The sequence below is a fragment of the Bacillus sp. PK6-025 genome, assembly GCF_056530265.1.
Window position 1 is genome coordinate 1,921,974 of record NZ_CP096509.1, and the last position, 57,300, is coordinate 1,979,273.

Annotated in this window: 66 protein-coding genes, 1 other RNA gene and 1 pseudogene (2 of these 68 running past the window's edge); 59 read left to right on the forward strand and 9 right to left on the reverse strand. The window is 42.4% G+C overall.

Features of this window, described 5'->3' with window-relative positions:
• The 4 genes from nrdI to M1D67_RS09970 all read left to right on the forward strand — a co-directional run.
• Positions 1-335: the 3' portion of a class Ib ribonucleoside-diphosphate reductase assembly flavoprotein NrdI gene (gene nrdI, locus M1D67_RS09955; RefSeq protein WP_020451503.1), read on the forward strand. The gene continues 61 nt to the left of window position 1, outside the view; the window shows 335 of its 396 coding nt (coding positions 62-396); the start codon falls outside the window, past its left edge; it ends in the stop codon at positions 333-335.
• Positions 292-2,394, forward strand: a complete 2,103-nt coding sequence (gene nrdE / locus M1D67_RS09960; RefSeq protein ID WP_020451504.1) for a class 1b ribonucleoside-diphosphate reductase subunit alpha — start codon at positions 292-294, stop codon at positions 2,392-2,394. Before nrdI ends, nrdE begins: the two co-directional genes overlap by 44 nt.
• 20 nt (positions 2,395-2,414) lie before the next feature.
• Positions 2,415-3,392 carry a class 1b ribonucleoside-diphosphate reductase subunit beta gene (gene nrdF / locus M1D67_RS09965; protein ID WP_020451505.1) on the forward strand — a complete coding sequence of 326 codons (978 nt, stop codon included), beginning with the start codon at positions 2,415-2,417 and terminating at the stop codon, positions 3,390-3,392.
• A gap of 117 nt (positions 3,393-3,509) precedes the next feature.
• On the forward strand, positions 3,510-4,127 hold the full coding sequence (locus tag M1D67_RS09970; RefSeq protein WP_105980957.1) for a hypothetical protein: 618 nt from the start codon (positions 3,510-3,512) through the stop codon (positions 4,125-4,127).
• An 18-nt stretch (positions 4,128-4,145) separates the two neighbouring features.
• Here the strand turns inward: M1D67_RS09970 and M1D67_RS09975 are convergent, their stop codons facing one another.
• Positions 4,146-4,946 carry an MBL fold metallo-hydrolase gene (locus M1D67_RS09975; protein ID WP_020451507.1) on the reverse strand — a complete coding sequence of 267 codons (801 nt, stop codon included), beginning with the start codon at positions 4,944-4,946 and terminating at the stop codon, positions 4,146-4,148.
• Positions 4,947-5,148: 202 nt separating this feature from the next.
• On the opposite strand from M1D67_RS09975, the gene sufU reads away from it, so the two are divergent.
• The 4 genes from sufU to M1D67_RS09995 all read left to right on the forward strand — a co-directional run bounded on the left by sufU (position 5,149) and on the right by M1D67_RS09995 (position 7,831).
• A complete protein-coding gene (gene sufU / locus M1D67_RS09980; RefSeq protein WP_020451508.1) occupies positions 5,149-5,580 on the forward strand; it encodes a Fe-S cluster assembly sulfur transfer protein SufU in 432 nt (143 codons plus the stop codon).
• A 94-nt stretch (positions 5,581-5,674) separates the two neighbouring features.
• A complete protein-coding gene (locus M1D67_RS09985) occupies positions 5,675-6,139 on the forward strand; it encodes a Fur family transcriptional regulator (protein ID WP_105980958.1) in 465 nt (154 codons plus the stop codon).
• Between the two features lie 44 nt (positions 6,140-6,183).
• Positions 6,184-6,849: a GntR family transcriptional regulator gene (locus M1D67_RS09990; protein ID WP_186440056.1), complete on the forward strand. Its 666-nt coding sequence runs from the start codon at positions 6,184-6,186 to the stop codon at positions 6,847-6,849.
• Positions 6,850-6,856: 7 nt separating this feature from the next.
• Entirely contained in the window at positions 6,857-7,831 is a 975-nt protein-coding gene (locus M1D67_RS09995; protein WP_020451510.1) for a DMT family transporter, read from the forward strand.
• 54 nt (positions 7,832-7,885) lie between these two features.
• Here M1D67_RS09995 and M1D67_RS10000 read toward each other — a convergent pair whose 3' ends face one another.
• Positions 7,886-8,647, reverse strand: a complete 762-nt coding sequence (locus M1D67_RS10000; protein WP_025811494.1) for an N-acetylmuramoyl-L-alanine amidase — start codon at positions 8,645-8,647, stop codon at positions 7,886-7,888.
• A 159-nt stretch (positions 8,648-8,806) separates the two neighbouring features.
• Between M1D67_RS10000 and ssrS the strand changes: the two genes are divergently transcribed.
• Positions 8,807-8,990, forward strand: a non-coding RNA gene (gene ssrS, locus M1D67_RS10005) — 6S RNA.
• 147 nt (positions 8,991-9,137) lie between these two features.
• Here ssrS and M1D67_RS10010 read toward each other — a convergent pair.
• Positions 9,138-9,623: a DMT family transporter gene (locus M1D67_RS10010; protein ID WP_079289116.1), complete on the reverse strand. Its 486-nt coding sequence runs from the start codon at positions 9,621-9,623 to the stop codon at positions 9,138-9,140.
• 21 nt (positions 9,624-9,644) lie between these two features.
• Positions 9,645-10,094 (reverse strand): DMT family transporter, encoded by a 450-nt coding sequence (locus M1D67_RS10015; RefSeq protein ID WP_023857645.1) that lies wholly within the window; start codon positions 10,092-10,094, stop codon positions 9,645-9,647.
• A 441-nt stretch (positions 10,095-10,535) separates the two neighbouring features.
• Here M1D67_RS10015 and M1D67_RS10020 point away from each other — a divergent pair.
• The 13 genes and pseudogenes from M1D67_RS10020 to M1D67_RS10080 all read left to right on the forward strand — a co-directional run.
• Positions 10,536-10,658: pseudogene (locus M1D67_RS10020) on the forward strand (hypothetical protein); the annotation flags it as partial.
• 298 nt (positions 10,659-10,956) lie between these two features.
• The gene (locus M1D67_RS10025; protein WP_025811499.1) at positions 10,957-11,580 is read left to right on the forward strand and encodes a TetR/AcrR family transcriptional regulator; all 624 of its coding nucleotides are present in this window, start codon (positions 10,957-10,959) and stop codon (positions 11,578-11,580) included.
• 2 nt (positions 11,581-11,582) lie between these two features.
• Positions 11,583-11,969, forward strand: a complete 387-nt coding sequence (locus M1D67_RS10030) for an OsmC family protein (RefSeq protein WP_020451518.1) — start codon at positions 11,583-11,585, stop codon at positions 11,967-11,969.
• Between the two features lie 32 nt (positions 11,970-12,001).
• The gene (locus M1D67_RS10035; protein WP_023857642.1) at positions 12,002-13,351 is read left to right on the forward strand and encodes a cytosine permease; all 1,350 of its coding nucleotides are present in this window, start codon (positions 12,002-12,004) and stop codon (positions 13,349-13,351) included.
• Between the two features lie 24 nt (positions 13,352-13,375).
• On the forward strand, positions 13,376-15,481 hold the full coding sequence (locus M1D67_RS10040) for a hydantoinase/oxoprolinase family protein (protein WP_161517478.1): 2,106 nt from the start codon (positions 13,376-13,378) through the stop codon (positions 15,479-15,481).
• Positions 15,478-16,956, forward strand: a complete 1,479-nt coding sequence (locus M1D67_RS10045) for a hydantoinase B/oxoprolinase family protein (RefSeq protein WP_479831794.1) — start codon at positions 15,478-15,480, stop codon at positions 16,954-16,956. Before M1D67_RS10040 ends, M1D67_RS10045 begins: the two co-directional genes overlap by 4 nt.
• Complete coding sequence (locus tag M1D67_RS10050) at positions 16,953-18,692, forward strand: hydantoinase B/oxoprolinase family protein (RefSeq protein WP_023857639.1); 1,740 nt, start codon at positions 16,953-16,955, stop codon at positions 18,690-18,692. Before M1D67_RS10045 ends, M1D67_RS10050 begins: the two co-directional genes overlap by 4 nt.
• A 171-nt stretch (positions 18,693-18,863) precedes the next feature.
• Complete coding sequence (locus M1D67_RS10055; protein ID WP_020451523.1) at positions 18,864-19,298, forward strand: DUF2243 domain-containing protein; 435 nt, start codon at positions 18,864-18,866, stop codon at positions 19,296-19,298.
• An 848-nt stretch (positions 19,299-20,146) separates the two neighbouring features.
• Positions 20,147-21,403, forward strand: a complete 1,257-nt coding sequence (locus M1D67_RS10060; protein WP_149169463.1) for an MFS transporter — start codon at positions 20,147-20,149, stop codon at positions 21,401-21,403.
• 199 nt (positions 21,404-21,602) lie between these two features.
• On the forward strand, positions 21,603-22,733 hold the full coding sequence (locus M1D67_RS10065; protein WP_149169464.1) for a Rap family tetratricopeptide repeat protein: 1,131 nt from the start codon (positions 21,603-21,605) through the stop codon (positions 22,731-22,733).
• Positions 22,734-23,278: 545 nt separating this feature from the next.
• The gene (locus M1D67_RS10070; protein ID WP_149169465.1) at positions 23,279-24,718 is read left to right on the forward strand and encodes a pre-toxin TG domain-containing protein; all 1,440 of its coding nucleotides are present in this window, start codon (positions 23,279-23,281) and stop codon (positions 24,716-24,718) included.
• Between the two features lie 18 nt (positions 24,719-24,736).
• Positions 24,737-25,009 (forward strand): barstar family protein, encoded by a 273-nt coding sequence (locus tag M1D67_RS10075; protein WP_106070739.1) that lies wholly within the window; start codon positions 24,737-24,739, stop codon positions 25,007-25,009.
• Between the two features lie 792 nt (positions 25,010-25,801).
• Positions 25,802-26,053 (forward strand): hypothetical protein, encoded by a 252-nt coding sequence (locus M1D67_RS10080; protein ID WP_020451531.1) that lies wholly within the window; start codon positions 25,802-25,804, stop codon positions 26,051-26,053.
• Positions 26,054-26,623: 570 nt separating this feature from the next.
• Here the strand turns inward: M1D67_RS10080 and M1D67_RS10085 are convergent.
• Positions 26,624-27,568 carry an urea transporter gene (locus tag M1D67_RS10085; RefSeq protein ID WP_479831795.1) on the reverse strand — a complete coding sequence of 315 codons (945 nt, stop codon included), beginning with the start codon at positions 27,566-27,568 and terminating at the stop codon, positions 26,624-26,626.
• A 240-nt stretch (positions 27,569-27,808) separates the two neighbouring features.
• On the opposite strand from M1D67_RS10085, the gene M1D67_RS10090 reads away from it, so the two are divergent.
• From M1D67_RS10090 to glnA, 17 genes are all read left to right on the forward strand, one after another.
• The gene (locus M1D67_RS10090) at positions 27,809-28,111 is read left to right on the forward strand and encodes an urease subunit gamma (protein ID WP_020451534.1); all 303 of its coding nucleotides are present in this window, start codon (positions 27,809-27,811) and stop codon (positions 28,109-28,111) included.
• A gap of 21 nt (positions 28,112-28,132) precedes the next feature.
• Positions 28,133-28,459, forward strand: a complete 327-nt coding sequence (gene ureB / locus M1D67_RS10095) for an urease subunit beta (RefSeq protein ID WP_020451535.1) — start codon at positions 28,133-28,135, stop codon at positions 28,457-28,459.
• On the forward strand, positions 28,456-30,168 hold the full coding sequence (ureC, locus tag M1D67_RS10100) for an urease subunit alpha (RefSeq protein ID WP_026579682.1): 1,713 nt from the start codon (positions 28,456-28,458) through the stop codon (positions 30,166-30,168). The genes ureB and ureC overlap by 4 nt, the downstream gene beginning before the upstream one ends.
• A 10-nt stretch (positions 30,169-30,178) precedes the next feature.
• On the forward strand, positions 30,179-30,634 hold the full coding sequence (gene ureE / locus M1D67_RS10105) for an urease accessory protein UreE (protein WP_026579681.1): 456 nt from the start codon (positions 30,179-30,181) through the stop codon (positions 30,632-30,634).
• A complete protein-coding gene (locus M1D67_RS10110; RefSeq protein WP_026579680.1) occupies positions 30,627-31,310 on the forward strand; it encodes an urease accessory protein UreF in 684 nt (227 codons plus the stop codon). The genes ureE and M1D67_RS10110 overlap by 8 nt, the downstream gene beginning before the upstream one ends.
• 21 nt (positions 31,311-31,331) lie before the next feature.
• Positions 31,332-31,943 (forward strand): urease accessory protein UreG, encoded by a 612-nt coding sequence (gene ureG, locus M1D67_RS10115; RefSeq protein ID WP_026579679.1) that lies wholly within the window; start codon positions 31,332-31,334, stop codon positions 31,941-31,943.
• Between the two features lies 1 nt (position 31,944).
• Positions 31,945-32,769, forward strand: a complete 825-nt coding sequence (locus M1D67_RS10120; RefSeq protein ID WP_026579678.1) for an urease accessory protein UreD — start codon at positions 31,945-31,947, stop codon at positions 32,767-32,769.
• A 71-nt stretch (positions 32,770-32,840) separates the two neighbouring features.
• On the forward strand, positions 32,841-33,533 hold the full coding sequence (locus tag M1D67_RS10125; RefSeq protein WP_103750471.1) for a HoxN/HupN/NixA family nickel/cobalt transporter: 693 nt from the start codon (positions 32,841-32,843) through the stop codon (positions 33,531-33,533).
• A 35-nt stretch (positions 33,534-33,568) separates the two neighbouring features.
• Positions 33,569-34,174: a PadR family transcriptional regulator gene (locus M1D67_RS10130; RefSeq protein ID WP_081691824.1), complete on the forward strand. Its 606-nt coding sequence runs from the start codon at positions 33,569-33,571 to the stop codon at positions 34,172-34,174.
• A 50-nt stretch (positions 34,175-34,224) separates the two neighbouring features.
• Complete coding sequence (locus tag M1D67_RS10135; RefSeq protein ID WP_095290584.1) at positions 34,225-34,590, forward strand: hypothetical protein; 366 nt, start codon at positions 34,225-34,227, stop codon at positions 34,588-34,590.
• Positions 34,575-35,012 (forward strand): hypothetical protein, encoded by a 438-nt coding sequence (locus M1D67_RS10140; RefSeq protein WP_026579677.1) that lies wholly within the window; start codon positions 34,575-34,577, stop codon positions 35,010-35,012. Before M1D67_RS10135 ends, M1D67_RS10140 begins: the two co-directional genes overlap by 16 nt.
• A gap of 439 nt (positions 35,013-35,451) precedes the next feature.
• On the forward strand, positions 35,452-36,150 hold the full coding sequence (locus M1D67_RS10145; RefSeq protein WP_026579675.1) for a hypothetical protein: 699 nt from the start codon (positions 35,452-35,454) through the stop codon (positions 36,148-36,150).
• Between the two features lie 306 nt (positions 36,151-36,456).
• Positions 36,457-37,422, forward strand: coding sequence for a stage V sporulation protein K (gene spoVK, locus M1D67_RS10150; RefSeq protein ID WP_479831844.1), 966 nt, complete (start codon positions 36,457-36,459; stop codon positions 37,420-37,422).
• Between the two features lie 122 nt (positions 37,423-37,544).
• On the forward strand, positions 37,545-38,789 hold the full coding sequence (hflX, locus tag M1D67_RS10155) for a GTPase HflX (RefSeq protein ID WP_407640593.1): 1,245 nt from the start codon (positions 37,545-37,547) through the stop codon (positions 38,787-38,789).
• A gap of 18 nt (positions 38,790-38,807) precedes the next feature.
• On the forward strand, positions 38,808-40,073 hold the full coding sequence (locus M1D67_RS10160) for a methionine gamma-lyase family protein (protein ID WP_105980971.1): 1,266 nt from the start codon (positions 38,808-38,810) through the stop codon (positions 40,071-40,073).
• A 102-nt stretch (positions 40,074-40,175) separates the two neighbouring features.
• Positions 40,176-40,583 (forward strand): MerR family transcriptional regulator, encoded by a 408-nt coding sequence (locus M1D67_RS10165; RefSeq protein ID WP_003182143.1) that lies wholly within the window; start codon positions 40,176-40,178, stop codon positions 40,581-40,583.
• A 56-nt stretch (positions 40,584-40,639) separates the two neighbouring features.
• The gene (gene glnA, locus M1D67_RS10170; RefSeq protein ID WP_025811550.1) at positions 40,640-41,974 is read left to right on the forward strand and encodes a type I glutamate--ammonia ligase; all 1,335 of its coding nucleotides are present in this window, start codon (positions 40,640-40,642) and stop codon (positions 41,972-41,974) included.
• 118 nt (positions 41,975-42,092) lie between these two features.
• On the opposite strand, the gene M1D67_RS10175 is transcribed toward glnA, so the two are convergent.
• From M1D67_RS10175 to M1D67_RS10185, 3 genes are read right to left on the reverse strand one after another with little or no spacing between them, the layout of a single operon-like run.
• Positions 42,093-43,238 (reverse strand): tyrosine-type recombinase/integrase, encoded by a 1,146-nt coding sequence (locus tag M1D67_RS10175; protein ID WP_479831796.1) that lies wholly within the window; start codon positions 43,236-43,238, stop codon positions 42,093-42,095.
• Positions 43,239-43,278: 40 nt separating this feature from the next.
• Positions 43,279-43,701, reverse strand: coding sequence for an ImmA/IrrE family metallo-endopeptidase (locus M1D67_RS10180; protein WP_026587141.1), 423 nt, complete (start codon positions 43,699-43,701; stop codon positions 43,279-43,281).
• An 8-nt stretch (positions 43,702-43,709) separates the two neighbouring features.
• A complete protein-coding gene (locus tag M1D67_RS10185; RefSeq protein ID WP_026587142.1) occupies positions 43,710-44,138 on the reverse strand; it encodes a helix-turn-helix domain-containing protein in 429 nt (142 codons plus the stop codon).
• Between the two features lie 268 nt (positions 44,139-44,406).
• Here M1D67_RS10185 and M1D67_RS10190 point away from each other — a divergent pair, with 268 nt between their 5' ends.
• From M1D67_RS10190 to M1D67_RS10265, 16 genes are all read left to right on the forward strand, one after another.
• Positions 44,407-44,592: a helix-turn-helix domain-containing protein gene (locus M1D67_RS10190; protein ID WP_026587143.1), complete on the forward strand. Its 186-nt coding sequence runs from the start codon at positions 44,407-44,409 to the stop codon at positions 44,590-44,592.
• A gap of 5 nt (positions 44,593-44,597) precedes the next feature.
• On the forward strand, positions 44,598-44,867 hold the full coding sequence (locus M1D67_RS10195; RefSeq protein ID WP_061578517.1) for a group-specific protein: 270 nt from the start codon (positions 44,598-44,600) through the stop codon (positions 44,865-44,867).
• Positions 44,868-44,990: 123 nt separating this feature from the next.
• The gene (locus M1D67_RS10200; RefSeq protein ID WP_061578518.1) at positions 44,991-45,257 is read left to right on the forward strand and encodes a YqaH family protein; all 267 of its coding nucleotides are present in this window, start codon (positions 44,991-44,993) and stop codon (positions 45,255-45,257) included.
• Between the two features lie 93 nt (positions 45,258-45,350).
• Positions 45,351-45,620 carry a hypothetical protein gene (locus M1D67_RS10205; RefSeq protein ID WP_479831797.1) on the forward strand — a complete coding sequence of 90 codons (270 nt, stop codon included), beginning with the start codon at positions 45,351-45,353 and terminating at the stop codon, positions 45,618-45,620.
• A gap of 65 nt (positions 45,621-45,685) precedes the next feature.
• Positions 45,686-46,243 (forward strand): host-nuclease inhibitor Gam family protein, encoded by a 558-nt coding sequence (locus M1D67_RS10210; RefSeq protein ID WP_479831798.1) that lies wholly within the window; start codon positions 45,686-45,688, stop codon positions 46,241-46,243.
• 3 nt (positions 46,244-46,246) lie between these two features.
• Positions 46,247-47,182, forward strand: a complete 936-nt coding sequence (locus M1D67_RS10215) for an AAA family ATPase (protein ID WP_479831799.1) — start codon at positions 46,247-46,249, stop codon at positions 47,180-47,182.
• Complete coding sequence (locus tag M1D67_RS10220; RefSeq protein ID WP_479831800.1) at positions 47,172-47,525, forward strand: hypothetical protein; 354 nt, start codon at positions 47,172-47,174, stop codon at positions 47,523-47,525. Before M1D67_RS10215 ends, M1D67_RS10220 begins: the two co-directional genes overlap by 11 nt.
• Positions 47,526-47,543: 18 nt before the next feature.
• Positions 47,544-47,984, forward strand: a complete 441-nt coding sequence (locus tag M1D67_RS10225; protein ID WP_061578359.1) for a DUF669 domain-containing protein — start codon at positions 47,544-47,546, stop codon at positions 47,982-47,984.
• A gap of 60 nt (positions 47,985-48,044) precedes the next feature.
• Positions 48,045-50,477, forward strand: coding sequence for a phage/plasmid primase, P4 family (locus M1D67_RS10230; protein ID WP_479831801.1), 2,433 nt, complete (start codon positions 48,045-48,047; stop codon positions 50,475-50,477).
• 269 nt (positions 50,478-50,746) lie between these two features.
• On the forward strand, positions 50,747-51,184 hold the full coding sequence (locus M1D67_RS10235) for a hypothetical protein (RefSeq protein WP_096748168.1): 438 nt from the start codon (positions 50,747-50,749) through the stop codon (positions 51,182-51,184).
• Positions 51,181-51,720, forward strand: a complete 540-nt coding sequence (locus tag M1D67_RS10240; protein ID WP_105981188.1) for an ERCC4 domain-containing protein — start codon at positions 51,181-51,183, stop codon at positions 51,718-51,720. The genes M1D67_RS10235 and M1D67_RS10240 overlap by 4 nt, the downstream gene beginning before the upstream one ends.
• Positions 51,717-51,887: a Fur-regulated basic protein FbpA gene (locus M1D67_RS10245; RefSeq protein WP_096748166.1), complete on the forward strand. Its 171-nt coding sequence runs from the start codon at positions 51,717-51,719 to the stop codon at positions 51,885-51,887. Before M1D67_RS10240 ends, M1D67_RS10245 begins: the two co-directional genes overlap by 4 nt.
• Before the next feature lie 2 nt (positions 51,888-51,889).
• Positions 51,890-52,414: a putative metallopeptidase gene (locus M1D67_RS10250; RefSeq protein WP_479831802.1), complete on the forward strand. Its 525-nt coding sequence runs from the start codon at positions 51,890-51,892 to the stop codon at positions 52,412-52,414.
• A 14-nt stretch (positions 52,415-52,428) separates the two neighbouring features.
• Positions 52,429-53,238 carry a DNA adenine methylase gene (locus M1D67_RS10255; protein ID WP_479831803.1) on the forward strand — a complete coding sequence of 270 codons (810 nt, stop codon included), beginning with the start codon at positions 52,429-52,431 and terminating at the stop codon, positions 53,236-53,238.
• A 147-nt stretch (positions 53,239-53,385) separates the two neighbouring features.
• Complete coding sequence (locus M1D67_RS10260) at positions 53,386-53,766, forward strand: ArpU family phage packaging/lysis transcriptional regulator (protein ID WP_479831804.1); 381 nt, start codon at positions 53,386-53,388, stop codon at positions 53,764-53,766.
• Positions 53,767-54,181: 415 nt separating this feature from the next.
• Positions 54,182-54,439, forward strand: a complete 258-nt coding sequence (locus M1D67_RS10265; protein ID WP_217620798.1) for a hypothetical protein — start codon at positions 54,182-54,184, stop codon at positions 54,437-54,439.
• A 100-nt stretch (positions 54,440-54,539) separates the two neighbouring features.
• Here M1D67_RS10265 and M1D67_RS10270 read toward each other — a convergent pair whose 3' ends face one another.
• Positions 54,540-55,151 (reverse strand): matrixin family metalloprotease, encoded by a 612-nt coding sequence (locus M1D67_RS10270; protein ID WP_479831805.1) that lies wholly within the window; start codon positions 55,149-55,151, stop codon positions 54,540-54,542.
• 206 nt (positions 55,152-55,357) lie between these two features.
• Between M1D67_RS10270 and M1D67_RS10275 the strand changes: the two genes are divergently transcribed.
• The 4 genes from M1D67_RS10275 to M1D67_RS10290 all read left to right on the forward strand — a co-directional run.
• The gene (locus M1D67_RS10275; RefSeq protein WP_479831806.1) at positions 55,358-55,516 is read left to right on the forward strand and encodes a hypothetical protein; all 159 of its coding nucleotides are present in this window, start codon (positions 55,358-55,360) and stop codon (positions 55,514-55,516) included.
• A gap of 124 nt (positions 55,517-55,640) precedes the next feature.
• Complete coding sequence (locus M1D67_RS10280) at positions 55,641-56,015, forward strand: HNH endonuclease signature motif containing protein (protein WP_479831807.1); 375 nt, start codon at positions 55,641-55,643, stop codon at positions 56,013-56,015.
• A 381-nt stretch (positions 56,016-56,396) separates the two neighbouring features.
• Complete coding sequence (locus M1D67_RS10285; protein WP_009330380.1) at positions 56,397-56,930, forward strand: phage terminase small subunit P27 family; 534 nt, start codon at positions 56,397-56,399, stop codon at positions 56,928-56,930.
• On the forward strand, positions 56,930-57,300 hold the 5' portion of the coding sequence (locus tag M1D67_RS10290) for a terminase large subunit domain-containing protein (protein ID WP_254636389.1). The gene runs 277 nt beyond the window's last position; only the first 371 of its 648 coding nucleotides appear in the window; it begins with the start codon at positions 56,930-56,932; the stop codon falls past the right edge of the window. The genes M1D67_RS10285 and M1D67_RS10290 overlap by 1 nt, the downstream gene beginning before the upstream one ends.

Consider the following 57,300-nt stretch of genomic DNA (forward strand, 5'->3'; position numbering starts at 1 on the left):
CTTTTCGCAATAAACGGAAAGTCAGCACAGAGGAGTATCTAGACGAACCGTTTGTTTTGATCACGTACACGACAGGGTTTGGGGAAGTTCCGAAAACGACTGAGATGTTTCTTGAGAAAAACGCCCATCTTCTTTTGGGAGTTGCGGCAAGCGGAAACAGAGTGTGGGGAGACAATTTTGCGAAAAGCGCAGAAAAAATCTCGAAGCAGTATCAGGTTCCGATTCTCGGCAAATTTGAGCTCAGCGGGACGGCCAAAGACGTTGAACTGTTTACTCAGGAGGTAGAAAGAATTGTCACAAAATCAAGTGCCAAAATGGATCCAGTTAAACAATGAGATCATGATCCAAAAAGACGGGAAATTCCAGTTTGATAAAGATAAAGAAGCTGTACATAGTTATTTTGTAGACTATATCAACCAAAATACGGTATTTTTCCATGATCTGAAAGAGAAAATCGATTACTTAATCAAGAATGACTACTATGAAGAAGAGTTTTTAAGCCGCTACACGTTCGAAGAAATCAAGGAAGTGTTCAAAGAGGCTTACGCTAAAAAATTCAGATTCCCGTCCTTTATGAGCGCTTTTAAGTTTTACAATGACTATGCGCTGAAGACAAACGACAAGAAAAAAATTCTTGAACGCTATGAAGACAGAATCTCTATCGTAGCTTTATTTTTTGCAAACGGGGATAAGGAGAAGGCGAAGGAATTCGTCAGAATGATGATCAACCAGGAGTATCAGCCGAGCACGCCGACGTTCTTAAATGCCGGCCGCAAACGCCGCGGAGAGCTGGTCAGCTGCTTCCTCTTGGAAGTCAATGATTCCTTGAACGACATCTCGAGAGCGATTGATATTTCAATGCAGCTGTCAAAGCTAGGCGGAGGCGTATCGTTGAACCTTTCAAAACTGCGTGCGAAAGGCGAAGCGATCAAAGATGTCGAAAACGCGACAAAAGGCGTTGTCGGCGTGATGAAGCTTCTTGACAACGCATTCCGTTACGCTGATCAGATGGGACAAAGACAAGGCTCAGGGGCTGCATACTTAAACATTTTCCACCGCGACATCAACGATTTCCTCGATACGAAGAAGATTTCCGCTGATGAGGATGTCCGGGTGAAAACATTGTCCATCGGAGTCGTCATTCCAGATAAATTCATCGAGCTTGCAAGAGAGGATAAAGCGGCATACGTATTCTATCCGCACACCGTTTATAAAGCGTACGGCGAGCACCTCGATGAAATGGACATGAACGAGATGTACGACCGGCTTGTGGAAGATCCGCGCGTCAAAAAAGAAAAAATCCACCCGCGCAAGATGCTCGAAAAGCTTGCGATGTTAAGATCGGAATCAGGATATCCGTACATTATGTTCCAGGACAATGTCAACAACGCGCATGCGAACAATCATATTTCCAAGGTTAAATTTTCCAACCTTTGCTCAGAGGTTCTTCAGGCTTCACAGGTTTCTTCATACACAGACTACGGTCAAGAAGATGAGATCGGCCTTGACATCTCCTGCAACCTTGGTTCATTGAACATATTGAACGTCATGAAAAACAAATCGCTTGAGCAGACGGTTAAGCTTGCAACCGATTCGCTGACGCACGTTTCTGAAACGACGAACATTACAAACGCACCGGCGGTCAAAAAAGCGAACAAAGCGATGAAATCCATCGGCCTTGGAGCGATGAACCTGCACGGATTCCTGGCACAGAACAATATCGCCTACGAAAGTGAGGAAGCGAGGGACTTCGCGAACACTTTCTTTATGATGATGAACTTTTACTCGATTGAACGGTCTGCCGAAATCGCCAAAGAAAAAGGTGAGACGTACCATAACTACGAAGGTTCGGCTTACGCAACGGGTGAATACTTCGAAAAGTATGTTACACAAGATTTCTCGCCTAAATTCGAAAAAGTGGCCAAGCTTTTTGAAGGCATGCACATCCCGACAAAAGAAGACTGGGAACAGCTGAAACAGTTTGTCAAAGAACACGGATTGTACCACAGCTACAGGCTGTGCATCGCACCGACCGGGTCCATTTCATATGTACAGTCAAGCACGGCATCAGTCATGCCGATCATGGAGCGGATTGAAGAAAGAACTTACGGCAACTCCAAGACGTATTATCCGATGCCTGGACTTGCGCCGAGCAACTGGTTCTACTATAAAGAAGCGTATGATATGGACATGTTCAGAGTTGTCGACATGATCTCGACGATTCAGCAGCACGTTGACCAAGGCATAAGCTTTACATTGTTCCTGAAAGATACAATGACGACACGCGATCTGAACCGGATCGATCTTTATGCCCACCATAAAGGAATCAAAACACTTTACTATGCAAGAACGAAGGATACAGGGCAAGAAGGCTGCCTTTCTTGTGTCGTTTGATTAAAGGAGAGTATGCGAAAGTGACGAAAATTTATGATGCAGCAAACTGGTCAAAGCATGAAGATGATTTTACCCAAATGTTTTACAACCAAAATGTGAAGCAATTTTGGCTTCCGGAAGAGATTGCGCTTAATGGAGATCTTCTGACATGGAAGTACTTGGGTAAAAATGAACAGGACACATACATGAAGGTGCTCGCGGGGCTGACGCTTCTCGATACAGAGCAGGGGAACACGGGAATGCCCCTTGTCGCTGAGCATGTGGAAGGGCATCAGCGCAAAGCGGTGCTGAACTTCATGGCGATGATGGAAAACGCGGTCCACGCCAAGTCCTATTCAAACATTTTCATGACGCTTGCCCCGACAGAGACGATCAACGAAGTCTTTGAATGGGTTAAACAAAACAAATATTTGCAGAAAAAAGCTCAGGTCATTGTCGGACTCTATGAGAAAATCCGCCAGGGTGATAAAATTTCGCTGTTTAAAGCGATGGTCGCATCCGTTTATTTAGAAAGCTTCCTGTTCTACAGCGGCTTCTACTACCCGCTTTATTTTTACGGACAGGGCAAGCTGATGCAAAGCGGCGAAATCATCAACCTGATCTTGCGGGACGAAGCGATTCACGGCGTCTATGTCGGCCTGCTCGCTCAGGAAATTTACAATCAGCAGACACCTGAGAAAAAAGAAGAACTGTACGCGTTTGCCATTGATCTATTAAAAGAGCTTTATGAAAATGAGCTTGAATATACAGAAGATCTGTACGACCAGGTCGGCCTTTCACACGACGTGAAGAAGTTCATCCGCTATAATGCCAACAAAGCGCTGATGAACCTTGGCTTTGAAGCTTATTTTGAAGAAGAAGAGATCAATCCGATCGTGTTGAACGGGTTGAATACGAAAACGAAGTCACACGACTTCTTCTCAATGAAAGGAAACGGCTACAAAAAAGCAACAGTTGAACCGATAAGAGACGACGATTTTTACTTTGACGATAAGTAAGCCGGCCGGGCTAAAAGGGCGCATCCGCGCCCAAGCCCCGCCTTTCAGTTATAGATACACGGCAAAATGAGAGCAGAACGAATCTGCTCTTTTCACTTTGAGGAGGAAACGGATACAATGGGAAAAATGGATGAAATCATTCTCGTGGTTCTGCGGGAAAACGTATTTGCAAATGAAACGCTGACCTTCCAAGGCGTCAACAGCGACGGTGAGAAGGTTGGGAAGATCATGGCGCATATTGAACAGCACTTCAGTGAAATGAGAAGGGGAGACGCCGAAGAAGATCCTGCGTTTAAACAGCCGATCCCTTATGTTGTCATCAAAAGAGAAGACGAAATATTTGTATACGAGCGGCTCGAAGGCGGAGGGGAAGCGCGGCTTCACAACAAGCTGTCACTCGGCTTCGGCGGCCACATGAACTTTGCCGAAGGGCTTGATTTTTCCGGTATTCTGAAGTTAAACACAGACCGTGAACTTGATGAAGAGCTTCTGATTGAGGAATCAGATAAAGAAAAAATGGTGACGCTCGGACTGATTAATGATGATGAAAACAGCGTCGGAAAAGTACATATCGGAATCCTTTCAGCGCTTGAGTTAAAACCGGGCGCACACGTTGAAGTTAAAGAAAAGGAGCAGATTGCCGGCCGGTGGATGAAAGCCAGTGATCTGAAAGATAAAAGCGTCTATGACAGACTTGAATCTTGGTCACAGTTTGTCGTTGATATCTTAGTTTAAATGGGAAAACTCGCTGATTCAGCGAGTTTTCTTTTCGTATTGGACCGGTTTCCATTGAAAAAGTGAGCCCTGCTTTTCGATTAACCCGAAACCAGGGTAGGGGAAATGACACCCGTGGAGCAGGACCTGTCCGTTATAAGCCTGCCGGGCCAGCAGTCTTCTTGTCTTTTCTCCCTCTTTAGGGTCATGCTCAAGCGAAACCCGCAGCTTTGGATTGGAGATGCTTTCGGGAATGTGAAATGCGTCATTGATGATCTGACAGACCCCGTCTTTTGTCTGTAATTCAATAGTCAAGTGTCCAGGCGTATGTCCGGGCGTATGGATCAGCTTCAGTCCGGGAAGCAGTTCGGTATCTTCTGTCAGCAGCTTCAGAAGCGGCCGGACAGTGGAGAGAATGCGAAACTGTTTAGAAGCCGGCGTTTGTTTTGCGTACAGCCATTCTGCTTCACTGATCAGATGAACAGCGTTTGGAAAAGCGGGTTTCCCGTTATTCAGAAGACCTCCCGTATGATCTAAATGACTGTGTGACAAAATGACATAGTCTATGGAGTCAGGCATAATTCCCGCCTGTGTCAGGTGATGAATCAAGTGCCCGCTTTCTTGTCCGCCTGTTTCGCCAAATCCCGTATCAATCAGTATCCGTTTTTCGTTCGTTTCCAGGCAGATAAAGTTCAGCGCTACTTCAAATTCTTCAGGATAATGTTCTGCTTCATGAGGGTCTCCTCCCGCCAAAAAGAAATCCCTTGAAACTCGAAATGCTCCATCAGATAAAATTGTCATTTGAAAAGAATCGAGTTGAATGCGGTCTGGCTCCTTCATAATAAATCTTCCCCCTTTGCGTTTGACCGATCTGTCTCTTTATTAGAAGAGGCAGTTTCATTGTGTCTTTTCATTTGCGGTGAGCTTCTTGATCGGTTATTATTAAATCGTAATGATTACGATTTAATAACGGAAGTATAACTAAATCCGTTTGTTCTTTCAACCAAAATACAACTGTTTAAAAGGGAAGGAGCATCATTTCATGCCGAAACTGGAAGAGCTGTATCGGTCCGTCATTATGGATCATGCAAGATACAGGCGAAATTTTCGAAAAATCGATAAACACAGCGCGTATTACGTCCATTACAAAAATCCAACATGCGGTGATGTGATGACTTTGTTTATCGACATTAAAAATGAAAAGATCGAAGACGCAGCTTTTATCGGAGATGGGTGCAGCATCAGCATGGCTTCCTCATCAATCATGACTGAACTGATAAAAGGAAAGACGTTAAAAGAAGCCGGGCTAATGCGTGAAGCGATGGAAAATATGATCAGAAAAGGAGAAGAACCGGCAGAGGATCTGCTGGGAGATGCCGTTTCCCTGATTGGCGTCCATCCGTTACGGGCCCGCCATAACTGTGCCCTGATGCCTTGGCAGGCGCTCGATCGGATCAAGGAGAACGTTTATTAAATGAACATCACATCTAAAGCACTCCGTTTCTAAGGCAGCCAGGCAAAGAATATCGGAAGATTCAAGGGAAAAAAGGGGCAGTGACGAAAGAGGTATGGAAAACGAAACGAATGTAAAGCAGGAAGCGATGGCGCAGCTTAAACGGAAAGGCATTCGAATGACGCCGCAGCGGCTGGACATCTACCATTATTTTTTAGCCAACAGGAACCACCCTACAATAGCTGAAATTCAACAATCATTGAGGGAGATATATCCTGCCGTCAGTACAGCGACGATATACAACACCATCCGCTATTTTAAACAAGAGGGCCTTATAAAAGAAATGGGGTTTACCGATCCGCTTCGTTTTGATCTGGCTCTAGAGGAACATGATCATGTCATATGCGAAGTATGCGGGAAAATCGTCGATTTTCATTGTCCGCAACTGGAGAAAGTAAAAGACATTGCGGCACGGCTGACCGGATTTAAAGTGACACATCACCGATTGGAACTGTACGGCATCTGCAAAGATTGCCAGGCGAAAAGAAAATACGCCGCTAAAGAGAAAGGGGTTAGATAAAAAATTTGGTTGTGCATAAAACCAAAATCCGATATATTGGTTTTATGATGAAAAATAACATTAAACGAATCAAACGAATTTCGCTTCGGGAAGAAGTGTATCAAACGCTGAAGCGCACCATCGTACATTTGGAACTAAAGCCGGGGGAGCGCTTGCATGATCAGGAGCTTGCAGAGCAGTTTGGCATCAGCCGCACACCTGTCAGGGAGGCGCTCAAACGCCTGGAAGATGAAGGACTTGTTGAAACTGTTCCGGGTTCAGCAACACGTGTAGCACCGTTAAATCGCGAGGAAGCTGAACATGCTTTTACAGTCACTGCAGCACTGCATGCGCTGGCTATCAAGCTGTCGTTTCCTTTTTTAACGGATTCAGACCTTGATCAACTGGAGGCGCATAATCAAACGTTGCAGCAAGCGATTCAAAAAGAAGACATTATCGAAGCAATCGAATCGGATGCTGCTTTTCATGAGGTGTTTTTACAAGCATCAAAAAACCCGGAAATTACCCGGGCATTGGAGAGAATTTCTTCAAAAATTTACCGCCTTGAGATGTCGCAGTTTTCCTCGATCGGCAGCTTGAAATCTGTCGAACAGCATCAGAACATCATCGATGCCTGCAGACAGGGGGATCGGAATGCGGCCATCAAGCTTGCCGAGGAAAACTGGCTCAGTCTTGGAGACCGATTGGCCGGACATCAGGAAAAGGAGTGAGGGGATTGTGAGGCCGATTATACTGGGCGTTTTTGCAGCCTTCTTTTTTGCTTTTACATTCGTTTTAAACAGGGCGATGGAGCTTGAAGGGGGAAGCTGGATCTGGAGCGCATCGCTAAGATTTATCTTTATGGCGCCTCTTTTATTTGTCATTGTTTGGCTGAGGGGGAACGTAAAAGAACTTTTTCAGGAAATCAAAAAAGCACCGGGCATTTGGCTGAGATGGAGCATCGTCGGCTTCGGCCTCTTTTATGCGCCGCTCTGTTTTGCGGCGGCTTACGGGCCGGGCTGGCTGATTGCAGGAACATGGCAAATCACGATTATTTCCGGCTCCCTTTTGGCGCCGCTTTTTTACGAAACCATCCAAACAAAAACAGGTCCCGTACAGATGAGGGGCAAAATTCCCTATAAAGGGCTGGCGATGTCGTTGATCATTTTAATCGGGGTGGCGCTGATGCAGGCTGAGCATGCGGCACAGCTTTCTTTGCATGAGATGCTGCTGTGCGTCGTGCCGGTTATGTTGGCTTCATTTGCATATCCGCTTGGGAACAGAAAAATGATGGAAGCATGCGCCGGGCGCCTTGATGCTTATCAGCGGGTATTGGGGATGACGTTGGCAAGCCTTCCGTTTTGGCTGATCCTCTCACTGTACGGGCTGGCATCGGCGGGTGCGCCCAGCCGGGGACAAGTCATTCAGTCAGGTTTGGTGGCTGTCTTTTCCGGAATATGCGCAACTGTGCTGTTCTTTGCCGCAACCGATCTTGTAAAAGGGGATATGCGAAAATTAGGGGCTGTCGAGGCCACACAATCGTTTGAAGTGCTGTTTGCTGCCGCTGGTGAAATTTTGCTTCTTTCAAGTCCGCTTCCTGGTGCCATCTCATGGAGCGGCATGGCACTTGTGATTATCGGAATGGTGTTGAACAGCCATGCATCGAATCAAACGCAAAAGCCGGCGATTCAAAGTAAAGCTGCAAAAGCATAAAAAAAGCCTGCGATCTATACGAGACAGATCGCGGGCTTTTCTTGATGATTGTCCCTATTCCTGGTAAATGAAAGCGTCAAATCCGGCGTTTTTGGCTTGCTGAACGAGCGCTTCGGCATTTTCTTTGGAAGAAAAAGCGCCAATTTGCACTTTGTAAAGGCTGTCCCTGTAAATCACAAGGGCATCAAACCCTTTCGCTTCCGCTTGAGCGGCAAGCGAATCGGCATTGGCTTTGGTCCTGAAAGCGCCGATCTGCACTTTATAGAGAGCTGCTGCGTTTTTGGAAAGGTTAAATGCCCTTGCGAGTCCGTTGGCGTGGCCTCTGGCAATGGATTGAATAAACGCGGAAGACTTCAGTTTCTCGGCGTCGTTTGTATTGTCTACAAAGCCATTTTCCGTAAGGAGTGCGGGCATGGCTGTTTCTCTAAGAACATGAAAATTGGCCGTTTTCTTGCCGCGATCCCTGAAATCGACAACTTTTAAAATCTCTTCATGCATGATATCCCGATAGGTGGTGGTAGGTGCGCCGACGCCGGGATAAATGTAATCCTCGAAACCTGTCCCGCCCCCGGCATTCATGTGAATCGATAGAAAGTAGTCCGCTCCCCAGCTGTTCGCGGCGTTCGTGCGTTGCGTCAGACTGACGGTTTGGTCGCTTGTCCTGCTCAACAGGACTGAAACATTTTGATATTCATTCAGCAGCATGTTTCTTAAAGCCAAGGCGGTTTGCAATGTTAACTGTTTTTCTTGCAAACCATTAGCTGAAGCACCTGTATCAGACCCGCCATGGCCGGGATCGATAAAAATTTTTACCACAAGACATCACCTCAATAGACAGTCTATGAACAAATGGACATGAAGGGTTGTACGAACGCCACAATATTGCAGAATTTTGTAAATATTCAACTTATTATAGAGCGTCATATTCTCTTCAGGCAAGAGGTTGCATTTTTAATGTTTTTATCATATAATTCAATTACGCTGCATTGTACGTAATGATAATTAAGTTTTAACCTTTAAGCTGTAATAGGGAGTTTTATATCGGAACCGGAATGTCATGCCTTCCTCGAAAGGACGACAGGAACGTTTCTGCAGACACCCACTTTGAGGAGTGTGGTTTAAAACTTTCTTACTTGCATACGGCAATTGCAGCACTTCACTTAAGTCATTTGAATAAAATGGCTTTTTTTATTTGCTTAAAATTGGTTTACTGTAAATGTTTTATGTAAACTAAATTGCTGTAAATAAAGGGCGGACACCGCCCTTTTATTCATTTTAAAGGTAGAAGGTGCAAAAATGACTGGCATCAAAAATGCTGAATGATGATAATTCCCGTGATCATCAGGACAATTCCCAGCATGCGCTGCACATTTAAGCGGTGTTTGGGGGTTCCGAACCAGCCAAAATGATCGATGATGAGGGCGATGATCATTTGGCCGCTTAAAGCCAAAACAACAGTAAGTGACGCTCCGACAATCGGCAAAAGCAAAATATTGGATGTGATAAAGATGACGCCAAGTATTCCGCCAGTCCAGAGCCACCAAGGGCTGCCCGTGATAAAGGTTTTTGCTGTATGTAAATTGTTTAAATGAAATAACCGCCGATGTTCAATGATCGCCGTAAGAAAGAGAAGAATGACCATTCCAACCAAAAACGAAATAAGTGAAGCGATAAAAGGTGATTGGAGAGCATTTCTCAGCTCTGAATTAATAGATGTTTGAATCGGTGATGCCATTCCGGCAAAAAGCCCGAGCATCATGTAAAGAAAAACGTTCATAGTGTTGTTTTTCATCGGTGATGAACTCCCTTGCTATTAATATTTTTTGATAATGAAAACCCCGGAGATGATGAACAAAATGCCGATGATTCTAGGAAAGTTTAATTCATGAACGGGAATATGAAACCATCCGAAGTGATCGATGGCCAGAGCCATCACCATCTGCCCAAGCAAAGTGACGACAACTGTCAGTGCTGATCCAAGACGCGGAAGCAACAAAATATTTGAAGTTAAATAAAAAACGCCTAAACATCCGCCTCCAATGAGGATCCACAAGGGGATGGAAGGGAGAAGTCCGATGATAGACAAAAAATGGCGCTCTGTCACTAAGGCGACAATGACCAGGATAAGCGTACCGGCAAAAAAAGATATGGCCGCCGCCCCGTAAGGAGACCCGATCTTCATGCCTAGCCGTGAATTAATTGAGGTTTGAACAGGAATGGCCATTCCGGCCAAAATCCCGGCTATAAGTATTAAAATGATCATATTTTTAAAAACTCCTTTTTGCGGTAATTGGACGATTATTTCAAAGCTGAAAGTCTTGCTGTTTTTGAGGGACACTTTGTATTTTGGCGAAAAGGAGTTCATGATGCAAGTGCTGATTGATGAAAAGAATTCAAAATTTGCAGCTTTGTATCTATATCATGTTTTTCTTTTTTGAAAATCATGTTTCAAGAAGATTTTGAGATTCAATAAGGTGATGTAGCGATAAAAAAACCAAAGAGGACTCCGGCTGAGTTCTCTTTGGTTTTTGTAAGTCCGGTTCCTCGTGTTCAAAGCCGTAAAATCTCTCCATAAAAAGTAAGTTGGAATCCCGGCAAAATTCAGCTCATCCAAATCGTACAAGCAAATTTTCATGAAAGAAGAATTGTTAAACTGAAAAAAGTCCTATAAACTACAAGTAATATTTTGTTAGGGGGTGGGAACGTGTTCAACGAAAGAGAGGCGCTCCGATTAAGACTGGAACAACTGAACAATGCCGAGATACAAGCCATACGCGAACTCCAAAATGAGCGGAAAGACATTTATTCCAGGCTGCGGGAATTAGATTGTCAAAAAGTTTCATCATCACATCATAAAAAAACGTTATTAGAATTAGTCGATGAAACTGTAAATCTCTTGAAAAAATAAACCAAAAGCCGTTTGATCCAGTGGCCGTGAGAGGGATGAAAGAATGAAATAGAGGTTTTGCTTTGCTCATATTTTGTAATTGCGCGAAAAATGGAAAGGTTATCAACTTGACTAGGAAAAGAACATTGTATAAGATTATTCTTACAAATCCAATAGGAATAACGGCCCTAAAACTGACTGACTTGTCAATCGAGATTCAGGGTAAGGAGGAAAACACTTGGGAAATACGGATACAAGAGAGGAATTGCTACATATCGCGCTTGAGATTTTTGCTACGAAAGGATATCATGCGACAAAAATATCAGACATCGTAAAACAGGCTGGCGTTGCACAGGGAACTTTTTACTGGCACTTCAAAAGCAAAGAAGAAATCGCCAAGGAAATCATAGACAAGGGGAAAGAAAACCTTCTTGCAGCCATTCATCAAGGCTACAGGCAGACGTTTGCTCTTACAGATGATATGATCCAATCCACGACAGCCCTTATGAAAAGAATTTTTACGTTTGCACAGGAGAACCGAAACTTAATGACGTTTTTATTAGTCAAGGGACAAGGCGCCGATCCGGAAATCAGGGAGGCAATCGAAGAGGCGCTGATCAGTGTTGAACAAGCATTTAAAAAGAACATCCAAAGGGCTACAGAGCTTGGCATGCTAAATTCCTCCCATAATACTGATCTGCAGGCCACCATGTTAACAAGTCTTGTGTTGGGCACACTATCAAAATGGCTGTTTGGACCAAAGCATGATCTGAATTATGTCCCTAAGTTTTCAGTTGATGAAATGACTGAAGAATTGGTTCATTTTGAATTTTTCGGGCTGATTGGCCAAAGGAGGAATTAAATTTGTCTATTATCCAAAAAACAAATGGAGAGTTTGGGATTTTTCATGAAGCCGGTATGCAGGCCAAGGGGTCTTTCACTCCGAATTCAGACGGCCTTTCGCCGATTGAGCTGTTGGAAGCTTCATTAGGGATGTGTATCACCATTTCTTTGCAAAGGATGTTTGAAAGGGACGGCATAGAAGTGCAGGAGGATGAATTTTCAGTTTCTGTTTCCGCCGCTAAAGCGCCCGATGGCCCGTCTCGTGTTGAAAAATGTACGGTTAGCGTCAAATTGCCCGAGCATCTTCCGACCGACTATAAAAAGAAATTAATCACCTCTGCTGAAAGGGCATGTACAATCGGCAATACGTTAAAACGAGGGGTAACGATTGATACGAATATGGTGTAACAACCTACATGATGAAACGAAGGAGCATGAAAATGGAAAACAACAGTAAAAAACCTTCCTATACAAATGCTGATGATTTTGCTGTTACATCAGTGCCTGAAAATAAGAGAAAATCGATTTTTAACATTACGATTACAAGCTGTGCCTGGATTATCTCATTGTCGACGATTGTGACTGGAGGAGCGCTGATCCAGGGATTGAATTTTGCGCACGCCGTTTTGGCTGCCGTCTTAGGTATGCTGATTCTTGCGGTCTATGGCTTTTTTCAAGGTGTAATGGGTGCAAAATACGGAATATCGACAACCGTTCTTGCCCGTCAGGCTTTTGGACGCTACGGATCGGGCCTTTTTGGAATCGTCTTGGCGCTGACGCTGGGAATCGGCTGGTTTGGCTGGCAGGTTGCTTTTTTCGGCACGACCATTTCTGAAATGTTTCCGGGTGTTTGGCTTGCGAAGCCTGAAGTCGCCATCGTTTGGGGCGGTATTTTAATGATCCTTACCGCTTTTATAGGATATCGCGGACTTGCCGCTTTAAGCTTTATCGCTGTACCTTTAGTCGTCATCTTTTCTATATGGGGCATTGTGAGTGCTGTCAATTATTCTGGAAGCTGGCATAACTTGCTGACGTTTCATCCGACAGGGGACCCTATGACGATATTTGGCGGAATTACAATCGTAGTTGGAAATGCTGCATTGGGTGCGGTTGTTTTTCCTGATGTGACGAGATATGCAAAAGGAGCGGTTTCAGGAGGAATAGGTGCGTCTGTCGGTTATTTCCTTGGAGGTGTTTTCTGTCTTGTTGCAGGAGCGGCAATGGCCATTGCTGCGAATGTTCCGGATATCGGGTCAACACCGAATATTCCTGCCGCGATGAGCAAGCTCGGACTTGGATTTTTGGCATTTTTCATCATCGTTTTTGCACAGTGGACGACGAATGATAACAATTTGTATACCGGATCTCTGGGGCTTCGCAATGTTGTGAATATTCCTAAGAAAGCACTTGTGGCGATCATGGGCGTGATCGGCATCATGATTGCATTATTAGGTGTCCAGAATATGTTTGTGCCATTCTTAACATTTTTAGGTTTGTATGTTCCGCCGATCGCAGGCGTGATGATCGCAGATCATTGGATCACAGCACCTGTCATCAAGAAAAAACAATATCGATTCGGGGCTGGAACAACTTATTCGAAGCTGAATGTTGCGGCGATTCTTTCGGTGATCATCGGGGGTTTTACCGCTTCAAAGGTAACATTCGGCATCGGACCGATTAACTCTACTGTACTTGCATTTTTGATTTATATCGTTTTTACATTTATTTTCACAAAATTAAATCTCCGTTACGAAATCGGAGAAGCGACAGAGGAATCGTCTGGTTTTTAAGCGGATAAGGAGGAAAGGTTTTCAATGATGAATGAAAAAAACCAATGGGTATTTGGAATTGATGTCGGCGGGACGTTTACAGATTTAGTGGCTGTCAACAAGGGAGGGAAAATGGTTTCGACGAAGACGCCTTCAACCCCTGATCAGTCTGATGGTGTCATGAACGGAATTAAAAAAATGGCTGAAATCATCGGAATAGACGTAAAGGACCTGTTAGCCAATAGTCCATTAGTGGTCCATGGAACAACAGTTGCCACTAACGCTTTGCTGGAATATAACGGAGCAAAGGTGGGGCTTCTCACAACGGAAGGCTTTCGGGACGAAATCGAATTCCGCCGCGCGTACAAAGAAAGCGTGTTTTCTCCGCGCTTGGAAGCACCTTATCAAATTGTCCCAAGAAGATATCGTGTGGGGATTCCTGAACGACTGGATCATACAGGAAATGTCGTAACTGAGCTTGATGAAGAAGCCGTCCGCCGGGCAGTCCGAGGGTTTATCCAAGAGGGGATCGAGGCGATTGCTGTATGCTTTCTGTTCAGCTTCATGAATCCATCGCACGAAGTCCGCGTTAAAGAGATTATTCAAGAGGAAGCTCCCGGCATGTTTGTATCGTTATCGTATGAAGTGCTGCCGCAGATTCGGGAATTTGAACGGGTGAGCACGACCATTGTCAACGCGTTTACCGGCCCTTCCATGCAAAGCTACTTGAACCATCTTGACGAACGGCTTCGCGAAGACGGATTTGCCGGAGAACTGTTTGTCATGCAATCTAACGGCGGGGTCCAAAATGTCATTCAAAGCGGAAAATTTGCCGCAGGAGGCCTTCTCTCAGGTCCAGCCGGAGGAGTGACGGCTGCTTCCTTTATCGGAGAAAAATCGGGCTACGAGAACGTCATTACCGTAGACATGGGTGGAACAAGCTACGATGTCTCGGTTATCGAAAAGTTAAATCCGGCGATCACGACTGAGAACTGGATCAGCAGATACCGGGTTGCCTTGCCGATGATGGATATTCACACGATCGGCTCCGGCGGCGGAAGCATCGCCTGGATTGACAGCGGCGGAGCTTTACAAGTCGGCCCGCGAAGCGCAGGCTCCAATCCGGGGCCGGCCTGCTACGGAAGAGGCGGAGAAGAACCGACAGTTACGGACGTGAATGTTTTCTTAGGCTATATTAACCCAGATAACTTTCTAGGCGGAGAAATGAAGCTTGACCGTTCACTGGCTGAAAAGGCGATCCGCACACGAATTGCCGAACCGCTCGGAATATCGACAGTGGAAGCCGCTCTTGCAATCTCACAAATCGTCAATAGCGATATGTCAAATGCAGTCCACTTTGTGACGACACAACGGGGTCATGATCCAAGGAATTTCGCCCTAATGGCTGTCGGCGGCGCCGGAGCCATCCATGCAGGCAAGCAGGCGGAAGACCTCGGCATTAAAACCGTTATTGTTCCGTCCCTTGCCCCGGTCTTCTGTGCGCTCGGCGATGTGGCAGCAAACCTTAAAGTAACGGAGCTCAGGACGCGCTTTGAAAGTCTGAAAAACGTTGACCTGCAAGCGATGAATGCCGATTTTGAAAAGATGGAACAGACGGCCCGCGAAAAACTTGGAGGCCAGTCGGTCACCAATCAATATGAAACCCGCCGCTTTATCGATATGCGCTACGCCGGGGAAGTCCATGAAGTAACCGTACCGGTAAAATCGAGGACGCGGAGGATTACAGAATTGAATCTTGAAGCAACGGCGGCAGATTTCCATGACCTTCATGAAAGAATGTTTGCCCATAAAGATCCCGAGCACGACATTGAAATTTTAAATCTCCGCCTTGACCTGGTTGGCGTCAGAGAGCCGTTAAAGCTTAAAGAGGAGCCGTTTGAGCAGGAGGACCCTTCAAAAGCGAAAACAGGTGAACGCGATATGTATTTTGACATCGAACCGACGAGGACGCCTATTTTCAACGGATCAATGCTTGAGCCGGGCAACTTGATTGTCGGTCCGGCCATCATTGAGCAATGGGGTACGACCATTGTTGTTTATCCGGGACATGAGGCTCTAATCGATTCTTACCGCAACTGTGTCATTGAAGTAAAGCACTCTCAGCAGGCGACTAGAGGTGGAAATGCATGATCCAAGCTCAAATTCTTTATAGCAAGCTGCAATCGATCGGCAGAGAAATCGGGGATAATTTGCAGCGAATCTCCCGTTCCTCTTTGCTTTCGCAAGACCGGGCATTTGCTACAGCGATTTTTACGAATGAGCTGAAAATCGCGGTTCAACATCAATATGAACCTGAACATTTGTTCGCATTAAAAGAAAGCGTGGAAAATCTGTTCGACTATTTTTCATTTGATATCGCAGATGGAGATGTGTTGCTCGTCGCAGATCCATACAGCGGCGGAACGAAAGGACAGTCGCTCACCATGGCGGCGCCGTTATTTCTTGAAGGGGAGCTCGTACTCTTCCCTGCTGTCCGCGCTCAGATGATCGATTTGGCCGGCGAGTATCCGGGCGGATTCCATCCCGATGCATTTGAAGTATGGCAGGAAAATATCAGAATTACACCTGTTAAGCTTTATAAGCAAGGCGTTCTGCAGACCGATATTCTTCGTTTCTTATTATCAAACAGCCGGGTGCCCGCTTCTTTTAAAGCGGATTTGGAAGCCATGTATACATGTTTGCATGGCGCCAAACAGCAATTGAAAACGTTTCTTGGCAGCTACGGCCAGAAAACAGTGACCGAATCGATCGACAGCATGTTTGAATACAGCCGCAAAAGGGTTGAGCACCATGTCTCTTATCTGCCTGAAACAGAAATGAGCGCTGTCCAGGAGTTTGAAGTTTCCGAAGGAAGCAAGAGTACAATTCATGTGCAAATTTTAAAGAAGGACGATGCGGTTGAAATCGATTTGAGCAGATCATCGGCGCAATCCGTAAAGCCGGTTAATTCGCCTGCCGCTTTAACGAAGGCGTTTGCCGTTTGGCCGTTCCTGGCGAGAATTGCCGATGAAATACCGATCAATGAAGGAACGCTTCAACCTTTTCAAACGAAGACGAGGCTGGGTACGATTTTGGATCCGGAATTTCCTGCAGCGACAGCATTAGCTCCAAGCATTACCGGCCATTTCATCGCTGAAGCGGTATATAAAGCCATTCAAAACGGACAAAGCACGAATGAAGAATTTCCGCCGATTTACGGGACAGGTCCGCAGGCCGTTTTTTATCCGGAGCTTGGCGCTGAAGCTGAAACGAAATCAATCGTTTTGGCGCCCGGGTATCCATCAGCTTCAAAAGGCTTCGGGCCGCCTGCTTTATTTGGTCAACGGATGCTTGTCTCTGCAGAGGAATTGGAGCTTTACCACGGTTTTAAAATGGTTTCCCGGGAGTGGACGGACAATGGGGAGGAAATGAAAGTGTCTCTGCTTAACCAGGAGGACGATATTTATTTCAACCTTCTTCTGCCTTTTAGTGAAAGGGGAGAATACGGGTCTCTGTCAAGAACGGGAGATCGTGACGAAATCTTTTATGAAAGCACGGTAAACCAACATGTGAAAAAAGGCGAGCTCCTCGTCTTTACGTACTCTCAAAAGGAGGAGCAGCTATGATTAATCAGGACTTTATTCTATCACAGGTGGTCGGCGGTTCCCTTGATGCGGTTGCCAGGGAAATGAGCGCCACTGTTACGAGAACGGCCCGTTCACCATTGTTTAACGAAGCACACGATTTTACGACGGGCGTCTTTGACCTTTCTGGCAAAAAATCGCGCCTTGTCGCGCAAGCCCCGGGCTGTACGCTGCACCTTTATGCGGTAGTAGGCGCAGTTGACCATTTATTGGACGCTTTTCGGTACGATCTTCATCCCGGAGATATTCTCCTGGTGAATGATCCGTATCATGGAGGCTCGCACAGCCTTGACTGGACAATCGTCATGCCGGTTTTTTATAATCGCAAGCCAATCCTGCTTCCTGCTGTCCGAAGCCATATGGCCGATAATGGAGGACCGGTTGCCGGAGGGTACAATCCGCGCTCAAAAGACATTTGGCATGACGGGCTGCGGATTCCGCCATTAAAAATTTATGAGCGGGGAGAAAAGCGCAGGGATGTATTCGATTTAATTGTTGCAAACAACCGGCTTTCCCATTGGCTTGAAGGCGACTTAAACGCGATGATCGGGGCATGCAAGGTTGCTGCCTCCCGAATCCAAACGATGCTGGATAAGTATGGCGCCGAGAAGGTGATTACGGCCATTGACAACCGGATTCAATATACAGAAAACAGGGTTCGCGATGAAATCACCAGCTGGCCGGACGGCACCTATGTCGGTGAAACATTTGCTGACCACGACTTTCAAGGCAACCGCGATATTAAGGTTCGCGCAACGGTGACCGTCAAAGGCAGCGATCTTCACATTGACTTTACCGGCTCCTCTCCGCAAGTAAAGGGCTTCATCAACAGCCCGCTTTCAAATACGACTTCATTTGCTTTTGTCGGTATTTCGACTTGCTGTGATGAGGATATTCCGATCAATGAAGGATATATGAATCCGGTAACAGTAACTGCGCCTGTAGGAACAGTTGTGAACCCGCAGCTGCCGGCACCGTGCGGACACGCAACTGCGTGCGTAGGAGCAGAAATAGCCGAGGCTGTTCTCCAGGCCATTTCCCAATGTGCGCCAAAACGCGTCGGAGTGAACGCCCATAAGCTTCCTCTCGCTTATTCCCACGGAAAATACGACGACGGGAAGCCGTGGGTGAACCTGAATTTTTACGGCTATACCGGCGGTGCGGGGGCTGCATACGAAACGGACGGATGGGGGCTTTATCCGCCTGTTATGACAGGAGTTATTCTGCCATCTATTGAAATGACTGAAGTTCAATACCCGAGCCGTGTATTAAAGCATGAATATACGAGCGATTTTACGGGAGCAGGCCGATGGAGAGGCACCCCCGGGTTGGATGTTCAGATCCAGCACTTAAAGGAAAGCCGCACAAGCGTCATGATGGCAGGGGTCCGAAATACAACAAAAGGCTTCTGCGGAGCTGGCGATGCACCAAGCAACAAGGTGATCGTCGGGTATGGAACAGACGAAGCCAAAGAGATCGAGGAAACGGCTTTTGAAGTCAAAATGCCTGCGGGCGGCATCATCCAATTTTACCGTGCAGGCGGCGGAGGCTGGGGAAATCCGCTGGAACGTGAACCCGAAAAGGTGCTGGACGACGTCTTCAACGAGTTTGTCAGCATTGAATCAGCATTGCAAGATTACGGTGTCGTGATTGACCCTGAGACACTTACCATTAATGAAATGGAAACAAATCGTGTGCGGGCTTCCCGCCTTTCATAAATAAAAAAGCTGATCTGAAAGGAATGAAGACACCTTTTCGGATCAGCTTTTTAAATACTCATATGGTAAAAAGAGGATAATCGCTTTCGGGAGAGAATGTAAACATAACCGGTTTGATCTTTTAAGCCGGCGGGTACATAACAGATTAGCAAGTAAAGGAGGACAAATCATATGAAAAACAAAAAAGCGTTTTGGGGACCTTTTCTGTTCGGTGTGGGTATCATCGCCATGATCGATGGCATTGTTTTTCACCAATTGCTTCAATGGCACAGCGTGTACATGGACACAGACCGCTCTCACCAAATTATGAGCGACGGACTGTTCCATCTGTTTTCGCTCGTCATTCTTTTTATCGGCGGGATCCTGTTGTGGAACAGAGGTGACTTGAGCAGCAGCCGGCCGCAACACATCTTTTGGGGAGCCTCTTTGTTAGGAGCGGGCTGGTTTAATTTCCTCGAGGGCATCATCAATCATCATCTTCTTCAGATTCACCACGTCAACCCGCTAAGCCCGAACCGCCTCTTATTCGACCTAGCCTATGACGCATCAGGCCTTTTGATCATTCTGGCCGGATGGCTGATCTACAGAAAAGGCAAACAGAAATGAAAAATTGGTTTGACTCGCACAATTATTTCTCGGGAAAGCGCAGGTTTCAACAAGACCTGCCCTGTTTTTGTCAAAATTTGAAGAAATAAAAAACTCCATTTTAAAAATTGACGTGATCAGTAAGCGGCGCTTGAGGAAGTTGTTTTATGTAAACAAGTTATTAAAGTGCAACTGTTCACTTCAAGCAAAAAGGGGGGTTCACATATTCAATGGAAAAAAGGTGTTCATATCGTTTGACTGGCATCTTTTAAGAGGAGGTTTCCATATAAAATGTTAAGTGTGCTGCTGCCTAATTTGCTTATCCTTTCTGCTATCATTTTATTTTTATATTACATGATCGTATTGGTAAAGGAAAACAAGATAAATCGCAAACAAAACGAGGAAACTCAACAGTTGCTTAGGGAGATATTAAAGGAAGTGAAAAGCAAAGATTTAGAGCGGAAATAAAAGATATTATATTATTTATGAGCGCAGTCCTTATTTTAAAAGCGATTAATAAACCTAAAAAAGTGTAATGCATTAACATCGGATCGAATAGACCCCTGATTGGCGAACTGCGATTAGGGGCTATTTCGCATGATGAAGCATCAATTCATAATTGGAAATGAAAACACGAAAATTCAAAGATGCTCTCATAAGCAAATAAAAATTTTTAGGTGTTTTGAAGCGGATTTTAAGCTCCCTGCGAAGAGAAAACTGGAAAGGTTATAAAATAAGTAGCCTAATCCTTTAAATAAAAATTACCTTAATTATTCCAAATTGTCATTGACATAATCCGGGAATAGGATATCCTTAAAGACAAACTTGCTGTAAGAATGAGGGATTTGTGGTAAGGGGGATCTTTAAGAATGAATAGCAATACTGTGTGGCAAAAAAACTTCACCTTTCTGTTTTGCTCTAAGATGATAAAGATAACGGCCGATTCTTTGGCATTTAACACAATCCTGTGGTTTCTTATTTTAGATGGAAAAGGGGCTATTGGGACAGCTTTTTTAATAGCTGTAAGTTTTCTTCCTCAAGCTATTTTGGGGCCAATCATTACTCCTTTGATGAAAACGGATAAATTAAAATTTTGGATGTTCTTTTCAGACCTAACTAGGGCATTCATAATGTTGATGATCCCGGTTTTCTATTTTAATGGTTTTTCTCCTTTGGCGTTTATCATATTGCTTATGCTTTTGCATTCCGCAACGGGAGCCTCATATGATCCTGCTTCTGTTTCTTTAATTCCGAAAATTGTGAAAGAGGATATTATTCAAAAGGCAAATGCGACAATACAATCCGCAGGCCAAGCAATAAAACTAGGAGCAGTTACACTATGCGGTGTTTTAATTGTATTGATCGGCGCAGCTCCTACAATGCTTCTGATATTACCTCTCTATGTAATGTCAGCTATTTTGGTCTTATTCATTCAATATGGTGGGAGTGAGGCGGAAGAGAATGCGAGAGCAATTCAATCGCGAGAGCCATATTTGAAGAAGTTAAGAAGGGGATTTACGCTTGTAAGACGTCATCATATTTTGTTTCCATTAGCGATTTTCTGTGTGTTTTTGAACTTAGGATCGGCACCATGGGAAGCACTTGCAGCAGTCTATATAGCGGAAGATTTAAACCAGGGGGCAATCATTCATTCTATAGTGAGAGTTCTAACTACCGGCGGAGCATTTTTAATGGGTTTCATACTGACTAGAGTGAGAGTAAATCGTTATGGATTGTTGTTTGTTGCCGCTGGCATTGTAGAAGGAACAGCTTTTTTCATTACAGGTATCAATTCGCTTTTAATATTGGTGTTTGCAGCAGCTTTTATCTTAGGAGCAACAATTAGTGCAATAAATGTTCCGGAACATACGATCATTCAAATTTCGGTAAATGATGAGGATCAGCCGCAGGTATATGCTGTCATCAGTATGATTTCATATGTGATGATTCCTGTCGGTGCTTTAACGGCGGGGTATGCTGCGACTGTTTTTGGGGCAGGGAAGGTCATCGCTTTTGGAGGAGTCGTCGAGATACTTGCAGGACTCGGTATTTTGGCCTTCACAAAACTTGGGAAATCGCAACGATCCGATTTATCCAAGGCCAAAGAAGATACCATGGATCTCTAATTATATTTGTGCATTTAACTTATGCGATCCTATATTTCTTAATATTCAGATAAATATACATAAACAAAAAACGCTCTGTTATTTGTGTTTAGCAAAAAGAGTGTCGATTTTCTCATTAAAGAAAAGAGAGGCTGAATGGGACAGAGATTGTTATTCATCAAATTGGTTTTGTTTTAGCTTAATGAAAGGGGTTTAGGAAATGTCTACTGAAAGTGTGATACCTTATGATCTAGTGGCAACGAAAATGAACTATTGGTATAACTGCATAAAAAACAATAGAAGCGCTGCTGCTGAAAAAGCAAAAGCTGAAGTTGAACAAGAAATAAAGGTCATGGAAGAAAATCAGGATGCTCTTGTATACTTTTCATTATTGGAATTCCGTCACCAACTTATGTTAGAAGAGCTATATCCGGGCTCCGAAATAAAGATAGATAAGCATTATAAAAAGTTGAAGGAAGCAAAAGGCAGTCAAGATCTATACGGAATGCTCGAATATTATTATCAATTTTTTATGGGGATGTACCACTTCAGACAAAAAGAACTTGTATTATCATTAAATTATTACAGAAAAGCTGAGTTGGAAATAGAAGCAATTGAAGGGGATAATACAGAAAAGGCCGAGTTCTATTTTAAAATGGCTGAGGTATATTACCACATGAAACAAACATATTTCTCTATGAATTATGCTAAGCGTGCTTACGCCATTTATAAAGAAGAGCCAACTTACGGCAACAGGCGGGTACATTGTCAATTTGTTATTGCAGGCAACTGTTTAGACAATATGCATATTGAAGAAGCCTTAAAACACGCAAAGCAAGCACTAGAGGATGCAGAGAAATTTGGCGAAAATTATTTGATCAGAAAAGCACTGTTTAACATTGGAGTATGTTATACTAACCTTGAAGAATTTGATAAATCATCCGAATTTTATCTAAAATCCCTAGATATTCTTGAACCGAAAAATGATGAATTTACGGCAAGAGCTTTATACCTTTTGGCTTACACAAAAGCAAGGCAAAATGATCTGAGGTCGTCAAAAAAATTCTATGAGAAATCATTAAAGCTAGCTCAGCAAAACAATATTGCAGAAACATTGGCGACATTGAAGATTGTTAAAGGAATTTACTTAGGTTCCGATTTGGATCTTGTTAGAGAAGCCTTCGGGTTTTTCGAAGAAAAAAAGTTATATCCTGATATGGAATGGTATGGAGTGTGTATAGGTGACACTTTAACTGAACAAGGTGAAATTCGGGGTGCAAATGAGTTTTATCGTAAAGCAATTGAAGCACGAAAACAAATTCGAAGGGGAGATTTTCTAAATGAAATCTAAACTATTGATTTGTGCAGTTTTATTGCTGGGTTTCACAGGAGTTGCTGCTTCTTCGTATATTCATACGGAAAATGACAGTTATGATGTTGCGATTAGAATTGAAACTTGAAGTTAAATCATAAGGTTTTAAGATAACCCTCTCTCTGTTTCTTGCAATATACAGAGGGAGGGTTATTATTCTCACTAATATTTGGCGTATTGCATTCCCACTTCCTTCTTTAACACTTATAAGTACACAAAGTTTCTTTAATGTCGGTTCAACATATTGTTTAAAACATTTTTTAAAGTGTTTCTATGCCTTTTCCCAGCAGCATTTTAAAATCTTGTTAAATCAAGTTATATGAAATGTAGGCCAGCCAAATTTTCTGTTGGTCTTTTTTAGTGTAGAAATAAAGGTAGAAAAAGAACTCTATTATACTTTTAAAGTTTAAATGGTTTATTTTTCTTGAATTCCAGTTTATATACCTGTATAATTCCTTGGTGATTTTATATAAAGGAGGATAGTATTGGATTATTAAACTTATTTTACTAAGGAGAGAGCTTGTTTGAAGAAAGTACTAAGTGTTTTATTTATAATTACATTTTTATTCACTGCCATTTCAACAACTTTCACAATGCCAGAAAGGGCATTTGCTGCATCAGGAGTTACGTTAAATGAATCTCAAATAAAAAAAATTCAAAAAGAAGTAGAGGTCTGGAAATTATTAAAAAAAGAATACGAATCACTCGATAAGCAAAAAAAAGCCCTTTTAAACAAAAAGTTAAAAAAGGCGGCCGCTGTAGTAGATGTTAAGCTTAAAGCGTTACATAAAAGAATTAAGAAAATAGAAGAAAAAATAATAAAAGAGATAGAAACTAAAATTATACCAGCCATAAATAAAGCATTATGGGTTTATAAACAAACAATGGAAGCGCTCGATGGCATTCATGAAATAATGGAGCAAATGATAGAAGCCGAGAACCAAATGATCAAAGGCTTAGATCAAATGAATGATGCTGTAGATGGAATGAATAAATCGATGGATAATGTTATACATTCCATGAATGAAGTTAGCGAGGCGATGGATGAATGTAATAAAGCCTTGGATGTCTCTATAAAAATAACGAAAGACATGACGAAAGAGACCAATAAAGCGAATGCTAACATGAACCAAATGGTTAAGGGTATTAACCAGGCCAACAAAGGGATGAACCAATTAAATAAGTCAACTGATAAACTAAACAAAGCAATTAAAAAAAGCAATAAAGCTTTAGATGATTACGATAAAAAATCAAGTAAAGTCAAAAATAAAAAAATCACAAAGAATCAGGCTAAGAAAACAAAACAACAAAAGGAACAGTTAAAAAGAGCCCAAAACAAAGTTGATAATGCTAACAAAAATTTAAAGAAGAATGAGAAGACTTTAAATGAGGGAGCTCTTGCTTTATCAGTTTTAATCGATTTTATTCCACTAGCATCTAATGTAAAAGGTGGAGCTGAGGCTATTACCGGCAAAGACTTAATTACCGGTCAGGAGCTCTCTGGTTTTGAAAGAACTCTTGCTGGAGTAAGTGTCGTTACATCAGGTACTGCTAAGCTTGTAGGGAGAGCGCTAAATATTTCAGAAAAAACTGCTAAGACTGCAAAAGTTGTTGAAAATGGTGCTAAAAGTAGTAAAATAATAAATACATTTGACGGAGTTGCTAACTACATTGAGAAAAACGGAAAATTACCTAAAAACTATATTACTAAAGCAGAAGCAGAAAAGCTAGGGTGGGTGTCTAAAAAAGGGAATTTAGCTGAAGTTGCTCCTGGTAAGAGCATTGGCGGAGACATTTTTAAAAACAAAGGTAACCCTTTACCCGCCGCCAAAAATCGGGTATGGCGTGAAGCAGACATTAACTATTCTTCCGGATATAGAGGGAACGAAAGGATTTTATATTCAAATGATGGATTGATTTATAAAACAACTGATCATTACAAAACTTTCAAAAAAATAAAATAAAGAAAGGTGGATAAAAAAATGGATGAAATTATACTTGATGGAGATAAATTTAGAACATTAGACGGTTTACATAAAACATTGAAGGAAAGACTAGACTTCCCTGACTATTATGGGGAGAATTTAAATGCGCTGTGGGATTGTCTTACGGGATGGATTGAAAGACCTGTAACCATTATTTGGAGGGATTTTGAGAAAAGCAAAAGCTATTTAGGATATAGTGCCGACGAAGTTTTAGAAGTATTTAAAGAAGCACAAGATGAACTAGGTGATTTGATCATAAAGGTCGAATAATAAAATTTAAAGTTTTTTAATTTGATAATATCCCCTTTAAGTAGGCTGTAAAAACACATGAATGATCATGGGTATACTACTTTAAAGGGGTTTTTTTATTTGTAACATCAAAAGAATCCACAGGAGTAAGATCTGCCGAAATAACAAAAAGTATTCCATTTAATAATGTTGAGAAATAATTGTATTGATGGAAAGCACTACACGAACTGAAAATTAATCGATAATAATGACTGCCGATTAACTAAACAAAAGTACTGCTATTATGGATTTATTATCTGACTATTAGGTCATGATGTTAAATAAAAAAAGACTTGACTGCGCCACCCAGTCGAGTGTTGTATAAAAAGGAGTCCTAAAATAAAAAGATATCCATGCCTTTTCTATCGCACGTTCATCTTGAACGTGATTGAGCTTTTTAAATAAGCCTTGTTAATAATCCAGTCACCGCAACTTTTTTCACTGTAAAATACCTAGATTAAATTGTGATTCAACTTTTGTTGCCTGTGCGATCCAATAAAATAACACATCATTGTCAAGCCCCCTGTAAAAGACTCAATATGTCACCATTTATCTAGATGACATTACCTCACAAATATTGAAAATTTAAAAAGAGGAGATGAAAAAAAGGAGACATCTCTATATTCACTAATTGTGAAAATGTGTATTATTTTTGAATTATTTTTCAATTCTACACCATTTGACAATTTTTTCATCCTTTTGGTGTTAAGCTCAAGGTGTCTATTAAATGGACAAGCATTTAATAGGTAAACAAAACGAAAAGGGGATGTGTTTATGTTTAAAAACAAACTCAAAAAAGTAGCGGGAGCGGTTGCAGTTGCTGGGGCTCTGTTGGTATCCGGATTACCTGCAAGTGCTGCGCCGGATTTAACTCCGATTCGAGACAAGTATCCAGACGCCTATCAATTCCAATGGAATGGCAACAATACTGTAACTGTTTTCTTTAGAGACAGCCAAGGTAAATCTTATCATGAAACATATACATGTGTTACGGTTATACAAGGAACTTGCTACGTGTATAAGTAAACCGTAAGACAAAATTCTGTCTCAATCGTTTGTATTCTTATTCTTCCTGAGACAGAATTTTTTTCATTAGCCAAATCAGTTACTTTCACCTCTCTGTGTCCAAATCCTCTTTATTTATGCCCCTCTCGTTGATCAATGAAAACAAAGCTGGAACAGTTTTCCGCGGCACCATCAGAATATGCTTGCGCCAATATGAGTTTTTCACAGTTTACAGGGGAGAGCTGAACAGCGGCCGCAGCACACCTTCAGACTGATTGGCCTAAGGGTCTTATCTAGCGAATAATGTCGGAGACGCTCTCATAGCATCATTATTGAAAAATAAGTCTGTTTCATGTGGTAATCGATTGATTCCAGATATTTCTGAAGTGAGAGTGTCAATGAAATGGAACATTCCTATCAAAGTCCCGGCATTCCTGTAAGTTTTTAGCTCACCATCGTTTTTCACAAGTTATCATTTATTAATGTCTAAACGCGAGTAGATTCGTATAGTAAGACATCATGGGTTTCTTCCATGACTTTTATTTCTTGCGTAACCACTAAGCGGCTGATTTACATCATCAATAGGCAATGCTATAAGTTTGGCAGAACCTTTCTTGCACCTAAAAACAGCCATGAACAAAGTACAAACGGCATTGTTAGGGCAGGGAGTCCATATGGCAAAAGATACGTGCTGAGGCCTGCTGTTATAGGCACTGTCAGACAAGCTGAAATGATCCCTGATAAAAATGCAAACCGGTTATGTTCACTTTTAAAAACGGCAGATACGGCCAGAATCGTTAAAATTGCGTTATACCCGTAAAGACCCAATGTGATGAGAGAACGCTCTCCTCCTAAAAGGAATGCAATGATGATGGCAACTGCATTTCCGATAACTGCATAAAGTCCCAGTTTTCTTCCTGCCCAAAATACGGCTAGAAAAATTAAAATCCCGGATACTGTGTTATTCAGAAAAAATACTTGTCCAATTCCATGAAAGACCCCGTCTACTAAATTGACTCCCCCTGCTGTCTTTAGTTCCCAGTGTGTTAAATCCTGAGGTATCAGGGCAGAGCTTAATTTAACCCCATTTAATTTGTATGAAGCCAGCAATATAAACCATGTCAGGATAACAAAGGGGAATGTAAGAATTGGAACTTCGGTTCTTTTCGTAAAATGCATCATGGCGGCTGTAAAAATGGCTGCTAAGGCTGATCCAATTAAAGCGACAAGCCACATGTAAGGGCCAGTTAAGAATGATGCCAATGCCATTCCTGTTAACACAGAATTATATCCTAATAGACCCTCATTTATAATCTTTTCATCTGCCGCTCCCAATTTCCCTGCTAAAGTACCGATAATAGCGGACAACAAAGCGATTATACCTAAATAATAGGAAAAAATAGTAATGGCTATAAGGATTAGAAAGCCGGTCATAATATTCTCAATCAGGATGACTTGAGAGATGCCTTTGAGAGAAGCTGTTATTAAACGGAAAAACACCCCCTCGCTTAATAAATGGTGTTTGTTTTTTCGCATAATGAATATTCTCCTTTCTTTTCAAGGTTATATATCTTCAGTGTATCATATATAAATTTTTGAATATATAAATTGATATATATGTAAAAAATGATATACATTTAAAACAGAAGCAGGGGAATCAAATATATTTTCAGTTTTTTAGTTTTTGCGCTTTCAGCTCAGAATGTTAATGAACTTGCTCCCCCTTATATGAATGCTCACCGTTTGGTCGTAATAAAAATACAGGGAGGTTTTGTGATGCAACTATTACCGCGTGAAGTAGACAAGCTTATGATTGTTGTCGCAGCAGATCTTGCGAAGCGACGTAAAGAACGGGGATTAAAATTGAATCACCCGGAAGCAGTAGCCCTGATAACGTATGAAGTGTTGGAAGGAGCACGGGATGGAAAAACAGTTGCGGAGTTGATGGAATATGGAACAACCATATTGTCGCGGGAAGATGTAATGGAAGGCATTCCGGAAATGATTGATGATATCCAGGTAGAAGCTACATTTCCAGACGGCACAAAGCTTGTAACTGTACATAGTCCAATTAAATAAAATGGATAGGAGGCTATTGAAATGGAACCGGGGCAACTATTTTTAAAAGAAACGGATATCATTTGTAATGTCGGAAGAGCGGCGTCCAAATTGAATGTAACGAATACAGGTGACCGCCCAGTTCAAGTAGGTTCACATTTTCATTTTTATGAAGCGAATGAAGCGCTTCAATTCAAACGAGAAGAAGCATTTGGAAAGCGACTAAACATTCCGGCAGGAGCAGCTGTGCGTTTTGAGCCCGGGGATGAAAAAGAAGTGGAATTAGTGCCTTACGCCGGCGAACGCCGGGTATACGGATTTAATAATAAAGTGGACGGATCATTGGAAAAAGAGGGGAACCAATCATGAGTTTCAAGATGCCAAGAAAGCAATACGCTGAAATGTACGGCCCGACTACAGGGGACTCTATTCGTCTGGCAGATACAGATTTGCTCATCGAAATTGAGAAAGACTACACGACATATGGAGATGAAGTGGTATTCGGCGGCGGTAAAGTTATTCGTGATGGAATGGGACAACACCCTTTAGTTACACGTGGAGAGGGAATAGCAGATGTTGTCATTACGAATGCTGTTGTCTTAGATTACACTGGTATTTATAAAGCGGACATTGGAATTCGTGATGGCAAAATCGCTGGAATCGGGAAAGCAGGTAATCCGCTAATCATGGACAATGTGGATATTGTGATTGGCTCTGGTACAGAAGTTATTGCTGCTGAAGGTATGATTGTAACTGCGGGCGGAATTGACACTCACGTCCATTTTATTAATCCGGAGCAAATCAGAACAGCATTAGCTTCAGGTCTTACTACCCTAATTGGAGGAGGAACAGGCCCTGCTGCAGGTTCAAAGGCTACCACGGTTACACCGGGCGAGTGGCATATGCACCGAATGCTTGAAGCGGCAGAGGGCATGCCGATTAATGTTGGGTTTACAGGAAAAGGACAAGCCGCTTCAGAAGCTCCGCTGGTAGAGCAAATACGCGCCGGCGCCATTGGACTGAAAGTTCATGAGGACTGGGGCGCTACAGCTTCAGCTATCGATCATGCGCTAAGTGTGGCTGACAAATATGATGTTCAGGTTGCCCTTCACGCGGATACATTAAATGAAGGCGGATTTATGGAAAATACAATGGCAGCTATTAAAAATCGCGTCATTCATATGTACCATACAGAGGGTGCAGGGGGAGGACATGCTCCTGACTTAATTAAATCGGCCAGCTTTAACAATGTTCTGCCGTCATCTACGAACCCGACATTACCTTATACAGTCAATACGGTAGATGAGCACTTAGATATGTTAATGGTCTGTCACCACTTGAATCCATCTATTCCGGAAGATTTGGCGTTTGCTGACTCACGTATCAGACGCGAAACGATTGCAGCTGAGGATATTCTCCAGGATATGGGTGTATTCAGTATGACTAGTTCGGATGCCCAAGCGATGGGACGGATTGGAGAAGTCATTTTACGTACATGGCAAGTAGCCGATAAGATGAAAAAACAAAGAGGAACAATGGCGGGCGACAGCGAGCTTTCGGACAACAACCGCGTAAAACGTTATATTGCCAAATATACAATTAATCCTGCCATTACTCATGGTATTTCCGAATATGTCGGTTCTATCGAGAGAGGGAAAATGGCCGATCTCGTTGTCTGGAATCCAGCATTTTTCGGTGTGAAGCCTGAAATGGTGATGAAAAGCGGCTTTGTTGCAGAGAGCTTAATGGGAGATGCTAACGCCTCTATCCCGACACCGCAGCCTGTTATTTACCGCCAAATGTATGGACAGTTTGGCAAGGCGCTGTCCAGCACTTCCATTACGTTTATTTCCCAGGCAGCTTTCGATGACAACGTGCATGAGAAGCTTGGGTTGCAAAAAATCATTCTTCCGGTTCGCGGCATTCGCAAACTAACGAAAAAAGATATGAAGCTGAATTGCGAAACTCCTGAAATAACGGTCGATCCACAAACATATGAAGTAAAAGTAAATGGCCAATTAATTACATGTGACCCTGTTGATAAGGTGCCAATGGGTCAACGATATTTCCTATTCTGAGGTGAGAGTCATGATCATTGAACAAATCGTAACAAATCTTGAAAACATGGAAAAAGAGGAAATTGAAAAACGCCATATTGAAAAAGTTTACCTTGAAAGTGCTTATTTAGTAAAACGAATCCAACGGGTGAAAACAGATCATGGCAACGAAATTGGAATACGCTTAAAAGAAGCGCGTGACCTTGTCGCTGGTGATGTTTTGTATATGGACGATAAAAATATGGTCGTCATCGATGTACTGTCCGATGATTTATTAGTTATCAAACCGCGCACCTTGAATGAAATGGGAACGATCGCTCATCAATTAGGAAATCGCCACCTGCCGGCGCAGTTTGAAGAGGACGAAATGCTTGTTCAATATGATTATCTTGTAGAAGAGTTACTTCAAGACCTGCAAATTCCATATAAACGTGAAGACCGAAAAGTAAAACAGGCTTTCCGCCATATCGGTCATAGCCATGATTAATATTTTATCTTTACTCCAACTATGTGATTCAAATTTCCCTATAGGGGCTTTTAGTCATTCGTATGGTCTTGAGACCTATATTCAAGAAGATAAAGTCCATGATCAAGCAACGTTCGTACAATGGCTTCATACGTATGTAAACGAGCAGCTCATCTATTCAGATGGGTTGGCTTCCCGTCTTGTATATGAAGCTTTAGAGAACGAAGATTTACAAACAGTATGGAAATTAGATCGCATGTTGACTGTTCAAAGTTTGCCGCGTGAAACAAGAGAAGGAACCCAAAGGATGGGCGAGCGGATGTTAAATCTTATTGAATCCCTATATGATATACCCATTCTTTCAACATATCGGGAGCGTATAGATCAAAAGCAATCGTTTGGACATCCCTCCATTGTATTTACGATTGTAGGTCATCATCTTGGTGTCCCTTCATCAACGACTACACTGTACTATTTGTATTCAGCAGTCTCAAATCTTGTTCAAAATGCGGTACGGGCTGTCCCTTTAGGGCAAGTGGCAGGTCAAAAGACAATTCAAGAATTTCAGACTGTTTTAATCGAAGCAACAGAAAAAATTCAAAGTTTAAATGAAGAAGAATTCGGGATTGTTTCTCCCGGTTTAGAATTATCTCAAATGATGCACGAGCGTGTAAATATTCGTATTTTCATGTCTTAATAAAAAAAGGAAGTGTTAGGTATGAAACCAATTAGGATCGGTGTAGGAGGACCTGTAGGAGCAGGGAAAACGATGTTAGTCGAAAAATTAACCCGGCATTTGCAAGATGAAATGAGTATGGCAGTTGTGACAAACGACATTTATACAAAAGAAGATGCCAAGTTTTTAATGAACAACGGGGTGCTTCCCGCAGATCGGATTATAGGTGTGGAAACAGGCGGCTGCCCTCATACGGCAATACGCGAAGACGCATCAATGAACTTTTCAGCCATTGATGAGCTAGTGAAGAAGAATCCAGACGTTGAACTTATTTTCGTTGAAAGCGGCGGAGATAATCTGGCAGCTACATTCAGCCCTGAACTTGTTGACTTTTCAATCTATATTATTGATGTGGCCCAAGGGGAGAAAATACCGCGAAAAGGCGGTCAAGGAATGATTAAATCTGATTTGTTTATCATCAATAAAACAGATTTAGCGCCTTTCGTTGGAGCAAATCTGGACGTTATGGCATCTGATACGAAGGTTTTCCGCGGAGACAAGCCGTTCGCTTTTACAAATTTAAAAACGAATGAAGGTCTTGATCAAGTCATTGACTGGATTAAGGAAAATGCACTATTAAAAGGACTGGAGTAAGATGGGGGACTGGACAGGCGTTTTGCGTTTGAGCGCTGAAGAAAAAAATGGAAAGACCATTGCGAAAAATGTGTATTTTCAGGGGGCGTATAAAGTCATGCGTCCTATTTATCATGATGAATCAGGACAAGCCTGTTATTATATTTTAAACCCCGGCGGCGGTTATTTAGACGGTGATCGCTATCAAATGAAGATTTCACTGGAGAAACAAGCAAGATTAACATTAACAACCCAATCGGCAACTAAAATATATAAGACACCGCATACACATGCATATCAGGAAACGGAATTTAACCTTAAGGAAGGCAGTTATCTTGAGTACATTCCCGATCCGCTTATCGGCTATCAAAATGCACGGTATAAACAAAAAAATATAGTATATATTGAAAAAGGATGTACGTTCCTTTATTCAGATATTGTGACTCCTGGATGGTCTCCTAGTGGAGAAAAGTTTACCTATGAGATGCTTCAATTCATTAATGAAATCTATATGGAAAATGAGCTGGCAGTCTATGACCATATCAAACTATGCCCGGTCAAACAAAATATGAATGGTCTGGGTTTAATGGAAGGCTATTCTCATTTAGGTTCCATGATTGTAATCAATGAACAAGTAGATCATGACCTTCTTGATCGTTTATATCAGGCCGTGGATACTCAGACAAAAGAATATAAAATAGGCATATCTTTATTGCCTGTCCCTGGGTTTTCCGTACGGGTATTAGCAAATCAAACACAGATCATCGAAAGTCTGTTTTCTGAATTTCATCATCTCCTCAACCAAGTATGGTTTAACAAAACCCCGAGTTTTTTAAGAAAATATTAACGGTTAAAAAACCAGCAACTGTTCAATTGTTGGTTTTTTTCAGATTCAAGATAAAAAGGAACTGTATTTTGGTGGAAGGCACATTATTCTCGGTTTTAATGCTGGCATTAATTTTAGGAATCAAGCATGCGATTGAACCTGACCATGTGATTGCGGTATCGACAATTGCAAGTCAAAGTAAAAAGTTATGGCAAGCTTCTTTAGCGGGCATATTTTGGGGCATTGGCCATACTGTAACATTGTTTATAGTTGGAATCATTGTCATTGTAATGAAGGGGCAAATATCAGAAAAATGGTCGATGTCCTTAGAATTTTTAGTAGGAGTCATGCTTGTTTATTTAGGGATTAAAATGATTCTTTCTTTCAAGAATAGCCCTGTACATACGCATCAACACAAACATCTCCACACCCATCAAAGCAGCGGCGACCATAAGCGCCGCCATAAAAACGTAACGTACTTAAGATCAACATTCATCGGTTTAGTTCATGGTCTTGCAGGAAGTGGAGCCATGGTCTTATTAACGATAAGTACTGTCAAGAGTGTAGAGGAAGCGGCAATATATATTCTTATATTCGGGGCAGGAACAGTTATTGGTATGCTTTTCTTTACAACAATCATTGGAATTCCCTTTGTGCTGAGTAAGAAGCGAGGGGCAATCAGCGGAACACTAGGGATGACGACGGGTGTAATAAGTGCTGTTTTTGGTGTATACTATATGTATAACTTGGGTATTAATGAGGGTTTATTTAACCTTTGGATTTAAAAATAGTATAAAGTAACCGCCATTTAAAGATTGAGGTGAATGATATAAATACTTTAGGGTATGCCATTCTGAGCGTTCTCGGCAGAAGACCTTGTTCAGGATATGAGTTAGTTCAGTACCTGGAGGTAGTGTGGCCGGCAAAACATAGTCAAATATATCCTTTGCTAAATAAAATGGAACAAGAAAAATTTCTTGAATATGAGCATGTAGAGCAAATAGGGAAACCTGATAAAAAAATATACTCCATTACTGACAAGGGAAAAGAAGCGTTAGAAGATTGGATCGCTGTATCTCCTTCAGATCCAATAAATAGGGACGAATTTCTTATTAAAGTATATTCGATTTGGTTGTTGAAAGAGGAAGATTCTGTAAAACTGATTCAGGATCGAATCAAAAATTTAGAAAAAACAATTGATACCCAATTGAACAAAATGGCGGAGCTAGAAAAAAACAAGGAATCGGATAGCATGTCAAAAAACTTTGGCCGTTATATCTTGATTGATCGCAAATTCAGACTGGCCAAAGAGGAAAAAACATGGTGTCAGAAGGTTTTAAATCTAATAAAAGATAAGAAATTTAATTTTCCCTTTCTGTGTTATGTCAGTGTAGAAGGGATAAATGGAGCGTCACTGCTTATCTAGACAGAAAACGAATATCACGTACATAAAATAAGGCGCCTCAATATAACACAGTGAGAACGCCGCATGTTTACGCCCGCGTTCAAAAAACGAATGGTGCAGAAAAACGAAACGTGCCATTTTTGATAAACAAACGAGGGAACTGCCGGACTGCCCCACAAGATGAGACAAATAAAAAAACACCTTCGAGTTTGAAATCGGATCAATCTTATCCGAAATATGACTTGGAGGTGTTTTTAAATGAGAATCGGGTTACATGGTTTGGTGATGGAAACGTGACTGAAGGAGAACTGAAGATGGTTGGTGAAAAAACATTTGCTGTTCATTGGGATGACGGAAGCTATATTGAGTACCCTAATGATCACCATGACGCAATAAAGAAAATAAGAAAGAAGAGGGCAGAATGCAATCACGAGTGAAAAACAGACAACACCAATATATAAATAATCCAATAATCAACTTCGTAGATAAATTAATAGAACTCATGAAAAAAGCGCTTTATGGAATTGCTGGCGTTCTTTTGGTTTTTGTAGTAATGGCAGCTCTATACGTGATTGGGAGTGGAGGAGACGATAAAGCAGGGGATGAATTACGGCTCGGACAGTCTATTACAGGTGCTAATTCTATTGAGAATTTAGAGAAAAACTCCGGTAATTTATTCAACGTTGAAGGGGAGACAATTACTATTTCAAAGCATCAAAGAATAAAAATTATAAAAATTTTAGAAGAAGATAACTTGGCATTAATAGAAGTATTAAGCGGGTCTAATAAGGGCACTCAATGGTGGGTAAAAAAATCATCTATTAGAAGAGAGTATAAATCACGATCTTCGAAAAAGTAGGAAAATAAATATGAAGGCTTTTAATGAATATGCAAAAGGATATTTTGATGCTGAATTATATAGCGCTTAACATGAACTTGAAACACTAGTCAGTATCAGAGAGAGACTAACGGAAACTTTGGGGAAGATAGCATTCTAGTGAAGGGAATTATTTTATTTTTTGGAGGTTATAAATGTACTTTATATCAGGATTCATGTCGTGTTTGCTGGGGCTATCAATGTTATTTTCTGTACAGTTGTTATCTGTTGCTTTTCCTAATTATGTGATTGATGGGATTAGTGATGAAGAGACTTCAGCTTATTTTCAATCATCTGTGTTATTTTATCCTGTATTGTTAATGATCTTAGGTGTAATATTAATTATTGTTCATTTTCGAACAAAAAAGTGAGATTTTGAATAAAAATTACGGTTTTATTCTGAGCAAAGAGAGATGTGAAAATGGTGAATGTCTTAAAAAATGTCTTAAAAAATGACAGATTGGATGCATATCCATTATTTAAAAAGTTTTGTTTCCTCAAAGAAAAAGGGTTGCGAAAGGAATCCTTTAAAGCATTGTCCGCCTTTATTGATGAAGCAAAGACGTGGGATAATAATGTACAACAGCATTTTGCCAGTTGGCTATTTGCCTTATTTGAAGAATCAGATAATATTCATCATATACTCGTTTATCCTTTGGAGGAGGAACTTTTAAAGCCTTTACTTGAGAGATGGATGAAGAGTAATCCCGAAGATCCAAGACCATATAGGTGGTATGGGGTGTTTTTAAATACTGAAAACCGTGTTGATTACTTACACAACGCACTTAGACTTGGTGGCAGCAATGAACAATTATCCTTATTAACGCTAATCGATATTAATTTGAACGCCCTTTGGTATTCATTCCATCATATATCCGAAGATTTATATCTTGGCGATATTAAAGAAGATACAGCACTTCTTGCTAAGTCCCGGGAGTTAAACAACAAGGTAGAGTGTCAACAAACAAGAAAAAACAATAACGAAGCACTTAACTATTATCAAGATCTATTGAATGACTGGGTGATGTTTAAAGAAGGGCAATCAAAAGGATTTGTTGAATGGTGTGAAAATAAGGGTAGAAACTATTATTGGGTCAAAGCTTATTATTATGAAAAATAACTATATTAAAGCGAAAGAGCCTAGTCGGGGTTTATCACTGTTAACGTATTCCTACAGCTGGTTCAGTACATCATCATGTCCACCTGTTAAGCATTCACCAAAAAGGCAAACAGAAATAAAAAATTGGTTTGTCCGCACAGCTTACCTGAATACAATAAGAAATAAAGTATTTCTCGGGAAAGCGCAGGTTTCAACAAGACCTGCCCCGTCCTTCTCAAAAAACATCGGAATGCGCAGTCATGTGGGCGTCTGTCACGGCTTAAGCGCGCCATGAATAGGATATAAAGAGAGAATGGTGAGGTGAGTGTGTTGGAAAGGGCTGTTACTTATAAAAACAACGGACAAATCAATATCATACTGAACGGTCAAAAGCAGGTTTTGGCCAATTCAGGGGCTGAAGCCGAATATCAGGCCGCACTGCAAAAAAATGAAGCCAAACACAGCATTCTGAAGGAAATTGAAAGGGAAATGAACACGCTGGTCGGGATGGAGGAAATGAAGCGCAATATTAAGGAAATCTACGCCTGGATTTTCGTCAATAAAAAGCGTGAAGAACAAGGCCTTAAAGCCGGAAAACAGGCGCTACACATGATGTTCAAAGGAAACCCGGGAACCGGAAAAACGACCGTCGCCAGGCTGATCGGCAGGCTTTTTTACGAAATGAATGTTCTCTCAAAAGGCCATCTGATCGAGGCGGAGCGCGCCGATCTTGTCGGTGAGTACATCGGTCATACGGCGCAAAAAACGAGGGATTTAATCAAAAAAGCGATGGGCGGAATCCTGTTCATTGATGAAGCCTATTCCCTTGCCAGAGGCGGAGAGAAAGACTTCGGCAAGGAGGCAATCGATACATTAGTCAAACATATGGAAGATAAGCGGAACGAATTTATTTTAATCCTCGCCGGATATTCGCGGGAAATGGATCATTTTCTTTCATTAAATCCAGGCCTTCAGTCAAGGTTTCCGATCAGCATCGATTTTCCCGATTACTCAGTCAGCCAGCTGATGGACATTGCGAAACGGATGATGGCGGAAAGGGAATATCAGTTCAGCCCTGAGGCCGAGTGGAAGTTGAAAGATCATCTGATGGCCGTCAAAAGCACGGTCAGCCCCGCGAAGTTCAGCAACGGCCGCTTCGTCCGCAACCTGATCGAAAAATCCATCCGGTCGCAGGCGATGAGACTGCTGATGGGAGACTGCTATTTAAAGAATGACCTGATAACCATTAAAAGCCAGGATCTCGACTTGAAGGAAGACGCGCCGCACGTATAATGGCGCGTTCTTTTTTTATTTTCGAGGATTTCTGGCAACCGTTCCCTTCGTTTGTTATGATAGTACTGCTTAATTGACTAACGTTAAGAAAGGAACATGATCATTTGAACGGACAGGACGTCATGAAAGAGAAAGCCATATTAGTCGGATGCCAGCTTCCGCACGTATCTGATGAGCGTTTTTCATACTCGATGGAAGAGCTCGCCGCGCTGACGAAAACGGCCGATGGAACGGTTGTTTCCACGGTCACGCAGAAGCGGAACCGTGTCGATGCTGCTACATATATCGGAAAAGGAAAAGTAGATGAATTGGCGGTGCTCTGTGAAGAGCTGTCGCCCGATGTTTTAATTTTTAATGATGAATTGTCGCCGAGCCAGCTGAAAGCGCTTGTCACAACGCTTGACGTGAAAATTATCGATAGGACGCAGTTGATCCTCGATATTTTCGCCAAACGCGCGCGGACAAGGGAAGGAAAGCTGCAAATTGAGCTGGCGCAGCTGCAATACGCCCTCCCGCGGTTAAGCGGCCAGGGAATCAACCTGTCAAGGCAAGGCGGCGGAATCGGAACAAGAGGTCCCGGAGAGACAAAGCTGGAAACCGACCGGCGCCATATCAGAAACCGGATTCATGAAATCAATGTTCAGCTGTCTACCGTCATTCGCCACAGAAGCAGATACAGAGAAAGAAGAAAGAAAAACGGCGTACTGCAAATCGCGCTCGTCGGCTACACCAATGCAGGGAAATCGACATGGTTTAACAGGCTTACAGACGCCGACAGCTATGAAGAAAACCTGCTGTTTGCCACACTTGACCCGATGACCCGCAAAATGACGCTTCCGAGCGGATACAGCGTGCTGCTCTCAGATACGGTCGGGTTTATTCAGGATCTGCCGACGACTTTGATCGCGGCTTTCAGATCGACGCTCGAAGAAGTAAAAGAAGCCGATCTGATTCTTCATATGATCGATTCTTCACACGAAGACTACGAGGGCCACGAAGCGACGGTCAAGCGCCTTCTTGAAGAACTTGAAGCCGACGATATTCCCGTTTTAACCGTCTATAACAAAAGAGACCGGAAGCGGCCGGATTTCATCCCTTCTTCAGGGAGAGGGCATATCATGACGAGCGCCAAAATAGACGGAGACTTGCGGCTGTTTAAGCAGGCGGTTGAAGACTATCTGAAAAAGGAACTGCTCGTTCCGTATGACGTAAGGATTCCCGCTTCAGAAGGAAGGCTATTGTCGAGAATCAAGTCTGAGACAATGGCGAACAGCACTGTTTTTGACGAAGATCGCGAAGTATATGAAGTAGAAGGATATATTCTCCCTGACCAAAACATTTTGGGAGAGCTGAAGAAGTATATGTAGGAAAGGACACTGTAGAACATGTTTGAGACATTAAAACACGGAGATCTACTAAAAAAAACGGCGGTGGAGGGTGAAACCGATATCGCTCAGATCCATAAAACAATTGATGAAATCAGTGAACGAAATGAGTGGAGGGTGCTTGAAAGCTACAGAAAGCACAAAGTATCGGACACGCATTTCACACCATCGACTGGCTACGGCTATGATGACATCGGCCGCGATACGCTGGAAAAAGTCTATGCCGACGTCTTCGGCGGTGAAGCGGCCCTTGTCAGACCGCAGATCATTTCGGGAACCCATGCGATATCAATTGCTTTATTCGGCGTTCTCCGCCCGGGAGATGAACTTCTTTACATCACAGGCAAACCGTACGATACCCTCGAAGAGATCGTCGGCGTCAGAGGTGAGGAAAACTCGGGGTCTTTGAAGGATTTCCAAATCGGATACAGCCATGTCGAGCTGACTAAAGAGGGAGCCGTTGATTTTGACCGCGTGGCAGAGTCCGTCACACCGCAGACAAAGGTCGTCGGAATCCAGCGCTCAAAAGGCTACGCCGATCGTCCGTCTTTTACAATTGATGAGATTGAGAAGATGATTCGCTTTGTTAAAGAAATAAACGAAAACATCATCGTTTTCGTCGACAACTGCTACGGCGAATTTGTAGAAGAACGTGAGCCGTGCCATGTTGGAGCGGATCTGATGGCAGGCTCGCTGATTAAAAACCCGGGAGGCGGCCTCGCCAAAACAGGCGGCTATATCGCCGGCAAGGAAAAATGGGTGAAAGCCTGCTCCTACAGAATGACGTCACCGGGAATCGGTAGTGAAGCCGGTGCGTCGTTGTACACCCTTCAGGAGATGTACCAGGGCTTTTTTCTTGCGCCACATGTCGTCTCCCAGGCATTAAAAGGAGCCGTTTTCACAGCCCGCTTTCTTGAAAAGCTCGGCTTTAGGACGAATCCTTCGTGGAACAGCAAGCGGACCGATTTGATCCAGTCTGTCGAATTTTCCACTCCGGAGCAGATGATTGCGTTTTGTCAGGCGATTCAGTACGCTTCTCCTGTCAATGCCCATGTGACACCATATCCGAGCTATATGCCGGGCTATGAAGACGATGTTATTATGGCGGCCGGCACTTTTGTACAGGGAGCAAGCATTGAACTATCAGCGGATGGCCCTATAAGACCGCCTTATGTGGCATATGTCCAAGGCGGATTAACCTATTCCCATGTGAAGAATGCGATATGCAGTGCTGTGGATGCACTCATGAAGCAGGGATTAATGTAAAGAAAATAAAGAATATTTTCATGTAAAGAATCCTTACATCATGTTGACACATTATATAACATCACATATAATAAATTTATATAAGAAAAGGAGGAAATTGAGATGAGTGATAAAATTCGCCGCTCAATGCCCTTATTTCCGATAGGTATCGTCATGCAGCTGACCGAACTGTCCGCAAGACAAATTCGGTATTATGAGGAAAATGGACTGGTATTTCCTGCAAGAAGCGAAGGGAACAGACGTTTATTTTCATTCCATGATGTAGATAAGCTGCTCGAAATTAAAGATTTGATCGAACAAGGTGTAAACATGGCGGGGATCAAACAAATTTTCGCCAAAACAGAAAACGAACAAAAAGAAGACAAACAAGACAAGCCGAAAAAAGCAGAGAAACACAACTTGTCGGATGAAGAACTGAGAAAACTGCTGAAAAACGAGCTTATCCAAGCGGGCCGTTTCCAAAGAGGGACGACATTCCGCCAGGGAGACATGTCCAGGTTTTTTCATTAATTTGTTAGCAACTGCATTGCTATATACATTTACCTTTTAGAGGAGGAGTTTTACGAATGGCAAAGTATACAAGAGACGATATTGTTAAACTAGTAAATGAGGAGAATGTAAAATATATTCGCCTTCAGTTTACAGACATTCTTGGAACGATTAAAAACGTTGAAATTCCTGTGAGCCAGCTGGAAAAAGCACTTGATAATAAGGTCATGTTCGACGGCTCTTCAATCGAAGGATTCGTCCGCATTGAAGAATCCGATATGTACTTGTACCCTGACTTAGATACATTTGTGATTTTCCCGTGGACCGCCGAAAAAGGTAAAGTAGCCCGCTTCATCTGCGATATTTATAATCCGGACGGCACGCCGTTTCAAGGCGATCCGCGGAACAACTTGAAGCGCATTTTGAAAGAAATGGAAGACATGGGCTTCTCAGATTTCAATCTTGGACCGGAGCCGGAATTCTTCCTGTTCAAACTTGACGAAAAAGGCGAGCCTACCCTTGAACTGAACGACAAAGGCGGATACTTCGACCTTGCGCCGACTGACCTTGGCGAAAACTGCCGCCGCGACATCGTACTTGAGCTCGAAGAAATGGGTTTTGAAATCGAAGCGTCTCACCACGAAGTTGCGCCTGGACAGCACGAAATCGACTTCAAATACGCTGGAGCCATCCGCGCTTGCGATGATATCCAAACGTTCAAGCTCGTCGTTAAAACAATCGCGCGCAAACACGGCCTGCACGCAACATTCATGCCAAAACCGTTGTTCGGCGTAAACGGATCAGGCATGCACTGCAATCTATCACTCTTCCGAAACGGCGCCAACGCTTTCTTTGACAAAGACGCTGACCTTCAGCTGAGTGAAACGGCAAAGCAATTCATCGCCGGCATCGTCAAGCACGCAACAAGCTTTACAGCTGTGACAAACCCGACTGTCAACTCTTACAAGCGCCTAGTTCCAGGCTATGAAGCACCTTGCTATGTGGCATGGAGCGCGCAAAACAGAAGCCCATTGATCCGTATCCCGGCTTCCCGCGGCATCAGCACGCGCGTAGAAGTCAGAAGCGTAGACCCTTCTGCGAACCCGTACCTTGCTTTGAGCGTACTTCTTGCAGCAGGACTTGACGGCATCAAAAACAAGCTCGAAGCACCGGCTCCGATCGACCGCAACATCTATGTCATGACAAAAGAAGAGCGCCTCGAAAACGGAATCGTCGACCTTCCTGCGACACTCGCAGACGCTCTCGAAGAATTCAAATCAAACGAAGTCATGGTCAAAGCCCTCGGCGACCATCTATTCGAACACTTCGTCGAAGCAAAAGAAATCGAATGGGATATGTTCCGCACACAAGTCCATCCTTGGGAGCGCGAGCAGTATATGTCTCAGTATTAATCTAGGAATCCCTTGGCACCAGTGGTGTCAGGGGGTTTTTGTTTTTGTGGGTATTTTTAATATTTTAAGAGGGAACATTAATCACCCACAAATCACCCACAAAAAATCAATAAAAAAATTACTCCATTATCGTGGAGATATACTCTTCATATCTATTCATTGAATCCATATCAATCTTTTTGCTGACATGAGAATAAATATCGGATGTTACTTGAATACTTTTGTGGCCGAGGCGCTCCTGAACATATTTCATAGATGCCCCGGATTCTAAAAGTAAAACAGCATGAGTGTCCCGAAGGGCATGAATGGGTAATTTGGGTAGACCTGCTTTTTTTAGTATACGTTCAAACGCATTGAATAAAGATGATTTAGGCAGGGGAGATCCATCTTTCCGCGCAAACACTAAGTTTAATTCATGAAGGTAAACTTCATTAAGAACGAGCTTATCGTCATTTTGACGTTTTTTTAAATCGTGTAGATCATTAACCAATTGTTGATCAATAGTTATAATTCGCTTTGATGTAAAAGTTTTCGGGTCACTAAATAATTCATTCTGATTTTTCGCCCTAAAATCAAGAGTTTTAGATATATTAATAGTTTTATTCTTAAAATCAATATCTGTCCACCGTAAAGCCGCAGCTTCACCTTTTCGCATTCCAGTGTTTAGTAACGTCTTGAAGAAAATATAATATATATATCCGTATTGATAAGCTGTACGTAAAAAAAGCGGTAGATCATCACTGTTAATGAATTCAATATTATACTCTCTTTTTTTGTTAGTTTTAATCTCTATACCAACACATGGATTTTTTTCGATTTTGCCAAGCAATTCTGCTTTTTCCATTGCATTACTCATGGTACTATGGATAATTTCCACTGTGCGTTTACTATAATTTTGATCACAAAGGTAGTTAATAAATTTTTGATATAGGATAGGTTTTACTTCTTTAATATCGATGTTTTTGAAATAGGGAATAATGTGATTATTAACATTTCTTTTATGTAATTCAAATGTATTCTTGCGTACTACCCCGGATTTATATTCTTTCAACCACTCATGAAGATAATTTTTAAGGGAGTAGGGGTGATCATCTAACTCTAATCCATTAAAAATTTTCTTTTCTTCTTCAGCAGCGGCCAATTGAGCTTCTTTCTTTGTATTAAAACCACGTTTTGATTTTTCCTTAAACTTCTTGTCGATTGGATCTTTATACCGGATGCGATATTCCCATGAGCCATTTCCGTGCTTTCTAAAACTGGCCATCTTTTTTCACCTCTCGAGAAACTTACGTTCTGTTTTTAGGTTAAAAAATTTTTTCGATATTTGATAAAACTAGCTGTTCTGGGATTCCATAAAGTTCAATTGCTTCTTTCACGGTTACACACTTATTAAAAGATGAGAACAACAAATTGATTGCAAAAAAATTTGCTTCTAATTCGATTTGATCTGTTGAGAATAATGTCTTTCTTTTTAAAAAAGGAGTGTTTGCGTCCGGATGAAAGATCGCATGACCTAACTCATGAGCGCAAATAAACTCCTTGTTATGTTCATTCGCATTCTGATTAATGTGAATGACCTTAACTCTGAAATGCCTACTGTAATACCCCAGGGCTTTTCCTAAATCTTCATATACCACTTCAATTCCTAGTTCTTTTGCAATTTTAAATGGATTGTTTGTTTCAAATTTTTTTGTTATTGATTTTATCTTTTTAGTAATTGACTCCACAAAAGCACCTACTTACGATATTTTTTCGGAGTGAATTTTTGTTTTGAAATTCTTTTTGCGAGACGTAAAGAATTTTCCAGACTGGCAATTAATAACTCTTTGTCTTCTTCATCCATATCGTCAAGAGTTTGGCCGTCAAATGCGGCATAACCGTTCTTGCCTTCTAACCCTTCTATAATTTTTTGTAGCTCTTTCTGTATATCTCTTTCATCTTTTTCTGTAAGTTCCGGCTCAAAGTTTTCCTTTTCTGTTCTGCCGAGAAGGTAATCAACTGAGACGTTAAAATAATCAGCTACTTTTTGAACTTTGTCTATACCTGGAGTTTTTTCATCCCATCTTCTAATTGTTCCATTTGATAATTTGGTCTTCCTTTCAAGTTCAGCCAAAGATATTTTATGCTCTTTTGCCAACTTTTTTATCCTTTCAACTATTGTCATATCAACCATCCTTAAATGAGCCTATGACAAAAATTAAACTTTATGCTATTTTTGTGTTGACAATTAGCATATAGTTTATTAAACTGTGTTCATAAGCTACTTATTTAGCTTTCAGGACACTACAAACTAAAGCCTAAGACCACGTTCCCCAACGTAAAAGGCTGTAATTGTAGGGTTTATTCGCTATGCTTAGATATTAGCATATATCCTATTTTTCAGTCAACAAAAAGCTAAATAATTAGCAAAAAATATATAGGAGGTGTTTTCTGTGGAATTGGATTTCGGAAAAAGGGTTAAGACCTGGTTAATAATTAACGGCATGCAGCAGAAAGAATTAGCCGAAATGCTAAACATTTCTGGCCCTTACCTCTCCGACATTTTACACGGTAAAAGAGAAGGCAAAAAGGTCAGAGAGAAAATTGTCAAGATCCTGGACATGAAGGAGGTTTCATAATAGGTATGCTAACGGTTCAGGTAGATCAAGAACAAATAGAACGCCAATTTCTTGGCGAAATGCGCAAACACCTGAATGAAATTAAAAATCAATTCACATTCTGGGACATGAAAGAACTGTGTCGACAGACCAACATGAGCCCTAATTTCATAAAGGATACGTTCTTTTACGATCCTCGCTTTCCTAAGTATCGAGTCGGAAAGAAATGGCTTTTTCCAGCAAAAGAATGCGAAAAATTTCTATTGACCTGGTTGGCCGAACAGCCAAGAAATTAAGCCCTACTTAATGAGGGGAGGTGAGGAATTGAAGATCAAAACCAAAGAATGGCTTGCTTTAAGCGAGGCGGAACGTTTTATGAAGATTTATCAAGCATTTGCAAAATCGAAAGGAGCCCAAGTATGAACCTTAACAATTTTCTAAAAGCTGACCGCGAAAAAGCGGAAAGACTATTTATTTCAACGCGAGACCTTATTTCGGAATTGCCCGTCGCTATCGAAGACCATGATTTTGAAGGATGTGTAGAAATTGCGGCGACAATCATTTCAAATTGCAAGGACCTTAAACGAATGGAGCATCCGGAACAAGTTGTTCGGTTTCGCGAAATCGCGTCCAAATTCGCAAGTAGGGGGTTAAATGTTTCAGCCGTAGGGAGACCGTTTCAATGAATATCGAGCACCCAATGATCACTGAGATTAACCGTTACGGCTATCCTCTGGAATATTTGAAGGACGAGAATGATGCAGAAAGAGAGGATGAAAATGGATCCAAAGCAGATTGACACAGTATTGCAACTTGTTGAAAGTGCATTGAAAAATGGTGGGCAGATTGGCATTGACTATCACTGTAAGAATGAAGAGACAGCTCTTCAAAAAGTGCAGGATGCAGCTGAAAAATTGAACACAAAAATTAATCAGCGTTCCTACGATAATAGCTTTTGGTACACAACTGAAATTAATAGGGAAATTCAAGTTGTTGCTTTTTATCCGACTGCTTATGAACAAAAAAGCCGCCTCGGCAAAGGCGACTAAAAACAATACTTAACAACCTCATTTTAAATGGAGTCTATAACAAAATCAATTAGGAGGCAATATATATGAATCCTTTACAGGCGTTTGAACTAAACGAGATTTCAAATAATAGCCTGCAGCAGGAGAGCCGTCCACAGTTTGAGATCACGGACATGAATAGTCTAAATTGGGCGTTTCGGAAAATTGCTGCTTTAAAGACACAGGAAAAAGAAATCAAGGCCCTGGCAGCAACGGAAAGGCAGCGCATCGATGAATGGGAAACCCAGGAGCTTAAACCTGTCGCGGACAATCTGGCTTTCTTTGAAAACCTGGTCAGCGTTTATCACTCAAAGCAGCTCGAGCAGGATCCGAAAGCAAAAACACTTTCCACACCTTACGGTAAGTCAAAAAGCCGGGCAGTTAAAGAGCAGCCGAAACCAGCCGATAAGGACCAGCTTCTCAAGCATGTCAAAGAGGCCGAGCTCACTGAATTTATCAAAGAAGATGTCAAATGGGGCGACTTTAAAAAATCTCTGTCTATCAAAGAGGTAGACGGCAAAAAGGTTGTCGTTGATGAAAATGGACAAGCTGTTCCGGGTGTAGAAATAGAACCAGCCTCCACCAGCTTCAAAGTGGAGGTGTGATAGATGTTTCAAGTCACAAACGCACAACGTGAAAAAGAAAAGGCAATTGTCGGCTTTATCGGGCCGAGTGGATCCGGAAAGACTGCCGGCGCCCTGCTTGTCGCTTACGGAATGATGCGGGAAGCATACCCGGAGGCAAGCAATGAGGAAGTCTGGTCAAAGATTGGTGTTGTGGATACTGAGCACCGCCGCGCCAAACTGTATGCAAACTTGCAATTTGATGACGTGCGGATCGGGAGTTTTAAACATATTGATTTTACGCCGCCTTACACCACAGAACGTTATCAATTGGCTGTGGAGGCTATCAAGAACGCCGGGGCCGAGGTGGTCGTGATTGATTCGCTTTCCCACAACTGGCAAGGGGAAGGCGGGATAGTAGAAAAACACGGGAGCATGTCCGGCAACTCATTTCAAAATTGGGGTAAGCTTGCGCCTGAAACAACCAAATTGATTAAGACCTTAACGCAAAACGATGTCCACATCTTGGCGACATTGAGAACAAAAACGGAGTATGTTGTTGAACCGGATGAAAACGGAAAGATGGCACCGCGAAAAGTCGGGACCAAACCGGTACAGAAAGACGAAATGGAATACGAGTTCATGCTCAATTTCAATATCAGTATCGATCACATGGCGGAAACATCCAAAGACAATACACGCATGTTTGAAGGCTCTTCTTTTAAACTCAATCCAGAAGTCGGCCGCAAGCTTTACCAATGGCTTGAGCTCGGCATTGACGTGAAGGCAGAGGAAGAAGCTGAACGGATCCGTTTGATTGAGGAAATTAAAGCGATTGTTTCCGGCAACGAAGCAGCCGCGCAGATGGTTGAAGAATTTCAGATCAAAGCCAATAAAAAACTTGATCAATGGAATAAAAAGCTTGCGACGGCCGCCCTTGAGAGATTAAAGGCTGCAGGAGGTGATCAAAATGAAGCTTGAGGAAATTCGCCAACGTGTTGCTGCGGCAACAGAGGGACCGTGGTCACCAAATAGTGATATCAACTATGACCGAGGGAAAGCCAGATTAATTTGGGGGCCGAAAGGGCCAGGCTACGGTTCAATTGCCGAGGTGCAGGTAGATTATCCCAATATCCCAAGAGAAAACGATTGTATTTTTATTGCTAACGCTCGTCAAGACATCCCCTGGTTAATTTCGGAGATTGATAGATTAAACAGCGGAATCGATAGCGTGCTTTATGACCTAAGAAATGAAGACGTTACAGATCCTAATGTAATTGCGTCTATAGCTGAAAATCTTGTAGCAGTTTTAAACGGAAAATAATGAATGGAGGAATTAAATATGTTCACAGTAGACCACAGCAAAGGTGAAGCTTTTGAACCGATTAAACCAGGAGAATATGAGGCAACAGTTATCAATTTTGAGGAGAAAACAGCAGCTTCATCCGGAAATAAGCGACTTGTCGTAGACTATGAAATTCGTTCTGACGTTGAGCAGCCATGTCAGGGCCAAAAAATCCTATACGATAACTTCACGGTTACAGACAATGCAATGTGGAGATTTCATCAAGCATCAAAGGCCGCGGGTTTTCCAAACGGAATGAAATTTAAAGATCATATCGAATGGGCCAATGCGTTTCTGAATAAACCGGTTCGCCTGGTTGTCGGAGAACGAGAGCACAACGGCAAAAAATATCCGGAAGTCAAAGCGTTTAAGCCGTCTGAGGCGCCAGCACCGGAAGCAGCTCCAGTTAACATCAGTGACGATGATGTACCGTTTTGATCATAAAAAACACATTTGAGGGAGTGTATAGCTCCCTCGTTTTTAAAGGGGAGTTATCACATGTACGAATTTAAGAACATACCGCAAGAGCTAAAAAACGCCCCTCAGTGGATTTTATGGCGTTCCGAAGAACGTGACGGTAAGAAAACAAAAGTGCCGTACCAGATTGACGGCAGCATGGCTCAATCCAGTAATAAAAGAACCTGGTCGACATTCCCGACCGTTTTGAAATTTTATAACGATCGAGATTATGACGGGATCGGCTTCATGTTTTCAAAAGATGATCCGTTCATCGGCATAGACATAGATCATTGTGTGGAGGACGGTGTCTTGTCCCCGTTTGCTGAGGAAATTGTTCAGGCGATTAGCAGTTACACCGAATATTCACCCAGCGGCAAAGGAGTCCACATCATCACAAAAGGTAAGATCCCATTGCGCGGGCCGGGCACAGGGAGAAAAAATCCTGAACTTGGACTGGAAGTATACCGCCACGGCCGCTATTTCACCTTTACCGGTAATAGTCTCGGGATCGGGGCCGTTGAAGAACGAACAGACGAGCTCAAAGAGCTGTTCGAAAAGTATTTGAAGGACAAAAAAGAAGAATCGAAACCGTCCACCCCGCCCGCTGTTTCATCCAAAGATATGAGCAATCTCTCCAATAAGGAGATATGGGAAAGGATGTTCAACAGCAAGAACGGGAAGAGCATTCAGGATCTGTTTAACGGTCATCTGATAAACGATGATCACTCGGCCACAGATATGGCTTTGTGTAATCACTTGGCATTCTGGACGGATAAAGATCCCGCAAAAATGGATTCCATGTTTCGCGAATCGGGTTTGTTCCGGGAGAAATGGGATCGACAGCATTCATCTGACGGCGCTACATATGGAGACATGACCATTGCCGCGGCCGTTTATTCAACTCATGCCACAATTTCTGATTTGCTGGAAGAGCAGCAGGAACAGCCGTATGAGGTGTACATTTCTCATTCCGATAATTCTCAAGTTGAGGATACAGAAGAGATCATTGACACCCCGCCGGTCTTTCATTTAACGGAGCTTGGCAACGCTGAGCGAATTGTCTACTATCACGGAAAGAATATCCGATACTGTAACGAGCTTGACTGGCTGATCTGGAACGGCAAGCGATGGGAAGAAGACAGCAAACGGAAAATTGAAGCTATCACCGCGAAAACATTACGGGCGTTATACGGCGAGGCCAAGGCCACAGAAGACAAATTCCGAAAAAAACAGCTCAATGATTGGGCGAAGAAATGCGAGCGCCGCAATATACGGATGAACACCATTTTAGATGTCCGGCCAATGGTTTCAGTGAGGAAGCAGGAACTGGATTCCCACAAATATCTTTTCAATTGCGATAACGGTGTGATTGATCTGAAAACAGGAGAACTTCTGCCGCATGATAGGGATCTGCTTTTTACAAAAATATCTCCTGTCTCTTATCAACCGGACGCCGACTGTCCGAACTGGAAAGCTTTCTTGGAAAGTATTTTTATAGATGACCAGGGCGCGCCGAACTATGAAATTATTGATTTCATGCAGAAGGCAATTGGCTATTCGCTGACCGGGGACACCACAGAACAGGTGATGTTCTTTCTATTTGGGAACGGTCGGAATGGTAAATCAACCTTTATCAATACTGTTCAGCACCTGTTCGGGGACTATGGGCGGCAGACAAACAGCGACACCTTTATAAAGAAGAAAAATGACAGCGCCATAAACAATGATATTGCCAGGTTGGACGGTGCCCGATTTGTGTCGGCCGTTGAGAGTGAAGAGGGACAGCAGCTGTCTGAATCGTTGGTGAAGCAGATCACCGGCGGCGAAAAGATGTCAGCACGTTTTCTGCGCCAGGAATACTTTGAGTTTACACCGGAATTTAAAGTCTTCTTTACCACAAACCATAAACCGATCGTTAAAGGCAGCGATGAGGGGATTTGGCGCCGGATCCGGCTGATCCCGTTTACTGTCACGATTCCAAAAGAAAAAGTAGACAAGAAGCTTCCTCAGAAACTGGCTGCGGAAATGCCAGGGATCCTGCGGTGGGCTATTGAGGGCTGCTTGAAGTGGCAGAAGGAAGGCCTGGGAGAACCGGAAGCGATCAGGAAGGCAACGGAAGGCTACCGGGAGGATATGGACATTCTCGCCCCTTTTCTTGCTGAAAAGTGTGTCACTCATCCGGCTGCAAAAATCGAAGCAAAGGAACTTTATAAGGAATACAAAGATTGGTGTTATGAAAATGATGATGTTGAGTTGAAAAATCGCGCCTTTTATCGTCAATTAGAAATTCGAGGCTTTAAAAAAGTAAAAGGTGCAAAAAACAAGACATTTATTCATGGGATGACATTAAATCAATATGCCGGAGGAAGCTTTTTGCAGAATAATGATGGGCGGGTTACTGAAAGGGTTACTGAATTTTCTTCAAAAAGTAACCCAAGTAAGGTCGCTTCTATCAATAGAAAGAAGCTTTAACCATTGATATATAAGGGTTTGTGAAGTTTTACATTATTTAGGGGTTACTAAGGGTTACTTAAATTCTATGTTCCGTTCTCATGAAAAAAATAAATAAAAAAATAAATATATATATAAGTATATAGACTTTAATAGAAAAATAGGTAACCTTTGATAACCCAGTAACCCAAAAGAGGTTGAAACCCTTGATATGACTGAGTTTTTAAAGGGTTACTGAAATTTAAGTTCGATAACCCTTTAGTAACCCCTTTTTAAAAGAGGTGATAATTTTGCACCCAAAACAAATTTGTGATGACCTTGCCTTTTTGGGATCACCTTTAGTTCTGGACGGGGATGACCTTTATATTGAGCATCCGGAGAACGTCTATCCAGAACTTGTGGAATTTGTTCAGTCACATAAAAAACGGCTCATCCAGTATTTAAAAGGTGAATACTCAATGCAGGATCATAAAGTCAAACAGACCATTGATAAAATCATCAATTATTTTATGGGCATAGATCAAGAAATGAATCCAAAAATAGACGACTGGTTCAATCATGAGTGGGATGCGGCAACCAAAGCCGCGAGATTGCTCGTTCTATTTTGGGAGAACGGCTGGAGAGATCTGAACAGTTCCGTTGCGAATTTTGAGGATGAAGAAACGGACAAGCTCTCTTTAGAAATCTATGAAAGGGCCATGTCGTACTTTAAGGGGAAGAAAGCATGACGATTATTCATTACAACTATTCGGATACTGAAATGAAAAATATTCTCGACAGCATGATCATTATTGTGGATACGAGGGAGCAGAAGAACCAGCATGTTCTTGACTATCTCCGCAAAAAGAACGTATCCATCAAATTCAAAGGGATGAAGACGGGTGATTATTCCGCCATGATCCCGAGAAACGAGGAATACGGGATCAGCCGGGACATGTATTTGAACGCTGCTATCGAACGGAAAAACGGAGTTGATGAGCTAGTTCAATCCATTAAGGACCGTTCTCGGTTTGAAAATGAATTGATCCGTGCAGCCAAACACCCTTTCACTCTTCTTGTGGAGGATCTGGAAGGCTACCAAAAAATATTGAACGGAAAATATCGCTCACAATATAAGCCACAGTCTCTGCTTGGCAGCTTAAAAACGTTTGAAGTCCGTTACAATTTCTCAACCGTTTTTATTAACCCGAGCGCGACCGGAAACTATATCTATCACCATTTTCATTATATGGCCCGGGAGCTGTTAAAGGGGGGCCTGTTGTGAATGACTTAATGAAGGCCCTTTATTGTGAAAGGAAAAAGGACGAGCTTAAAGCGCGGCTGCTTAAAATGGGATTTTTTAAAACGCCTGACGGTCGGCAGCTGTACGAGCTTTCATTGACTGAATTAGACGAAATATTCAAAAAGAAATTAATTGAAAGGGGAAGATGATCATGGCATTTGTAGGTTTTGAAGAATCACAAGAGGTGCGGCAGCTGGCCGAAAATTTAATCGAAGAGCACCACCCACATTTAAAAGATGCAAAGAAACACATTGGTTTTTACATCCGGGAGGGCAACAGCAAATGGGCCGGGAAGGCGAAAAAATGCACGGCCTTTGAGCGCCATATGACTGATTACATGCTTTTTGTATTCATCAATAAGGAAGCATGGAAGACGATGAACCAAGAGCAGCGTGCCGCCCTGGTCGATCATGAGCTTTGTCATTTTACCCGCGCGGAATGGGAGGAACCAGATCCGAATGACTCAAGCAAATGGGTTACCATGTACGGGCCCGCAGACGACCCTGACAGCTGGGGGATCCGTGAGCATGACGTTGAAGAGTTTTCGGAAATCATTGAGCGTCACGGCCTTTGGGAAAAAGGGATTGAATCATTCGCCGCAGCCGTCCGGGAGGCTGACTATCAAATGAATATTGATGATGTGAATAGAGAGCAGCGGCTTCAGAGGGTGAAGTGATGGGAGGCGGCAAGATGCCAAGATCACCTTTAATCTGGTTCGGCGGCAAGGCCAAATATGCCGAACACATTATAAACAAAATGCCCGCCCATAAGGTGTATGTTGAGCCTTTTGGCGGCGCGGCTCATGTTATAGCCAACAAGCCGAAAATATCACATGAAGTGTACAACGATATTGACGGAAATGTGGTCAATTTCCTAATGCAAGTCAGAAAGGATCCGAAGGCAATGCAAAAGGCTTGCGAGTCTATTCCGTACAGTCGGGCACTTTATGAAAAGTGGAAAGTCGAGAATTATCCAGCAGATGACTTTGATCGGGCTGTCAGGTGGTTTTATATGAATCGGTCCGGAATCAGTAAGGGAAACGCGGAGAACGTGCCACAAACCGGATGGCGTCACAGTACAAAAAGCGGTCAGAATCCTGCGGGCGGATACATAAGCGCCTGTACAGCTTTTCAGTCATTCGCTAACCGAATGAAGGGTGTCATGATTGAGTGCAAGGATTTCAGGACAATTATTGAAAAATACGATAGCCCGGATACTCTCTTTTATGTTGATCCTCCGTATGTCGGCCGTGAACAGTTTTACGCCGGCGGGTTTACGGAGCAGGATCACCGAGAGTTGGCAGGGCTGCTGAATCAAGCGAAAGGAAAAGTGGTTCTCTCCTATTATGACGATCCTTTGATACTCGAGCTCTATCCGAATTGGGGGAGAGAAACATTTTCAGCATACAAGCAGGTTGTCGGTGGATCCGGAAAAGGAAACTGGGCCGAAGAAATGTTGCTGTTCAATTATAAAATTACTCAGCTCAGTTTATTTGATTAGGAGGCGTGGTGGGCGCCGATAAGGAGGAGTTATGATTTATCTAATTATAGGAATCGTCATTCTTGCTGCTCCGTTCATCTGGATGGAGATTGCTGAAAGACGGATCCAAGAATGGGAAAAAGAAAAATGAACGAATGGAGGGAAAGGATGTCAAAGGAACAGCTATCTTTTCTCGATGATGTGGACGAGAAAGCCGTCCGAAAAATAGTCATCAAAGAACTGAAAAATTACCGCGCGCTCAAAGTCCAATTAGAGAATAAAAAAGAATGTTCGTCTGCCGGCATTAACATCTTCCCTTCCCTCCGGGATTCATTTTCCGTTAACGAGCTTAAGGTCAAGCAGATGGAACGCGCTTTAAAAAACAGCTTGGATGATGAGGAACGTTTGATCATCGAGAAGAAATACCTGACTGCTGCCAGGGTCAAAGATATTCATATCTATATGGATTTGGGTTTAAAGAAAAACACTTATTATGAACTGAAAAAGAGGGCGATTTGCCGCCTTGCTACAGCACTCGGAATCATCTGAGTGCTTTTTTATTTGGACAAAAAGTAAACATTTTGGGGTACAAAAAGGGAGACAAAAAAGGAGACTATTTATTTTTGATTTGTCGATAAGATTTACTTATCAAGAAATAACGGGATACGCACCATTCCCTTATCAAGGTGAATTCGGATACTCAAATTAAGGCGATGAAGAATGTAGCCAAACGGGAGGAACATTCTGAGCCGGATCGCGCTAGTCTTGCGGCTTTGGTATCGGGAGATTTGTAAGCAGTATGTTTTTTTTGGACATGCCGTCTTACAATGCTTGGCTTCCTCCCGGGGTATGTGTGAGACGCAATTTTAGTAAGCGTTTAGCGTAAGGGGGAATCGTTCGACAAATTTCGCAAATTGTTTAATTTTCCACTTCCTGTCCGATAAGAAGGCGGGAGGTGAGAATGATGGATTTGGATCAATTGATTAGTGAAGGTGAAAGAGTTATAAGTACAGCCGTTAAACATGACATGACTGGAAAAATGATTCTTAAAGGTGCAGAACTAGAAACATGGGCGATGAAAAGTGTGATCTATGCTGAGCAAAATTTTGAGAGTATGTATTTAATTCAAAGATTAAACGATGATGCAAAAGACTTGAAAAAAGATGGCTACGACAAGGCTAATGCAATTCTCGGAGTGTTAAAAGCAGTAAAAGAAAGCTAAAATTTAGCATCCTTCGGGATGCTTTTTTATATTCTCTGTAAACCGGGTCCAGTGAATTTCACATACTGAAGAAGAAAAGGGCTCAAATTGAGCCCTTATATTAGTGAACTTGAATAGGATATAGTTTTTGAATATCAGCTATGTCTACACTGTCTAGTGTATGTTGATATTTATAGTAAGGATACATAACCGAATTTCTATTTGATGTATTATGAGGTAAACCAAGAGCATGTCCTATTTCATGTATAGCTACACTTTTTAAATCGAAATGAGAAGATTCACTGGAATTTTCCAAGACAAAGGTTTCATCATCATCAAAATGAATATCTCCGCAAATATCACAGTTTTGATTTCCAGTTGGAGGATAATATGCATGTGCTATAACACCATTTGGTCCATCAAATGGATTATTGTCACCATGTTCTTTAGCACCAAACAATATAACAATGTGTGGATTCTTATCCATTGAAACTTCTGTGAATTTTAAAGAGCAAACACTAGACCATACATGAAAGCTTTCCATTATTGTTTGTCTAATTTTATCTTCGGAAAGATCAGGCGTGAAGTTTTTAAAAGTATAAGTTAGATCATTGGTTTCCCACCTGCCTTGAGTTCGAGTATCTATATCAGAGACTCCACAACGAGGGGGAAGAAAAATATCCTCATTATTGTCTAGCGGATACTGAGTTAGAAGATGGTTTTGGTTATTCATAAATAATCATCCTTTCTGTTGAAATTCAATATTAAATATTACCTATTATGGAAAATTTATACTTTTGATTTTAAAAAATGTAGAAGGAGGTGAATGGAATGGCCCGCTAACTCGCAAAGCTCATGTGTGCACTCCGAAATAGGACTGGTTCAACCGTTAAGACTTTTCTAATAAGAAAGGTCTTTTTTATATAAGGGGGAAACAAATTGCATATTGAGAAGCCAAGCCTTAATAAAGGTGTAAAGCTATCTAAGAAAAAGCCGCAATTACTGCGGATTGAGCTTAATGATATTGACCTAGTCTCGCAGGTATTTTACAAGGGTGAGAAGTTAAAAGGAACTATAAAAGGGATTTTTCATTTTTAACGGATGATGATTCAAAGCTTAACCCAACACATATCGACATTGAATACATCGATAAAGATGGCAAGTTTGGAACAAAGGCAATCGTTTATAATCGACAGCTTCGCAAGCTGGAGGAAGGTTCGCAATGAATAAACCTTTAAAGCCCTGCAATGAACCAGGCTGCCCGACTCTTACCCGGGAAGGTTACTGCGAACAGCACAAGAGAGCCAAGCCAACCTATGATCAATACCGTAAGTCAGCCGCCCGCCGGGGATATGACAGCAAGTGGCGGAAGGCAAGACAGGGTTACCTGTCAAAGTATCCTTTCTGTGTTTCCTGCATGAAGGAAGGCAGGAGGGTTCCCGCAACAGTCGTTGACCATATCGTTCCGCATAAAGGAGATAAAAAACTATTTTGGGATTCTTCCAACTGGCAGCCGCTGTGTGCGCCCTGCCATAGCAGGAAGACCGCGAAGGAGGATGGAGGCTTTGGCAACAGAACATCAAACCTGCGTATGTGATCACTGTGGAACCAAGTTCCATATCAAAGGATGTTCAAAGGTTAGGAAGCATGACAACGGGGTGCGGCAGCATTACATCAAGTGTCCGCGGTGTCAGACTGAATACACGTCCTACTATACAAACGAGACGATCAGGCGCATGCAACAGAAGGTAAAGAAGCTGACTGTACTACGTCTTAAAGCACAAGCTCAAAAGGGAATTGACGTATACAAACAAAAATACACGCAAGCTCGAGAGGAATTAGAAACGGCCATGCTGCAGCTGCGGGAGGAAATGGAGACCCCCCGCCCTTAAATCTCTGGAATGGATTCGCCGGAGACCGCGCTCCCCTCCACATTTTGAAAAATTCCCTAAATGAAATTTCGGAAGGAGGTGAGGGAATGGCAAGACCAAGGCAACCGGTTGATTTATTGCTTGTCAAAGGTAAGAAAAACCTGACAAAACAGGAGATTGAAGAACGAAGAAAGCAGGAGATCAAGGCGCCAAGCGACAAAGTAAAGGCGCCTTCTTATTTACCGAAAGACTTAAAAAGGGAGTTCAAAAAAATAGCGGACGAGCTGAAAAACATCGGAATTATGACGAATTTAGATGTTGATGCGCTCGCCCGTTTTTTATATTCGCGGAAGCTTTACCTTCAGGTGACGGACCAGCTGCTTGAGCAGGGGCCAATGAAAACGATAGTCGTCAGAGATGTGGACAAACAGGGAAATATCGTGGGGGAAAAAGAAAAATCGGTAGTCAATGAAGCGTATTCGGACTTGCTAATCAATCAAGATAAACTATTCAAACAATGCCGGCAGGCTTCCAGTGATTTGGGCTTAACCATTTCCTCGCGCTGCAAGCTCGTGATTCCTAAAAAGGATGACGACAAGCCGAAATCAAAAGAGGAAGAGCGGTTTGGGGGCCGGATGTAATGCAAGAGGTCACCGCTGAAATTCTGATTGAGCGTGTATGGGCCTATTGCGAAAAAATACTTTCCGGTGAGATAAAGGCTTGTCAAAAGCATAAATGGGCTGTGCAGCGGTTTTTAAAAGATGTGGAGGCGTTAGCGGACCCGGATTGCCCCTTTTACTATGACGCTGAAGCAGTGCTAGATTTTTACGAATGGGCGCGGCAGTTCAGGCATGTTGAGGGGATACTTGCGGGTGAGCCGATTGAGCTGACGGACTTTCAGCTCTTTATTGCGGCCAATGTATACGGCTTTTTCAAAAAGGAAAACGGTGCCCGCCGGTTCCGAAAAGTTTATATCCAGCTGGCTCGTAAGAATGCGAAATCGCAATTTCT

Bases quoted from the DNA above. Each gene is read 5' to 3' on its own strand.
- M1D67_RS09970 (WP_105980957.1), top strand. From the start codon at position 3,510: ATGGGAAAAATGGATGAAATCATTCTCGTGGTTCTGCGGGAAAACGTA.
- M1D67_RS09975 (WP_020451507.1), bottom strand. From the start codon at position 4,946: ATGAAGGAGCCAGACCGCATTCAACTCGATTCTTTTCAAATGACAATT.
- sufU (WP_020451508.1), top strand. From the start codon at position 5,149: ATGCCGAAACTGGAAGAGCTGTATCGGTCCGTCATTATGGATCATGCA.
- M1D67_RS09985 (WP_105980958.1), top strand. From the start codon at position 5,675: ATGGAAAACGAAACGAATGTAAAGCAGGAAGCGATGGCGCAGCTTAAA.
- M1D67_RS09990 (WP_186440056.1), top strand. From the start codon at position 6,184: ATGATGAAAAATAACATTAAACGAATCAAACGAATTTCGCTTCGGGAA.
- M1D67_RS10010 (WP_079289116.1), bottom strand. From the start codon at position 9,623: ATGAAAAACAACACTATGAACGTTTTTCTTTACATGATGCTCGGGCTT.
- M1D67_RS10015 (WP_023857645.1), bottom strand. From the start codon at position 10,094: ATGATCATTTTAATACTTATAGCCGGGATTTTGGCCGGAATGGCCATT.
- M1D67_RS10035 (WP_023857642.1), top strand. From the start codon at position 12,002: ATGGAAAACAACAGTAAAAAACCTTCCTATACAAATGCTGATGATTTT.
- M1D67_RS10040 (WP_161517478.1), top strand. From the start codon at position 13,376: ATGATGAATGAAAAAAACCAATGGGTATTTGGAATTGATGTCGGCGGG.
- M1D67_RS10045 (WP_479831794.1), top strand. From the start codon at position 15,478: ATGATCCAAGCTCAAATTCTTTATAGCAAGCTGCAATCGATCGGCAGA.
- M1D67_RS10050 (WP_023857639.1), top strand. From the start codon at position 16,953: ATGATTAATCAGGACTTTATTCTATCACAGGTGGTCGGCGGTTCCCTT.
- M1D67_RS10055 (WP_020451523.1), top strand. From the start codon at position 18,864: ATGAAAAACAAAAAAGCGTTTTGGGGACCTTTTCTGTTCGGTGTGGGT.
- M1D67_RS10060 (WP_149169463.1), top strand. From the start codon at position 20,147: ATGAATAGCAATACTGTGTGGCAAAAAAACTTCACCTTTCTGTTTTGC.
- M1D67_RS10065 (WP_149169464.1), top strand. From the start codon at position 21,603: ATGTCTACTGAAAGTGTGATACCTTATGATCTAGTGGCAACGAAAATG.
- M1D67_RS10075 (WP_106070739.1), top strand. From the start codon at position 24,737: ATGGATGAAATTATACTTGATGGAGATAAATTTAGAACATTAGACGGT.
- M1D67_RS10080 (WP_020451531.1), top strand. From the start codon at position 25,802: ATGTTTAAAAACAAACTCAAAAAAGTAGCGGGAGCGGTTGCAGTTGCT.
- M1D67_RS10085 (WP_479831795.1), bottom strand. From the start codon at position 27,568: ATGCGAAAAAACAAACACCATTTATTAAGCGAGGGGGTGTTTTTCCGT.
- M1D67_RS10090 (WP_020451534.1), top strand. From the start codon at position 27,809: ATGCAACTATTACCGCGTGAAGTAGACAAGCTTATGATTGTTGTCGCA.
- ureB (WP_020451535.1), top strand. From the start codon at position 28,133: ATGGAACCGGGGCAACTATTTTTAAAAGAAACGGATATCATTTGTAAT.
- ureC (WP_026579682.1), top strand. From the start codon at position 28,456: ATGAGTTTCAAGATGCCAAGAAAGCAATACGCTGAAATGTACGGCCCG.
- ureE (WP_026579681.1), top strand. From the start codon at position 30,179: ATGATCATTGAACAAATCGTAACAAATCTTGAAAACATGGAAAAAGAG.
- M1D67_RS10110 (WP_026579680.1), top strand. From the start codon at position 30,627: ATGATTAATATTTTATCTTTACTCCAACTATGTGATTCAAATTTCCCT.
- ureG (WP_026579679.1), top strand. From the start codon at position 31,332: ATGAAACCAATTAGGATCGGTGTAGGAGGACCTGTAGGAGCAGGGAAA.
- M1D67_RS10120 (WP_026579678.1), top strand. From the start codon at position 31,945: ATGGGGGACTGGACAGGCGTTTTGCGTTTGAGCGCTGAAGAAAAAAAT.
- M1D67_RS10140 (WP_026579677.1), top strand. From the start codon at position 34,575: ATGCAATCACGAGTGAAAAACAGACAACACCAATATATAAATAATCCA.
- M1D67_RS10145 (WP_026579675.1), top strand. From the start codon at position 35,452: ATGGTGAATGTCTTAAAAAATGTCTTAAAAAATGACAGATTGGATGCA.
- hflX (WP_407640593.1), top strand. From the start codon at position 37,545: ATGAAAGAGAAAGCCATATTAGTCGGATGCCAGCTTCCGCACGTATCT.
- M1D67_RS10160 (WP_105980971.1), top strand. From the start codon at position 38,808: ATGTTTGAGACATTAAAACACGGAGATCTACTAAAAAAAACGGCGGTG.
- M1D67_RS10165 (WP_003182143.1), top strand. From the start codon at position 40,176: ATGAGTGATAAAATTCGCCGCTCAATGCCCTTATTTCCGATAGGTATC.
- glnA (WP_025811550.1), top strand. From the start codon at position 40,640: ATGGCAAAGTATACAAGAGACGATATTGTTAAACTAGTAAATGAGGAG.
- M1D67_RS10175 (WP_479831796.1), bottom strand. From the start codon at position 43,238: ATGGCCAGTTTTAGAAAGCACGGAAATGGCTCATGGGAATATCGCATC.
- M1D67_RS10185 (WP_026587142.1), bottom strand. From the start codon at position 44,138: ATGACAATAGTTGAAAGGATAAAAAAGTTGGCAAAAGAGCATAAAATA.
- M1D67_RS10195 (WP_061578517.1), top strand. From the start codon at position 44,598: ATGCTAACGGTTCAGGTAGATCAAGAACAAATAGAACGCCAATTTCTT.
- M1D67_RS10200 (WP_061578518.1), top strand. From the start codon at position 44,991: ATGAACCTTAACAATTTTCTAAAAGCTGACCGCGAAAAAGCGGAAAGA.
- M1D67_RS10205 (WP_479831797.1), top strand. From the start codon at position 45,351: ATGGATCCAAAGCAGATTGACACAGTATTGCAACTTGTTGAAAGTGCA.
- M1D67_RS10210 (WP_479831798.1), top strand. From the start codon at position 45,686: ATGAATCCTTTACAGGCGTTTGAACTAAACGAGATTTCAAATAATAGC.
- M1D67_RS10215 (WP_479831799.1), top strand. From the start codon at position 46,247: ATGTTTCAAGTCACAAACGCACAACGTGAAAAAGAAAAGGCAATTGTC.
- M1D67_RS10220 (WP_479831800.1), top strand. From the start codon at position 47,172: ATGAAGCTTGAGGAAATTCGCCAACGTGTTGCTGCGGCAACAGAGGGA.
- M1D67_RS10225 (WP_061578359.1), top strand. From the start codon at position 47,544: ATGTTCACAGTAGACCACAGCAAAGGTGAAGCTTTTGAACCGATTAAA.
- M1D67_RS10230 (WP_479831801.1), top strand. From the start codon at position 48,045: ATGTACGAATTTAAGAACATACCGCAAGAGCTAAAAAACGCCCCTCAG.
- M1D67_RS10240 (WP_105981188.1), top strand. From the start codon at position 51,181: ATGACGATTATTCATTACAACTATTCGGATACTGAAATGAAAAATATT.
- M1D67_RS10250 (WP_479831802.1), top strand. From the start codon at position 51,890: ATGGCATTTGTAGGTTTTGAAGAATCACAAGAGGTGCGGCAGCTGGCC.
- M1D67_RS10255 (WP_479831803.1), top strand. From the start codon at position 52,429: ATGCCAAGATCACCTTTAATCTGGTTCGGCGGCAAGGCCAAATATGCC.
- M1D67_RS10260 (WP_479831804.1), top strand. From the start codon at position 53,386: ATGTCAAAGGAACAGCTATCTTTTCTCGATGATGTGGACGAGAAAGCC.
- M1D67_RS10265 (WP_217620798.1), top strand. From the start codon at position 54,182: ATGGATTTGGATCAATTGATTAGTGAAGGTGAAAGAGTTATAAGTACA.
- M1D67_RS10270 (WP_479831805.1), bottom strand. From the start codon at position 55,151: ATGAATAACCAAAACCATCTTCTAACTCAGTATCCGCTAGACAATAAT.
- M1D67_RS10280 (WP_479831807.1), top strand. From the start codon at position 55,641: ATGAATAAACCTTTAAAGCCCTGCAATGAACCAGGCTGCCCGACTCTT.
- M1D67_RS10285 (WP_009330380.1), top strand. From the start codon at position 56,397: ATGGCAAGACCAAGGCAACCGGTTGATTTATTGCTTGTCAAAGGTAAG.